This window comes from Haloferax sp. SDI50, from assembly GCF_059802635.1.
Genome location: NZ_JBPULL010000003.1, coordinates 284,808 through 339,869, shown reverse-complemented (window position 1 = coordinate 339,869; position 55,062 = coordinate 284,808). Strand labels below are relative to the sequence as shown.

Genomic DNA, 55,062 nt, shown 5'->3' with positions numbered 1-55,062 from the left:
CGCGACGCGGACGGCGTCGTCGCACGTGCTCGCCACGTCCTCGCTGGCGACGAGAACCGCGGCCGCGCCGTCGGAGGTCGGACAGCAGTGATAGAGGTTCAGCGGGTCGGCCACGACGGGGGCGCTCCGCGCGTCGTCGAGCGAGCACTCGAAGCCGAGGTGCGCCTTCGGGTTCTTCGCGCCGTTCGCGTGGTTCTTCACCGCGACCTTCGAGAAGTGGTCCGGCGAGGCGTCGTAGGCGTCGAGGTACGCCGAGGCCATCTGGGCGTAGACGCCCGCGAACGTCGTCCCGGTGAGCCGCTCCCACTCCGTCTCGCCGCTGACGCCGAGCCAGTACTTCGCCACGTCGCCGCTCATGTCGGTCATGACCTCGTAGCCGCCCGCGAGGGCCACGTCCGCCATCCCGCTTTTGACCGCCTGTACCGCCTGTCTGACCGCGTAGCCGCTTGCGGCGCAGGCGTTTTCGATTCGGGAACAAGGGACGCCGTGGAGGCCGACGTGCTCCGTCACGGCCGGGCCCGATAAGCCGAGTTGCCGCCCGCCGACGCCGAGCGACCCGACGACGGCCTCGTCGATATCGGTCGCCCCGACGCCGTCGGCGCTCCCCAGCGCCTCCTCGAACGCGGTCGCGAACAGCGACCGATAGCTCTCGTCCGGAAACGCGCCGTAGTTCGATTGGCCCGCTCCGACGATGTATGCGTCTCGCATGATAGTCGATTACGTATCCCTCGCGAAATAGGTTCGCCCCGCAGTGCGGTCGGGCGACCGCATCATTTTTATCATATTCTATCATCGACTTCAAGCGTACATGGTATTCGATAGCACGGAGACCGCCTCGCGGGAGGAGCTTCGCGAGGTGCAGGACGGTCGCCTGCGGGAGACGGTTCGGAACGCGTACGAGAACGTCGAGTTCTACCGCGAGACGTTCGACGAAGCCGGACTCTCGCCCGCGGACATCGAGAGCGTCGAAGACCTGTCGAAACTGCCGTTCACGACGAAGGAGGACTTCCGCGACCACTACCCCACGGGGATGTTCGCGGCCGACATGGACGACGTGGTTCGCGTCCACGCGTCGTCGGGCACGACCGGCAAGCCCAAAATCGTCGGCTACACCCGCGAGGACCTCGACGTGTGGAGCAAGGCCGTCGCGCGGTGTCTCGTCACGGCCGGCGTCGGGCCGGACGACGTGGTTCAGAACGCCTACGGCTACGGCCTGTTCACCGGCGGTCTCGGCCTCCACCAGGGCGTCGAGGAACTCGGCGCGACGGTCATCCCCATCGGCGGCGGCAACACCCAAAGACAGGTGGAACTGCTCTCCGACCTCGGAAGCGACGTCATCGCGTGTACCCCGTCGTACGCGCTCTATCTCGCCGAGGTCGCAGACGACATGGGTATCGACATCCGCGACCTACCGCTTCGGACCGTCATCTTCGGCGCGGAGCCCTGCACCGAACCGATGCGAAACGAAATCGAAGCGCGACTCGGCGTGACCGGCATCGACATCTACGGCCTCTCGGAAATCGTCGGTCCCGGCGTCTCCGTCGAGTGCGAAGCGCAGGACGGCCTGCACATCTGGGAGGACTACTTCTACCCCGAGGTGGTCGACCCGAACACGGGCGACCCCGTCGAGGAGGGCGAGGAGGGCGAACTCGTGTTGACGACCCTCGCGAAGGACGCGCTGCCGGTTCTCCGCTATCGGACGGGCGACCTGACCACGCTGGACTACGGCACCTGCGAGTGCGGCCGAACTTGCGTCCGCATGGACAACATCACGGGCCGGTCGGACGACCTGATAATCGTCCGCGGCGTGAACTTCTACCCGAGCGAGGTCGAGTCGGTCGTCCTCGAGTTCGACCAAATCGCGCCGCACTACCGCATCGACCTCCGCCGCGAGGGGAGCCTCGACCGGGTCGAAATCACGGTCGAACTGGTCGAGGAGTTCGACGGGTCGCTGTCGGACCTCGAAGGGCGGATTCAAAAGCGGCTCTCGAACGTGCTCTCGTTTACGCCCGACGAACTGAACCTCGTCGAGTACGGCGACATCGCGCGCACCGAGGTCGGAAAGGTCCAGCGCGTCTACGACCACCGCGGCCAGTAACGCGCGTCGTCACCGACCGCCGGGCTTGTAGACGCGCCCCCGAAAGGTCGCGATTCGCTCGCCGTCCCCGCCGGAGACGACGACCTCGTACTCCGCGGTCCGTCCCCCGAGGTGCGTCTCCCGGGCGACCGCGCGGAGCGTCTCGCCCACCTCGGCGGCCGCGAGGTACGAGATGTTCGTCTCCAGCGCGAACGCGGCGTCGCCGTGGCTGTTCGAGGCGGCCGCGAAGGCCGCGTCCGCGAGGCTGTACACCGCGCCCCCGTGGGGCGTCCCGTGGAAGTTCAGGTGGTCTTCGGCCACGGTCAGCGTCGTCTCCGCGTACCCGTCACCGACCTCGGCGAGGTCGATGCCGACGCGCCCGCAGTAGGGGTCGTTCGAGGCGCGTTCCCGTATCTCCGCGTAGTCGTCTTGCTCCGACATGCGACCACACGTCGTCCTGCGCTCCCCAAGTAGGCATCGACTGTCAGGAAAGATAGGTATGTAAACTACTTTATCTGATGGCGGTGACGGTGAGGTATGGCATACAGCTACGAACCGCACTACTTCGAGGACTTCGAGGAAGGCAAGGAGTTCCAGAGCGTCGGTCGCACCGTCACCGAGGCGGACTTCATGATGCACTCCGCGCTCTCGGGCGACTGGACCGAACTCCACACGAACAGCGAGTACGCGGAAGACACCCAGTTCGGCCAGCGAATCGCCCACGGGCCGATGACGTTCGTCCAGTCGACCGGCTTCGTGTACCGGTCGGGCATCGTCGAGCGCACCGCCATCGCCTTCCTCGGGATGAACTACATGGACCTGCCGAACCCGGTGTTCATCGGCGACACGCTCTCGCAGACGATGGTCGTCTCGGAGCGGAAGGACCTCGGGAGCCGCGACGACGCCGGCTTGGTCGTCCTCGAAATCGAGATGACGAAGCAGGACGGTACGGTCGTTCTCGAAGGCGACATGAAGTTCCTCATCAAGACGAAGTCGGCCGCGGAGTAAGGCGGCTTCCCGACCCGAAGACTCACGAATCTAACCGCTCGCCGCGGACGAACAACGCGCCGTCGGTCCCCTTCTCGCCGTAGTCGTCGTGGTACTCCATCAACTGAAAGAGCGCGCCGGTCGGGTTTCGCGGCGAGACGAACGCCTCGGTCCAGCCGTCTTCCACCGCGTACCCCACGACACGCTCGCCCGCGGCGTCGAGGGCGGCGACCATCACGTCGATGTCCGACACCTCCAGCGTGACGTGGTGGAGACCGGGGCCGTGCTCGTCGAGGAAGGTCGTCAGAAACGACTCCCCGTCGACGGGCGCGACGAGTTCGATTCTGGAGGCGTCGCCGAGGACGTAGGTCGCCCACTCGAACGAGCCGTCCGCGACCGTCTCGCGGTGGACGCGCTCGCAACCGAGCGCGAACAGCGTCGGCTCGGCGGTCTCGACGTCCTCGACGGCGATTCCCACGTGGTCGACGCGCGCGGCCGGCGGCGCTGGCTCCGTCGCGGTCGCGGTCGCAGTCGTCAAATCCGAGGGTGCCGAGTCGTCGGGACTCATCTCCGACGAACTCCGTGTTCCTAACTATTAATAGCTAAGGTACGAACTCAGAGTCATGAAACTCGGGACGGGGCTGTTCACCTGCCAGCGGCGGCCGGACGACGACCGGGCGATGGCCGACCTGTACGACGAGATGCTGACGCTCGGGCGGGAGATAGACGACGCGGGCCTCGACAGCGCGTGGGTGTCCGAACACCACTTCATGCCGGACGGCTACCTCTCGGGGACGATGCCCGCGCTCGGGGCGCTCGCGGCGGCGACCGAGTCGGTCGAACTCGGGACGTGTATCGCGCTCGCGCCGCTGTACGACCCGATTCGGCTCGCGGAGGACGCGGCGACGGTCGACCTCATCTCCGGCGGGCGAACGACGCTCGGCCTCGCAATCGGCTCGAACCCCCGCGAGTTCGACGCCTTCGGCGTTCCGCGAGACGAGCGCGTCGACCGCCTCGCCGACGCCGTCTCCCTCCTCCGCGACGCGTGGTCGGACGGTCCGATAGCGCACGAGTCGCCGTTTCACGAGGGTGCGACCGGTGTCGACGTGACGCCCAAACCGGCACACGACGTGCCCCTCATGCTCGGTGGCGCGGCCAAGCCCGCGGTTCGCCGGGCGGCCCGGACGGCGGACGCGTGGTGTGCGCCGTCCTCGCTCTCCCTCGACGGCGTGCGCAAGCGGGTCGAGGACATTCGGAGCGTCCGGGAGGCCGAGGGACTCGACGGTGAGTTCACGATATACGTCCTCCAGCACGGTTTCGTCGGTGACTCGAAGGCCGAGGCGTGGGACGCGATGAGAGACGGCTACCTCTACCTCCAGCGCAGGTACGCCGAGATATTCTCCGGCGACGAGGTCTCCGAACTGTCCGACGAGCGCCGGGCGGAGCTCAAAGCACAGGCCATCTTTGGCACGCCCGACGACGTGGTCGCGGAGCTCGACCGCTACCGCGACGCGCTCGGCGACGACATCCACTTCATCTTCCGCACCTACCACCCCGGCATCGGCACCGACCGGATGGTCGAGTCCGTCCGCCGACTCGGCGACGAGGTCCGACCGCGACTCGACTGAGGGACCGAACCGGGGGCTCAGGGCCGAACGCGACGTTCTCGTCGCCGGTATAACGCAAACATTTAAACGTGAAGTTTTTCATGTTACATGTGAACATACACACCATGAGAGACGATTGTTCAGCGGACAGCGGCGCACAGCCGCATCCGTCGCGGCGACGGTTCGTACAGGCGGCTGGGTTGGCGGGCGTGACCGGGCTGACGGGCGTCGCCGGCTGTCTCGGCGGCGGTGGGGGCGGCGGGTCGAACGCCATCACCTACGGGGTGATTAGCCCGATGACCGGCCCGTACGGCGGTCTCGCGGTCGGCCAGCGGAACGGGGCCGAGTTGGCGATACGGCACGTCAACGAGAACGCGGACATCGACGTGGAGATAACGGGCGTCTACGAGGACACCGAGGCGAACCCCTCGACCGGCCGACGGAAGGCGCAGTCCGTCGTCGAACAGGACGGGGCGTCGTATCTCATGGGCGCGATATCGTCCAGCGTCGCGCTCGCGCTCAACGAGTTCGCGGCCGAAGAGGAGATTATCTACAACCCCGGCGGGGCCGCGGTTCCCATCACGGGGTCGAACTGCAACGAATGGGTGTTCCGCGCCGAGACGAACACGGCGCAGATGGCCGAAGCCGTCTCCGACTACACCGCCGAGAACCTCGGCACTAAGGTGTGGTTCCATATCGCAGACTACGCCTACGGCGAGTCGGTGATGCAGCGCGTCGAGCGCCGCATGCGCGACGGCCACGACATCGAAGTCGTCGGCCGGAGCCGCTCGCAGCTCGGCTCGACCAACTACAACTCCTACGTCAGCCAAATCGCCAACTCCGACGCCGAGGTGGCCGTTCTCGGCATGACCGGCGGCGACCTCATCAACTTCGTCAAGCAGGCGGCGAGTCAGGGGCTCAAAGAGAGCGTGAACCTCATGTCGCCGACGATGACGTTCTCGGTCGTCCGCGGCGCGCTCGGCGAGGCCGCCTACGGCACCTACGGCGGGGTCCGCTACCTGCCGACGCTCGAAACGGGCGACAACCAGTCGTTCGTCGAGGCCTACCGGAGCGAGTACGACTCCCTGCCGGACAACTTCGCGCGGGCCGCGTACATGTCCGTTCGGATGACTGCGCGGGGCATCGCGGAGGCCGGGTCGACCGACTCCGCGGAGGTCAAGGAGGTGCTTCCGGGCCTCGAAATGGACACGATTCTCGGGCCGAACCAGTTCCGCGACTGCGACCACCAGGCGACGAACCCGGTGTGGCCGGGCGAACTCGTCGCGCCGGACGGCGGGAGCGGTCCCGCGACCGTCGAACTCGGCGAGATGATAGCCGGGGCGGACGCGCTCCCCGACTGCGGCGAACTCGGCTGCTCGCTCTAGCATGTCGGTCGCTAGTGCCGTCGCCGAGCAGGTCCTCAACGGGCTCGTCGTCGGGATGGTGTACGTCCTGCTCGCGGCCGGACTCTCCATCATCTTCGGCGTCATGGACGTCATCAACTTCGCCCACGGCGAGCTGTTCGCCCTCGGCGCGTACTTCGCGTTCGCCATCGCCGGCCCCCTCGGCGGCGCGGGCTTCTGGGTCGCGCTCGTCGTCGCGCCCCTCCTCGTCGGCGTCGTCGGGATGGGTATCGAGCGGCTCACCGTCAAGCGGCTGTACGGCCGCGACCCGCTGTACCACATCCTCCTGACGTTCGGGCTCGTCCTCATCATCAACGACCTCATCACGTCGGTGTGGGGTAAGTCCGCCCAGCCGTTTCCGATTCCCTCGGTTCTCGACCAGCCGGTCGCGCTGTTCGGGTTCAACTACTCGCTGTACAACTACGGCATCATCGTTTTCGGGTCGGCGCTGGCGCTCGGCACGTGGCTCCTGTTGAACCGCACCCGCTTCGGGATGATAATCCGCGCCGGCTCCGAGGACCGCGAGATGGTCCGCACCCTCGGCATCGACATCGACCGCTACTACACCCTGACGTTCGGGTTCGGCGCGGCGCTCGCCGGCGTCGCCGGCATCGTCCTCGGCGCGTACCAGAACGTCAGCCCGACGATGGGGAGTTCGGTCATCATCCCGGCGTTCGTCATCGTCGTTCTCGGCGGCCTCGGGTCGTTCCGCGGGGCCGTGGTCGGCGGGCTGTTCGTCGGCCTCGTCCAGACGTTCGCCCGGACGTACGCGCCGTTCCTGGAGGGGCTCATCGTCTTCCTGCTCATGATCGCCGTGCTCGTCGTCAAGCCGACGGGGCTGTTCGGCACGAGCGTCGGCGCGGGCGACCACCACGACGGCGCGCTCCTCCACGGCTCCGGCGGCGGCGTGCTGTCCGCGGAGACCCGCGCGAAACTCGGCTACGCCGGCGTCGGCGCGCTCCTCGTCGTCCCGCTTCTCGCGGAGGTGACCGGCGTCACCTACTCCGTGACGCTCCTCGAAGACATCCTCATCTGGGCGCTGTTCGCGCTCAGCCTCGACCTCGTGCTCGGCTACGCGGGCCTCGTCTCGCTCGGTCACACGCTGTTTTACGGGGTCGGCGCGTACGCCTCGGTCCTCACGCTCATGCACGTCTCGCCGTCGGTGTTCGTCGCGCTCGTCGTCGCCGTCGCCGTCTGCGCGGCCATCGCGTGGGGCGTCGGCTACCTCTCGATACGCGTGTCCGGGGTGTTCTTCGCCATGATAACCCTCGGGTTCGCGGAGCTGTTTTACAACGCCGTGTTCAAGTTCGACTTCACCGGCGGCTCCGACGGCCTGTTCGGCGTCGACGCGTTCTACGGCCTCGCCGGCCTCGGCGTCGACCCCGGCGAGTTCGCGGTCCCGCTGGGACCGGTCGTCCTCGACGGCGGCGTCGTCCAGTACTACTTCCTCCTCGCCGTCGTGGTCGGGTCGTACCTGCTGGCCCGCCGTCTCATCCGCGCGCCGTTCGGCTCGGTGTTGCAGTCCATCCGCGAGAGCGAAGAGCGCGCCTCCTTTATCGGCTACGACGTGACTGCCTACAAGCGCCGCGCCTTCGTCGTCTCCGGCGGCCTCGCGGGGCTCGCCGGCGGACTGTTCGCCGCCAACAACGGCTACGTCGCGCCGTCGTTCCTCCACTGGATAAACTCGGGCGAGGTCATCGTGATGACCGTCCTCGGCGGCATGGGGACGCTCTACGGGCCGATGCTCGGCGCGGGCGTCTTCGTCGCCGCGGAGGACGTGCTCTCGTCGTACATCGACCAGTGGCAGCTCGTCATCGGCGTGCTGTTCGTCCTGTTCGTCATCTTCGTGCCGCGGGGGCTCGTGTCGCTCCCGCGGACGGTGGCGGACCACCCGCTTTTCGAATCGGCCGTCGGCGACCGGTTCCACGACCGCGTCGGCGAACAGGCCGGCGTCACCGACCCGGAGGTCGACCGCCGTGAGTGACCCGATACTGCGAACCGAGAACCTGACGAAGGAGTTCGGCAAGCTCGTCGCCGTCGACGACGTGGCCCTCGACGTGGAACGCGGCGAGTTCCGGAGCCTCATCGGCCCGAACGGGGCCGGCAAGACGACCACGTTCAACCTCCTGACCGGCGCGCTCCGACCGACCCGCGGCACCGTGACGTTCGACGGCGAGAACGTGACCGCGCTCCCGCCGCACGAGCGCGTGCGCCGCGGCCTCGGTCGGTCGTTCCAAATCACGAACGTCTTCTCGGGGCTCACGGTCCGCGAGAACGTCCGCCTCGCCGCGCAGGCGGCCCGCGAGGGCGGCTTCACGCCGGTCGAAGCGTACCTCCGGCGAAGCGACGCCTTCGACGACGTGAACGAGCACACCGACCGCGTGCTCGACCGCTCCGGCCTCTTGGGCCGCGGCGACGAACCCGCGGACGTGCTCGCCTACGGCGACAAGCGCCGGCTCGAAATCGCCATCGTGCTCGCCACCGACCCCGACATGGTGCTTCTGGACGAGCCGACCGCCGGCATGAGCGCCGAGGAGACGCGGGCCACGATGGACCTCATCGACGAGGTGCTGTCGGACCGGACGCTCCTGCTCATCGAACACGACATCGACCTCGTGATGCGGGTGTCCGACCGCATCACGGTCCTCCACCGCGGTGAGGTGCTGGCCGAGGGGACGCCCGCGGCCGTCTCGGAGGACCCGGAGGTCCGCGAGGCCTACTTCGGGGGTGTCGAGACGTGAGCGACGAACCGCTCTTGTCCGTCCGCGGACTCGTCTCGGGCTACGGGTCGACCCGCGTCCTGCAAGGTATCGACCTCGACGTTCCTCGCGGGTCGGTCGTCACGCTCATCGGGCGCAACGGCGTCGGCAAGACGACGACGCTCCGGAGCATCCTCGGGAACGTCCCGCCGTCAGAGGGGACTATCACCTTCGACGGGGCGGACATCACGACGCTGTCGCCGGAGAAGACCGCCCGCGAGGGCATCGCACTCGTCCCGGAGGAGCGCCGCATCTTCCCCGGCCTGACCGTCTCCGAGAACGTCGAAATCGGCCGCATCGGCGGTCGTCGAGACGCCGAAAAACCGAGCGTCGATGCCATCGTCGACGAGTTCGAGAACCTCGCGCGCCACCGGAACAGCCGGGGTGCGAACCTCTCGGGCGGCGAACAGCAGATGCTCGCCATCGCCCGCGCGCTCGTCTCCGCGCCGGACCTCCTGTTGCTCGACGAACCGACCGAAGGGCTCGCGCCCGCCATCGTCAAACAGGTCCAGCGAAAAATCGAGGAACTGAACGACGACGGCGCGACCATCCTTCTGGTCGAACAGAACGTGCAGGTCGCCCTCGACGCCGCGGACTACGTCTACATCCTCGACAAGGGCCGGGTCGTCCACGAGGGCCCCGCCGACGAGGTCGCCGCCGCCGACGAGGTGCTCGACCGGTACCTCGGCGTCTCGATGGCCGACTGACGGCCCCGGCGTCTCGTCGGCCGGCCGGGGCCGACCGACGAAACGAACTTAACGCACCTGTGCGAACTGGTGGCATGGACATCGAGGAGTTCTTCGAGAGCATGCCGTTCGCGCGGCTGTTGGGCGTCGAAGTCACCGAGGTCGCAGACGGGCACGCGGAGGGTCGCATCGAGATGCGCGAGGAACTGTCGTGGAACGCCGACCGGGTGATGGCCCACGGCGGCGTGACGTTCACGCTCGCGGACACGGTCGGCGGTGCGGCGCTCGTCAGCGAGGTTGACCAGCCCGTCCCGACTATCGACATGCGAATCGACTATCTCAACGCGGGGACCGGCGACCTCCGCGCCGAGGCCGACGTGGTTCGACTCGGCGGCGACGTGGGAACCGTGGACGTGGACGTGTACGCGACGGACGGGAATCACGTGGCGACTGCGAGGGGAGTCTACAAAACCGGTTGAGTTCTCCGCCCGCCGCAGAGTCAGTAATCAAAAATAGTTAATATTATGCGCGAAAAGGGTATTTCGTAATGGAATACAGTGGCCCGACCGGTCTCTACATCGACGGAGACTGGGTAGCCGCGGCATCGGACGAGACCATCGAGACGCGCGACCCGGCGACCGAAGCACCGTACGCCGAAGTCGCCTGCGCGGGCGAGGCGGACGTCGACGCCGCGGTGCGGGCGGCGAACTCGGCGGGCGCTCGCGGCGGCGAGTGGGAGACCACGAGCGCGGCCGAGCGCGGCGAGAAACTGCGCGCGATGGCCGACTTCATCGAGGCGCGGAAAGACGAGATAGCGCTCGTCGAGTCCCACGATAACGGCAAGACGCCGTTCGAGGCCGGTATGGAGGTCCAGATGGTCGTCGACACCTTCCGCTACTACGCCGGATGGACCGACAAGGTGACCGGCGAGTACAACCCCGTCCCCGGCCAGCGCGTCAACTACACGACCCGCGAACCGCTCGGCGTCACCGGACACATCGTCCCGTGGAACTACCCGTTCCAACTCGCGGGGCGCAGTCTCGCGCCGGCGCTCGCCTGCGGTAACACGGCGGTGGTAAAGCCCTCCAGCCAGACGCCGCTTTCGGCGCTCTACTACGGCCTCGCGGCAGAGGAAGCCGGCCTCCCCGACGGCGTGGTGAACGTGGTTCCCGGACGCGGGTCCGAGGCGGGGTCGGCGCTCGCGTCGCACCCCGACGTGGCGCACGTCACCTTCACCGGCAGCACCGAAATCGGCACGGGCGTCATGGCCGACGCCGCGGTCAACGTGACCGGAGTCACGCTCGAACTCGGCGGGAAGGGCCCCAACGTCGTCTTCCCCGACGCCGACCTCGACGCCGCCGCCAAGGGCGTCCACTACGGTATCTTCATGAACGCCGGCCAGATGTGCTGGGCCGGGTCGCGCCTGCTCGTCCACGAGGACGTGGCCGACGACCTCGTCGAGCGAATCGTCGCGCGCGCCGAATCGACCCCGCTCGGCTCCGGCATCGACGACGACGGCCGGATGGGGCCGGTCGTCAGCGAGTCCCACCGCGAGGACGTGTTGGAGTACATCTCCCTCGGCGTCGAGGAGGGCGCGACCGTCGCCTGCGGCGGGGGCGTCCCCGAGGACAAAGACACCGGCTACTTCGTGGAGCCGACGGTTCTCACCGACGTGACGAACGACATGACCGTGGCCCGCGAGGAGATATTCGGCCCGGTCCTCGTCGTCACCGAGTTCTCGGACCGAACGGAGGCAATCGAACTCGCCAACGACTCGCCGTACGGGCTTCTCGCCGGCGTCTGGACCGAGGGGCTCTCTCGCGCCCACCGCGTCGCCGACGCGCTCGACTACGGAATGGTCAGCGTCAACGAGTACCCGGTGACGTTCCCGCAGACGCCCTTCGGCGGCACGAAACAGAGCGGTCACGGCCGCGAACAGGGCGCGGAGGCCGTCCGCGAGTTCACGCAGGCGAAGAACGTGAACCTCAACCTCGGTTGATTCGCCCGCGAATTCGGCCCGTAATTCGCTGACCGCTCCGGCCCTCAACTCGCTTCCCACTGGACGCTCCGGCCCTCGACCCGCCGTCCCCGGAGTGACCGCCTCGGCGCTCCGCGGACGCCGTTCGAAAAAATTGCTCTTCTCGGTCTCTCCGCCGACGTTATTCGAACCGCTGGAACGGCTCTTGACAGTCGTTACAGAAGTGCATCGACCGGCACAGCCCCGGGCCTTTCGGGTGCTCGCGGACGGTGTTCGTGCCACCGCAGTACGGGCACTCCGCGCCCGATGTCTCGCCCGTCGTCTCGGTGCTGGGGTCGAAACGTCGCATCGCTCACACCCCCAGCCCGAACTCGCGGAGGGCCTCGCGGCCCGCCTCGGTCACCATGTCGACGGTCCACTCCGGCGTGAACCGGAGTCGCACGGACGCCTCGTCGACGCCGGCCGACAGAATCGCGCACCGCACGTCGTTTTCGAGGTAGTCGCGCGCCGGACAGCCGGTGTACGTCAGCGTCATCTCGACGATACCGAGCGTCTTCGCCTCGCCGTCTTCGCCCTCCCGCTCGACGACGCGAACGTCGTAGATGAGGCCGAGGTCGACGATGCTCACCGGCATCTCCGGGTCCTCGATTTCGTAGAGGGCGTCCCAGATGTCGGCTTCGACGCCCGCGGCTCCGACGCCCGTCTTCGGGAAGCCCTCGGGCACCTCGCCGTCGACGTACTCCGTGTAGCCGCAGGCGGTCGCGTCGGTCGCCTCGGGCGCGTCGTCGGCGCTCACGTCAGACACGCTCCCCGCCGATTCGCGCCGGCTCGGGCGCTTCGAGCTCCTCGTACGTCCGTCGGAACTCCGCGGCCAGTTCGTCCCAGTGGTCGGTGTGGGTGCCGTCGCGGCCGCGGGCGCTCGGGCGCTCGACCTCGTCGGGTTCGGGCACGTCGAGCCCGAGCGATTCGAGGTACGGAATGACCGTCTCCAGCCACTCGATGCGGAGGTCGGCGGTGGACATCGTCCGGAAGCCGTTGTCGACGATTGCGTCCTCGTGGTCGGGCTCGACGAAAAGCGAGAGCGCGTGGGGAAACAGCCGGTCGAGCGCGTCCTGCACGCGGTCGCGGCTGTCGCCCTCGGCGAGGCGGTCGAGCCAACTCTGGGCGTTTTCGAGGTGGTAGCGCTCCTCGCTCAGCACCTTGCCGACGCGGTCAGCGAGCGGCGCGTAGCTGGTGTCGACGAGCGCGTCGAGGCGCAGGCGCTCGGCGGCGTCGTAGAGGTAGCTCCGCAGGACCACGTCGGCCCAGTCGCCCTCCGCGAACGGGAGTTCGACCAGCGTGGCGTGTCTGAACTCGTCGGCGGGGCGCTCCCAGATGAGTTCCGCCTCGGTGTGGCCGAGTTCTTCGAGCAGGTCGTACCACAGCCGAGCGTGGCCGAACTCGTCCTGTGCGACGTTCGCCAACGCGAGGTCGGACTCCAGCGTCGGCGCGTAAATCTGCCACTCGATGAGGCGCTCGCCGTGGACGTACTCGTCGTCCGCGAGGCGGAACAGCAGCTCTTCGAGCGCGGCGCGCTGTTCGGCGTCGAGGTCTTCGGGATTGAGGGCGTCGGGCATGGTTAGCTGTCCGCCTCGAGCGATTTCTCCACGTCGGCCTGCTCGGCCTCGCTTTCGGCGACTTCCGGCGCGGCCGGTTCGATGTCCGTGTACGAGGTGGCCCAGCGGTAGGTCTTGTCGGTCGTCCCGCCGAAGCTCGTCTCGTCGGCGTCGATTTCACCGATTTCGTCGTGCGGAACGACCCACAGGCTGTGGGTCTTCATCCGCCGGCCGTGCTGGACGGCCGCGAACTGCAGCGCCAACTCGCGGTCCGGCGCGTGGACGTTGCCGCAGTGTTTGTGGTACGCTCCCGGTTTGTCCTGTCTGAACACTTCCCAAATCATGGTTCTCAGTCCGCCGCCTGCGGGGTACCGGCCCCCGACGCGCCCTCCCAGCCGTGCATCGATTCGCGCACCCACTCGACCGCCTCCTGCGCCTTCGCGCGGGAGTCAATCTGCTCGTGGCTCCCCTCGGAGGCGTTCTTGGCGATGGTCCAGAACTCGTCCCAGTTCAGGTCGTCCTCGTTGACGTGGTAGGTGTCGAGTTCCTCGTCGTACTCGATGCGCGGGTACTCGGGGACGACGAGGCCGTACTTCTCCGCTTTCGGGACGTAGGTGTCGAGGAAGGTGTCGCGCAGTTCGTCGTTGGACTTCGTCTTCAGGCCGACCTCCTGGGCGAAGTCGTTGTGGACGGACTTGTCGTTGGTCGGGCCGAAGAACTGGATGATTCGCGGCCACCACGTCTCGAAGGCGGCCTGCGTCTTCTCTTGGGTCGCCTTCGACCCGTTCATCAACTCGGAGAGGATGGACTCGCCGTGTTTGACGTGGAATCCCTCCTCGAAGCACACCTTGTCCATCGCGTGGGCGTACGGCGTCCACGACGTGTTCTTGAGCGTCGCCTGCCGGTGCATGGCCGCGCCGTCGACGAAGAACGCTATCATCGGCACCTCGTGCCACGACTCCATCGGGTAGTGGAAGCAGTTGAGGAACTTGCCGTCGCCGCGGGCGAGTTCGTCCAGCATCTCGTCGCGCGTCTTGATGCCGAGGGACTCGGCCGCGCGGTAGAGCAGTTGCGCGTGGCCGATTTCGTCCTGTACCTTCGCCGAGAACGCCAACTTTCGGTCGATGCTCGGCGCTTGCCGGATGAACGGCTTTTCGAGGTACCCGCCCATCACCTCGCTGTTCGCGTGGAACTGAATCATCCGCGTCGCGGCCTTGCGGTACTCCTCGGGCATGTCGTCTTTCGGAGCGAACTGCCGCGGGCCCGCCCGTTCTTTGACGGTTTCGAGGTCCATTGGTCTATCAGGAACTATCATCTATAACTACTTACGGATTGACCCGTCCATGGCCTGCCTTTTTATATTCGTGCCACGTACACACACGCCGATGATAGCGGAGTGTCTGGTGGCCGAGTTTCGCATCGACGGCGACGACTGCCCGCTGGCGCGGGCGACCGACGCGGTCCCCGTCGCGGTCGACGCGAACGCGCCGCAACTCCGCGCCGACGGCAACGTCCTGCTTCATTTTTCGGCTCCCGCGGACGACCGACTCCCCGAGGCCCTCGACGACGACGACGCCATCCGCTACCTCCACGTCACCCGCGGCGACGACACGTACATCTTCCGTTGTCTCTCGAAACACCCCTGCGTCGTCCACGAACTCGTCGACGCCGGCTTCCTCGTCGAGTCGATGCGGTACGACGACGGCGGCGCGACGATGCGCGGGGCGGTCGTCGGCTACGACGTACTCCGCGGCGTGATGGAGACGGCTGGCGGCACCGTCGGTATCCAACTCCAGCGCGTCTACCCCCTCCGGGCGGACGAGGAGTCGCCCATCGGTCGCGCGTGGGACCTCACGCCCGCGCAGGAGGCCGCCCTCCGGGCGGCCGTCGAGATGGGGTACTTCGACCTCCCCCGGAGCATCACGGCTCGGGACGTGGCGGACGAACTCGGAATCAGCAAGTCGGCGTTCCTCGAACGGCTCCGCCGGGCGCAACAGTCGGTGTTCGGCGCGCTGTTCGCGTGAGCCGACACCGCGGCCGACTCGGGCACCGGGCCGCCGGCTGATTCGGGTACCGCCCCCGCGGCGAGGCTATTTACCCCGCGTCCCCGTAGCGCGGGTATGCGAGTCGACGACGCCGACGGCGTCCGGACCGTGACGTTCGACAGACCCGAGGCGAAAAACGCGTTCACCGCTGACGTGGCCCGAGAGCTCTCGGCGGCGCTCGAAGCGCTCTCTCCCGAGGCGTTCGACGCCGCGGTGATAACGGGCGACGGCGACGCCTTCAGCGCCGGCGGCGACATTCAGGCGATGGCAGAGCGCGACGAGACCGCCCGGGAGGCCTACGAGCGCGTCCGCGGAACCCTCGGCCGCGTCGCCGAGGCGATTCTCACCGCCCCGGTGCCGGTCGTCGCCCGCGTCAACGGCGACGCCGTGGGCGCGGGGACCTCCGTCGTCGCCGCCTGCGACTTCGCCTACGCCGCCCGCGACGCCCGATTCGGCGCGTCGTTCGTCAACGTCGGACTCGTCCCCGACGCGGGCGCGACGGTGACGCTCCCCCGGTTGGTCGGCCTCCGCGCCGCGAAGGAACTCGCCTTCACCGGGAAACTCATCTCGGCGGAGCGCGCCGCCGAACTCAACCTCGTGAACGAGGCGGTCGAACCCGCCGACCTCGACGCCGTCGTGGACGACCGGGTCGCGGAACTCGCCGCACAGCCCACCGAAACGCTCGCGCTGGCGAAAGAAGCGATACACGCGAACCTCGGCCGGTCGTGGGCGGACGGCCTCGAACGCGAGGCGCACGCCCAGACGCTCGCCTACGACACCGACGCCCACGAAGAGGGCGTTTCCGCGTTCTTGGAGAAACGCCGGCCGGAGTTCGACTGAGTCGTCGGCCCCGGTCTGTCGCGTCTCGTTTTTGTTTCGTCTTCGTCCGTTCTGCCCGTCTCAGTCGAGGCCGAGGAACCGTTCCGCGTTCTCCCAGAGGAGTTTTCGCTTCACCTCCTCGGAGGCGTCGAAGTGCTCCTCGAAGGACTCGAACCACCGCCCCGGTCGAATCATCGGGTAGTCGGTGCCGAACATCACCTTGTCCTGCAAGACGGTCTTGGCGTAGTGAAGCACCTGCTCGTCGATGTACTTCGGGAGCCACCCCGAGAGGTCCATGTAGACGTTGCCCTTCTGCTGGCAGATGGCGAGTTGCTCTCTTTCCCACGGGTACGCCGGGTGGGCGATGAGAATCTGGAGGTCCGGGTGCTCGGCGGCCACGTCGTCGATGAGCATCGGGTCGCCGTACTTGATTTTTAGGCCGCGGCCGCCGGGCGAACACGCCCCGAGCGTGGAGTTCCCGCCGTGGAAGACGACCGGGACGCCGAGGTCCTCGATGGTGTCGAACAGCGCCCTGTGTTCGTCGTCGCTCGGGTCGAACCCCTGTGCGATTTGCTGGAACTTGAACCCCGAGAGGTCGAGGTCTTCGACGCATCGGACCGCCTCCTCGACGCAGTCGTCTTTCAGCGGGTCCACGCTCCCGAACCCGACGAAGAAATCGGGGTGCGCGTCTCTGACCTCGGCCACGTAGTCGTTCGGAACCGGCGGGTTTCCGGTGTTCGTCTCGGCGTCCCACCCGAGAAGCACCGCTCGGCCGATGTCGTGCTCGCGGTACTCGGCTATCATCTCCTCGTAGCTCCACGTCTCCATCTCCGCGCCGAACCTGTTCGCCGCGTCCCGCATCATCTCCCCGCCGGCGTCTTCGAGGAATTCCGCGGTCGGTTGGTGGGCGTGCGTGTCGATGATGCGCGGCTCGTCGACCCAATCTAACACGGTCATTCGTGTATGACCGTCACCGAGCGATAAAAATCGAACGGACGGAGCCGACCGAACGATGGCGCGGCGGCGTTGGCGTCCCGCCACGGGAGGCGATTCGACGCGCAACCCAACCAGTCACTGGCCAATCCCGTTCGGGTCGCTGCTCAGTCCCGCCCCGACTCGAAGCAGCCCTCGCGGGAACCCGGCTGTGATACCGGCCCGGCGTGGTCCCGACAAGGCCGGCGAGAGAAGACGAATTTAATATAAGTTTACCGTCATATACCGGTCATCGAGTCGGCGTCACAGCCTGGATTCGTTTTGACGATACATATCAATAAAATTTCAAAACTAGCAAAAGTTGTAATCCTATCCAGAGTATATCTTTTTAAGCCGCATTGAATGCTTTTCTAGACGACGCTGAGCGGCACATATACCTGACTCATTTTAGAAACAATATTGAGTTTCTTTCAGCCTCCCCATTACAAAACGAGTTCACCTGCGAATCGCTCTGACTATCTCCTCTCGGAATTGTTACTCGTGGCCTCCTCTCCGCGGATACGACTGCGCCCCGCCCCGCGTGTTCCGCGCGATAATCGTCGCCGTCGCGGACTGCCGGTCGTCGCGCGGTTCGGTCGATTCGTCGTAGTACAGTACCGTGAGGTCGAGGCAGGCGCGGAGCAGTTCGTTCGAGTCGAAGCGGTATCTGTCGGTGCTCGGTCCCACCGTCGTCGGCGGGTCGGCCCGCAGATGGTGCTGGTAGAACAGGACGCCGCCGGGCTTCAGCGCCGCCTTGATGTCGGCGAGGCGGTCCAGCGTCCGGAAGTAGCTGATGGTGACGAGGTCGTACGTCGACTCGGGGAACTCGTAGGTCGTCGCGTCGGCCCGAATCGTCTCCACGCGGTCGGTGAATCCGCGGGCCCGGGCGCGCTCTTCGATGATACTGAGCCCCTCACCCGACTGGTCGAGCGCGTCGACTCGGTAGCCGTTTGCGGCGAGAAATAGCGCGTTACGGCCGCTGCCGGCCGCCACGTCGAGCGCGCGGCCGTCGGGCAGTTCGTCGAGGTACGCCCGGAGCACCGGCGACGGCTCCGGGTCGGTCGGATACGTTCCGGTCCGGTAGCGTTCGTCCCACTCCATACGGGCGCTACGCGGACCGTCGTGTTCAAGCTACGGCGTCGTTCCCGGCGGATGGGTCGTGGATGTACTGACAACTTCCTCACATACTCGTCGGCAGTGCGGTCACTTATCCGTCTCCGGCAGCGAGTACGGGGTATGACGATTGAAACCGGCGACTCCGTTTCGCTCGAATACGTCGGAACGCTCCCTGACGGCACGGTTTTCGACACGTCGCGTCAGGACGTGGCCGAGGCAGAGGGTCTCGCGGAGGCTCAGCCCGACCGCGACTACGAGCCGCTCGCGGTCGAGGTCGGCGCGGGAACCGTCATCGAGGGACTCGACGAGGCGCTCGTCGGCATGTCCGTCGGCGACGAGGAGAGCATCGAAATCCCGCCGGAGAAGGCCTACGGCGAGTACGACGAGGACCTCATCCGCGAGCACGAGACCGAACAGCTCCGCGAAGTGCTCGGTGACGAACCCGAGGAGGGCCTGTACGTCCAGACCCAGCAGGGCGGCCTCGGCGAAATCGTCCACGCCGACGACGACGTGGTCCGCATCGACTTCAACCACGAACTCGCGGGCGAGACGCTCGTCTTCGACATCGAAATCCTCGACGCGAACTGAACTGAACTGAACTGCTGATCTGAACCGCGCCGCAGTCTCGCGGTTCGTCCCCGTTTTTTCTCGCTACTCACGCCACCACGCGACGGCGTACAGCGCGCCCCCGACGAGAATCAGGACCGCGCCGACTCCGGCGACCCCGAGACCGACGACGAGGGCGATTCCGAAGCCGAAGTCGTCGACGTGGCCGTAGACGGTGATACTGTGGAGCGTTCCATCCTTCTCGACGAGCGCCGGGAGCCGGTCCACGAAGGCGTCGTTCACCCGCGGTCGGTAGCCGAAGTCCTCGTCGGAGGAGTTCCGGAGGATTCTATCGACCGTCTCTCTCGCTTCCGGTGAGAGGCTTTCGTAGCTGTACGCGCCCTGTTCGACGGTGGCGTTTGCGACGCGCTGGAGCGTGACGTTTCGCGCGGTGACGAGCGAGCCGTTTTCTTCCACGCTGAACCGATAGTACCGCTGGCGCTCGCCGTAGGCGTCGTGGACGTACGTGTTGTTCCGCGCGATGGCGCGAAGGTCGGCTTGCGCGCCGGCCGCCGTCGTCCGGGCGGTCCCGTTCCGCATCGCCGCCTCCAGCGTCTCGCGGGTCTCGTTCGGCGCGCGGTACTCGCCGGCCGAGTACCGGTGACTGACTTGGTGCACCGAAATCGAGACGGTCCGACCGTGCCGGTCAACAATGGTCTCTGTGTCGGACTCGTTTGCGAGCGACACCGTCTCGGCCCGGTACGACTGCGAGACTTTCGGCGGCGGGGATGTCGCGTCCGCGAGCGCGGGCAGGTACACCGGCGCGGGGAGGCAGGCGAGACCGACGACCGCGAGAAGGAGAGCGAGTTCCCGGAGACGCATCGTCGGGAGTTCCGCCGAGTGCGGTAAGTGCTTTTTGCCGGCGTCAGTCGTTCTCTTTGGCTGTCGCCTAGTTGTCCAGCGGCGGATTCGCGTCGAGGCAGTCAGCGACCCGCTCGCGCTCCTCGCGGGCGTCGGCTAACTCCTCTTCGACGACGCCCCGCTGGAGTCGCTCACGCTGGTCTTCGGTGAGTTCCGCGCGGGCGACCGCGGCGTCACGGAGACGGTCGTACGACTCCTCGTACGTCAGTTCGTGGACCTCCCGGGCGCGGGCGACCGTCTCGTCGGCGGCGAACCGACTCACGACGGCGACGAGTTCTTTCGTCCGCCAGCGGAGTTCAGAGGCGGGGTCCGGCGGCCACGACACGGTCAGCGGGTCGGCGTCGAGCGTCTCCAGAAACCGCTTGTTCGTCCCGACGGCCGCGGCGAACCGCTTCGGGTCGTCCACGTAGTGGTCGAGCTTCGACCGCGAGTAGCCGGCGTACTCGACGAGCGTGGAAATGGGCTCGTCCCCGATGGCGGCGGTTTCGAGGTACTCGCGCAGTCGTTCCGGGGGACTGGGCGTCCCGACCAGCGGGTACGACTCGGCGGCCGCCAGCCACGCGAGCACCTCGCGGGCCGATGACTCGGCGCGGAATCGGTCGAACGCCTCGGTCACGGCGTCGTCGTACCGCTCGATGGGGTCGCGGAGTTCATCGACCGGCGCGTCGATGTCGGCTTCACCGAGTTCCCGCACGCGTTCGAGGCGGTCGATTCGCGCGTCGAGTTCGTCCGCGCGCTCCCGCAGTCGCCGGCGGGCGCTCCGATAGTCGTCTCTCGCCTCGTCCAGTTCGTCGAGGAGCGCCGCCTCCTCGCGGGCTGGGTCCAGTTCGCGTCTGGCCTGCTCGAAGTCGGACGCCGACAGCGACGAGGTGATACCGGTCGTGAGCGACTCGTTGGCGTCGATGAAGGCGTCGCTGTGGCGCACGTCGGCGGGGACCTCTTCCAGCCGGTCCGACAGCGCCTCGCGGAACTCGACGTAGCCTTCGAGGTCGTCGGTCGCCCGCTCCTCGTAGCGGTCGAGAATCCCTGTCACGTCGCGGACGGCGGACGCGAGCGTCCGAAGCTCCTCGCGGCCGATGTCGTCGACCGCCTCGCGTCGGCCGCGGAGGGTGTCGGCCGCCGTTCGGAGCGCCGCCACGGCGTCATCGGCGAGCGCGGCGTCAGTCACGCTGCGCCACCTCGGGCGGGCATCCCGGTCGCGGAATCAGTGTCATGCCCGACGAGTCGGTGCGCGAGGTTGAAAAGTTGATGACCGAGGACGGCGGTGCGACGGCCGCGGAGCCGACAGACCGTCAACGACGCTTCCGGTCGGTCGCCACGTCGAACGCGGCGGCGACCGCGACTGCGAGCACGCAGAGCGCGACCGACGGCGACAGGGAGAACAGGCCGACCATGCCGGGGAACGTTGCGACCGCGAGGAGCGAGACGGCGTAGTAGACGCCGGCGGCGGCGGCCGACGTGCGGGTCGGCGCGGCGCGCAGTCGGGGGAGCGCGAGCATCGCACAGAGCGCGACACCGCCGGCGACGACAGAGCCGAGGAAGCCCGCTCCGGCGAGGTCGGCGCGCGCGCCGAGGAACGTCCCGAGGCCGAGCGTCGCGTTCAGATAGGCCGCCCGGCGGACGAGAAAACCGTAGCCCGCGTCGGGGCCGAGACCGAGTTCGTTGTCTTCGATCCGGTGCCACGGCGCGCCGACAGAGACGGCGTCCAACCGGAGCGCGCCGATGGCGAGACAGGCGACCGCCAGCGAGGCGACGGCCGCGGTCGTGACCGCCACTGGGGTCGAGACGGTCATGAAGGCGACCCAGAGCATCGGCAGCGCCAGAAGCAGGTGCTGTCCGAGCCCGAAGTAGACCGTCGCGTCGAGCCACGCGTCGACGCCGGTTTCGTCGTCGTCGCGCTGCCGGCGTCGGTGCCGCCGGTTGCGTCGCGGCCGCGTTTCGCCGCCCCGGGGAGACTCATCTGTCGGTGCCATCACCGTTCGGTTGTCACTGCCGTCTGATAACTGTGTGGCGCGCCGATGGTCGTGACGCCGGCGGCGGGCGGTCCGCGAACGCCGTCCGGCGAAAGGACTTACCCGCGACCGGGTGTATGACAAGCCATGTACGAGCGCATCCTCCTGCCCGTCGACGAGAGCACGTCGTCGAGCGCGGTCCTCCACCACGCCAGCGAACTCGCCCACTGGGACGACGCGGAGATACGGCTACTCTTCGTCGCCGACACGACCCGCGACAGCGTCACCGTCGTCGAGAACGACGTGGTCGACGCGCTCGAACGCGAGGGCGAGAGCGTCGTCGAGGAGGCGGCGGAGACGCTCCAGAACCTCGGCGTCGATTACTCGACGGACGTGGTGCAGGGCAACCCCGCACCGACCATCGTCGAGTACGCCGAGGAGTACGACTACGACCTCGTCGTGATGCCGACCCACGGGCGGGAGGGTATCTCGCGACAGCTTCGCGGGAGCGTCACGGAGAAGGTCGTCCGCCTGTCGGACCGGCCGGTGCTCACCGCCCGCATGAAGCCCGACGAGGAGCTGACGTTCCCCTACGAGCGCATCCTCATCCCGACCGACGGGAGTCGCTCGACGAAGCGGGCGACGAGCCACGGCCTCGCGCTCGCCGCCGAACTCGACGCGGCGGTCCACGTCCTCTCGGTGGTCGACGACTCCGCGCTCGGGTTCGACGTGCGGTCGATGCTCTCCGGCGAGGAGAGCGAGCGCGGCGCGAACGAGGCGATTTCGAAGGTCGTCGAGGAGGCGAACGAACACGGCGTCACGAAGCTCGCGGAAACCATCGAACACGGCTCGCCGAGCGAGGCGATTCGGGAGTACGTCGAAGGTAACGACATCCACGCCGTCGTCATGGGGACGACCGGGCGGAGCGGCGTCGACCGAATTCTCCTCGGGAGCGTCGCCGAGGAGACGGTTCGGAGCGCCCCGGTTCCCGTCATCACGGTGTCGCCCGACGAGGAGTGACCCGCGCGGGCCGCGGACGCCGGGTCGTCCGCCTCGGGATACAGCTATTACCCGCGGGCGACGTATCGGCGTAGTAGCCGTGGTCGAACAGGACCGTCTCGGACGCCCGTCCAGCCCTGACAGCCGGAGGTCTCGATAGCGATGCTTCGCGCCACCATCCTCCTCGAACTGAACGAGGATTACGTGCTGTCGCACGTGAGCGACCTCGTCGACGGGCCGGTCGTCGTGACGAACTGCGAGGTGCTCGGCGAGACGGACATCCGCTTCGTCGTCGACGCCGGGGAGCACCGCGACGAGATGGCCGAGCGACTCGCCGCCAGCGAGGTCGTCAGCGACCTCGAACTCGTCGGCGACGACCAACTGCTCATCACGAAGCGGTCGTCCGGCGCGCTCCCCGTCATCCGCGAGAACCACGGGATGCTCCAGCGGATGAGCCAGTTCTACGGGCGCTCGCGCGTCTTCGACGTGGTCGTGTTCCGCCGGGCCGACCTCAAGGCTATCATCTCGGGCCTCCGGTCGCTCGGCACCGTCGAACTCCGGCGGCTGAAACCCTTCGTCGGCCCCTCCACGCGGCTCTCGAAGCGGCAGGCCGAGGTCGTCGGCTACGCGCTCGAACGCGGCTACTACGACTGGCCGCGGGGCGTCACCGTCGAGGAAATCGCGGCGGCGTTCGAGGTGAGCAGGCCGACCGTGTTGGAACACCTCCGCCGGGCCGAAAAGAAACTCCTCAGCGACGCGCTCGCCGACGCGACGACGCCCGCGAACCCCGACAGCACCTGACCGCGGCCGAGTCCGACTGCCTCCGGCGCACGCTGCGCTCCGAATTTTAAGCGCCTAGTACACCTGAAACACGTCACCATATCTTCGGAAACTAATATAAAGAGCCAACAGGGGTAGGCACTACTCCCGTGCCCTCTTCCGGTGTACGTATTGTTTGCAATTACCATGATAGATGGGAATCAATCACGCGGTGGCGATGGGCGGAAAACGCGCGGGTCGTCGCGCCGGACGTTCCTCGCGGCGGTCGGGAGCGCGGCGGCGGTGACGACGGCTGGCTGTCTGGGCGGCGGCGGTGGCGGCGGTTCCAACGAGCCGATTCGATACCTCTCGGACCGGGGCGACTCGAAGGACGTGATGGACGAAATCATCGCCGAGTTCGAGGAGGAGACCGACCACACGGTCGAGATGATTTACACGGCGAAGGGGACATCCTCGGACGCCGAGATGCAGAAGATGGTCGCGGCGGGTAACCCGCCGGACCTGCTTTTCGACACCTCGACGGACGCGTATCGACTCCAGCGCGACGGCGTCCTCGCGCCGGTCACGGGGGCCGTCCAAGATAACGACCTCCCTGACCCGGTCACCGTCGGTGGCGAGTCGTACTTCGCGGCCGCGATGGTCGAACCGCTCATGGGCTGGTACCGAAACGACGTGTACTCGGAGATGCCCGCGTCGTGGAGCGAGTGGGTCGAGGCCGCCGGCGAGGTGTCGGCCAACGAGTCGATGGAGGGTTACGTCGTCCAGTCGGGCCAGACGAACAACGCCGACACCCAGATGACGCAGTACCTCTGGCAGAACGACGTGGAGATTTACGGCGGTCCCTCCGACGGCATCGAGATCAGACTCGACGACGACGACAACCGACAGGCGGCCGTCGAGACGTTCGAGTGGGTCCAGTCGATGGCCGAACACTCGCCGAACGGCTCGGGGTGGGCGTGGGGCGACGCCATCGGCGCGCTCCAACAGGAGAACGCCGCGGCCATCGCCAGCGTCGGCGGCCTCCCCATCCTCACGATTCAGGCCAACCGGCCCGACCTCGTCGAGAACCTCAGTCCGATGCCGTTCCCCGTGCCGAGCGGGGCGGCGCAGGACAAGTGGTGGGCGTACATGGAGGGCCACCTCGTCCGCAACGACGGCCAGAACACCGAAGGTGCGCAGGCGTTCGTGGACTTCTTCACGAGTTCGTCGCGCTTCTTCGACTTCGTGCTCTCCGCGCCGCTGTTCCAGTTCCCGCCGACGCGGGAACAACTCGACGCGCCCGAGGTGACCGAAAACGAGGTCATCCAACAGCATCCCGACGTGATGAATCTCGTCCGCGACAACTGGGACGCCTTCACGAGCGTCCTCGCGACGGGCGACGACGGCGCGCCGAACATCGTCGCGGCCGACGCGTACAGCGAACAGCTCTTCGGACAGGCCGCGGACCAGCTTCTCGTCGGCGGGCTCACGCCCGACGAGACGGTCGACTGGCTGGCCGAGCAACTCCGCGGGTTGCAATGAGTACGGCCCTCAAATCGCGGTTGGCGGCCGCCGGGTCGGCCCTCCGGGAGCGCGACGTGGACGGCACGACGCTCCTGTTGGCGGCGTGTTTCGTGCCGATGCTCGCGTTTTTCGTCGTAGTCTGGGTCATCCCCATCGTCTACGCGCTCGGGATGAGCCTGTTCGCGTCGCCGGTGCGGAGCCCCGAGTTCGTCGGCCTCGGCAACTACGCCGAACTCCTCGGTAACGGCGCGTTCTGGGGCTTCCTCTGGAACAGCGTCGTCTACGCGGTGGCGACGACGGGGCTGAGCCTCGTCATCGGGCTGGGGCTCGCGCTCGTCATCAATCAGCGCATCCGCGGCGGCGACGCCCTGCGGACGCTGATGATTTTCCCGTACCTCCTGCCGACGCTCGTTGTCATCTTCATGTGGAAGTTCATCCTCGACCCCAACATCGGGATTCTGAACCAGTTCCTCGTCGATGCCGGGCTCATCGACAAACCCATCGCGTTCTTCTCGACCCTGGAGTTCGCCATGCCGGCGGTCGTCGTCACGAGCGTCTGGAAGTTCGCCAGCTTCGCCTTCTTCATCCTGCTCGCGCGCTTGCAGGCCATCGACCCCGACCTCTACGAGCGGGCGCGGGTCGAGGGCGCGACGACGTGGCAGGCGTTCCGCGACATCACCTTCCCGCACCTCCGCGGCGCGATTCTCATCATCCTCCTCGTCAGGGGCATCTGGATGTTCAACAAGTTCGACATCATCTACCTCTCGACCCGCGGCGGCCCGCTCCAGCAGACGACGACGCTCCCGATTCGCGTCTACCAACTCGCGTTCAGCGAGGTGAACTTCGGTATGGCGACGGCGCTCGCCGGCGTCATGTTCTTCCTCCTCGCCGGCGTCGCGGTGGTCTACTTCCGGGCGTTCGCCCCCGAACAGGAGGTGGCGTGAGATGGCGACGTCCTCCGGTCGCGGCCTCGTCTCCCACGACACCCAGAAACGCCTCCAGCGAATCGCCGTCTACCTGACGGCGCTTCTCATCTCGGTGTTCACCATCATCCCGGTGTACGTGATGGTGGTCATCGCCATCCAGTCGCCGGCGACGACGTTCGCCGGCGGGCGGGTGAACCTGCTGCCCACCGAGCCGTCGCTCCGGAACTTCCTCGTCCTCCTCGGGTCGACCGACACGGTCCGGTACTTCATCAACAGCCTCGTGGTCACCCTCGGGTCGACCGTCCTCTCGACGACCATCGCGGTCGCGGCGGGCTACGGCCTGACGCGCTTCGACTTCACCGGGAAGTCGCTGGCGGCGCGGGCGGTGCTGTTCTCGTACATGTTCAGCCCCATCGTCCTCGCCATCCCGCTGTACGTCGTCTTCTCGACGCTCGGCCTGCTCAACAGCCACTTCGCGCTCACCCTCGCGCTGACGGCCATCTCCGCGCCGTTCTGCATCTGGCTGATGTGGCAGTACTTCCAGACCGTCCCCATCGCGCTCGAAGAGTCCGCGTGGGTCCGCGGCGCGAGCCGCTGGCGCACCGTCAGAGACGTGGTCCTGCCGGTCGCCCGCCCCGGCTACATCTCCGCGGCCATCTTCGCGTTCGCCGTCGCGTGGAACGACTTCACCATGGCGCGCGTCGTGATGAGCCGCGACGAGATGTACACCATCACCGTCGGCGCGTCGCTGTTCTTGGACCGCGTCAGCATCGGCTGGGGCGAGACGATGGCCGTCTCGCTTCTCATCTCGATTCCGCCGTTCCTCATCGCACTGTTCCTGCAACGATACCTCCTCCAGGGCTTCAGCGTTGGAGGCCTCGAATAATGGCAACTAGCATCCACCTCGACACCGTCAGAAAGGAGTTTCGCACCCTCGGAAACACGCACGTCGCCGTCGACGACCTCAGCCTCGACATCCCCGAAGGCTCGTTTACGACCTTCGTCGGCCCCTCGGGCTGCGGGAAGACGACGACTCTGCGCATGTTGGCCGGGCTGGAGACGCCCACCTCGGGCACCGTCTCGTTCGGTGACGAGGACGTGACCGACCTCCCGCCGCAGGAGCGAAACGTCTCGATGGTGTTCCAGTCCATCGCGCTCTACCCGCACATGTCGGTCCGCGAGAACATCGGCTACGGCCTGAAGATTCACGGCGTTCCGAAGGCGGAACGCGACGAGCGCATCGACGAGGCCGCCGAAGTCCTCCAAATCGAGGCGCAGTTGGAGAAGATGCCCGCCGAACTCTCCGGCGGCCAACAACAGCGCGTCGCCCTCGGCGGCGCGTTCGTGCAGGACCCCGACGTGCTGCTTCTGGACGAGCCGATGTCCGACCTCGACGCGAAGCTCAAATCCGACCTCCGCGTCGAGATTCAGCGACTCCACCAGGAGCTCGACACGACGGTCGTCTACGTCACCCACGACCAGACCGAGGCGATGACGATGAGCGACCAGGTGGTCCTCCTGCGCGACGGCGAACTCGCGCAGGTCGACCCGCCGAAACGGCTGTTCGACTACCCGAACTCGGAGTACGTCGCGCAGTTCATCGGCATGCCCTCGACCAACGTCGTCGACTGCGCGGTCGAGGCCGGAGACGGCGGAACCGCGCTCGTTGGCCCCGGGTTCGAGCTTTCGCTTCCGGCCGGCGTCGACGCCCCGACCGCCGGCCGCGTCAGGCTCGGCATCAGGCCGCAGTACCTCGACGTGGGCTCCGCCGGGGCGTGTCGGCTCTCGGTCGACGTGGAGGTCGTCGAGACGCTCGGGACCGAATCCGTGGTCCACGGCCGCCTCGAAGACGGCACCCCCTTCGACGTGGTGAGCGACGCCGTTGACGACGCGGTGGCGGGCGACCGACTCGACGTGTCGTTCGACCTCGAAGACGCGTTCGTCTTCGGTGAGGACGGCGAGACCATACTTTTCGGCTCCGAACGCGCCAGTGAGCGCTCGTCGTCGCCGGCGGGCGCGGGGGGCGTCACTCCATGAGCGGCGACAGCGCCGAGCGCGCCAATAGCGCCGAAAGCACCGAAACTGCCGCGGACGCGACCGGCTCTGCGACCGCATCGGCGTCGTCCGGCCTCCCGCTCGACGGCGTGCGCGTCCTCGAACTCGGCCACATCATCGCCGGGCCGTTCTGCTCGATGCTCCTCGCCGACCTCGGCGCGGACGTCATCAAGGTCGAACACCCGGAGGGCGGCGACCTCATCCGCGGGTCGTCGCCGGTCGGAAACAGCTCGTTCAACTACGTCAACCGGGACAAGCGGAGCCTCACGCTCGACCTCAAGTCCGACGCGGCGCTCGACGCGTTCTTCGACCTGCTCGACGAGACCGACGTGGTCGTCGAGAACTACGCGCCGGGGACCGCCGAGCGACTCGGCATCGGCTACGAGCAGTTGCGAGAGACGCATCCGGACCTCGTCTACTGCTCCATCAAGGGGTTCAACCCCGGTCCCTACGAGTCGTACCCCGCGCTCGACCCCATCGCCGAGGCGCTGTCCGGGCTGATGAGCGTCACCGGCCACGAGGGGATGCCCCCGGTCCGGTCGGGCACGAGCATCGCAGACATGGCCGCGTCGTTCTACGGCGCGATAGCGGTCCTCGGGGCGCTCTACCGCCGCGACCGGACCGGCGAGGGGTCGAAGGTGACCGCGCCGCTGTTCGAGTCCACCGTCTCGATGATGGGCTACTGGCTCGCGTACACCGAGGCGTACGACGACGTGCCGGGGCCGATGGGCGCGTCGCACCCCAACTGGGCACCCTACGACGTGTTCGAGACGGCCGACGACGAGTGGGTGTTCATCGGCCCCTCCGGCGAGCGCCAGTGGACGGCGCTCTGCGAGGCGCTCGGCCTCGACCTCCACGAGGACGACCGGTTCGACACGCTCCCGGACCGCCGGGAGAACCTCGACGAACTCATGGACCTGCTCCGCGCCGAGTGCGAGACGCTCCCCGCCGCCGACCTCGTCGCCGGACTGCGCGAGGTCGGCGTCCCCGTCGCCAAGGTGAACTCAATGGACGAGGTCGCGGCGGACCCTCACTTGCGGGCGACCGACTTCTTCACCGAGGTCGAGACCGCCGAGGGAACCTCGCGGTCGGTCAGCGTCCCGCGGTTCCCCGTCGTCGCAAGCGGCTTCGACCGCCCCGACTCGACCGACCCACCGAAGCTCGGCGAGCACACCGAGGCCATCCTCTCGTCGCTCGGCTACGACGACGCCGACATCGACGCGCTCCGGCGCGCGGGAGGGGTCTGAATGGCCGCCGCGGAGCCGGTCCTCCTCGACGTGACCTGCCGCGAGGGCGAACAGCGCCCCGGCGCGTCCTACACGACGGGACAGAAAGTCGCGGCCGTGCGCGCCCTCGACGACCTCGGCGTCGATTACGTGCAGGTCGGCTTCCCCATTGCGGGCGCGCAGACCGGCGAGGTCTGCGACGCGGTCGACGTGGAGACGAAACTGACGGGCATCGCCCGCGCCGTCCCGAAAGACGTCGAGGCCGCGGTCGACGCCGGCGTCGACGTCATCGACGTGTTCGCGCCGACCAGCGAGCGACAGCGGACCGAACTGCTCGGAAAGAGCGAAGACGAACTGCGCTCGCTCGTCGGCGAGACGATTGACGCCGCGACCGAGACCGGGCTGGAGGTCCACTTCACCGCGATGGACGGCTTCCGGACGGACCCCGCGTTCCTCGACGGCCTGTTCGACTCGATAGACGCGACGTACCTCACTATCGCGGACACCGTGGGCTCGAAGACGCCGTTCGAGGTCTCGTCGTTCCTCCACGACCTCGACACCGACCCGACCCGCCTCGGCGTTCACTTCCACGACGACCTCGGCGTCGCCACGGCCAACGCGCTCACGGCGGTCGCCCACGACGTGCAGAAGGTGGACGTGTCGGTCGCCGGCATCGGTGAGCGCGCCGGCAACGTCCCCGTCGAGGAGTTCGTCGTCGCGGCCGAGACGAGCCGCGCCGTGAACCCCCCCGTGCTCGACCCCTCGACGCTCATCCCCCGGGCGAACGACGTGCTGACGGCGCTCGACGAGTCGGTGCCGGCGGAGAAATCGGTGCTCGGCGCGGACGTGTTCTCTCACGAGTCCGGACTTCACACCGCGGCGATGCTCGACGACCCGGCGACGTTCGAGCCGTTCGACCCGGCCGTCTTCGGCGGGTCGCGGACGCTCTACTTCGGCCCGCAGAGCGGGACCGGCGCGGCACGGCGGCTCTTGGAGCGCGCCGGCGACGACGACCCCGACGCATCGCGGGTCGCGGCGCTCGTCGAGACGCTGCGGGCGCTGGACGACCCGGTGCCGACCGACGAGGCGCTGGATATCGCCCGGCGGCTCTGAGACGGCGCTACGTCGGCCCCGCCGACGCTCTCAGTACTCGGTCCCTTTTCTCGCGCGCTGGCCGGCGTCGATGGGGTGTTTCTCCTTTCGGACGTTGGTCACGAGGTCCGCGGCGTCGGAGAGGTAGGTCGGCTCCTCGTGGCTTCCGGTCAACACGAGTTCGAGGTTCTCGGGCTTGCGCTCCACGAGGTCGAGCACGTCGGCCTCGTCGAGCAGTCCCATCGCCACGGCGTAGAGGAGTTCGTCGATGATGAGGAAGTGGACGCCATCCTCGGGCGGGCCGTCGAGGGCGAGCGGTTTCGAGAGGTCGGCGTCGGCCGCGGCGTCGACGAGTTCGCGCGCCCGGTCGAGGCCGGCGGCGACCTGCGCCTCGTGGTCGGCGTCGTCGCTCCCGTCGGCCATGCCGGCCCAGCCGTAGTGGCCGAGGTTCTCGAAGGTAAAGCCGGGCATCGCGCCGATGGCGTTGTACTCCCCGCGGACGGCCTCGACGGAGTCCGCGCCGCCCTTCAGGAACTGGAGCATGTGGACGCGGTAGCCGTGGCCGGCGGCGCGAAAGCCCATCCCCATCGCGGCCGTAGTCTTGCCCTTGCCGTCGCCCCACCACACCTGCACGAGGCCGAAGTCGTCGGGCGCGGCGGGTTCGATGGCGGCCGCCTCGGGGCGGACGCCGCGGCCGGGCGTGTTCGCCCGGACCGCGTCAGGGGTGGTCTCGTCGCCTGTCTCGGGGGTTCCGTCGGGTGCGTCTGTCATTGTGATGGGTTCGAAGTCGGTGTCGTAGTCGGTCGTCGGTCGGTGCTTGTCGCGGCGTCGTATATCGGGGTTCGCCGCGCTCAGTCCGTCAGCCGCGAGACGAAGCGGTCGAACGCCCCGCTTTCTGGGTGAACGTGCGCGTAGGTGCCGAGGGTTCGGTACTCGGTGAGTCCCTCGCGGCCGTCGATGCCGGTCCCGCGCTCCACGTCGAAGGCGAACCGGGCGTCCGTCGCCGGGTCCGCCGAGGAGTAGTGGAACTCGTGGCCGCGGAGCGTCTCGCCCGCGTCGGCGGTCAGCGTCCCGTCGGTCGCGCGGAGTTCCACGTGGTCGAGCGCCTGATACCGGTCTTGCATCGTCACGTCCGCGGGGAGGATGCCGGCCATCTCGTGGGTGTCGCCGTCGGTCGTCGTCAGCGACTCGGAAAGCGCCATCAGCCCGCCGCACTCGCCGAACACCGGCAGGCCGTCGGCGGCGCGGTCGGAAAGCGCCGGAAGCGTCGGCGACGACGCGAGTTCCGCGGCGAACCGCTCGGGGTAGCCGCCGGGGAGGTAGACGCCGTCGCAGTCGGGGAGGTCGTCGCCGGCGACCGGCGAGAAGTACGAGACTGCGCCGAGCGAGTCCAGTCTGTCGAGGGTCGAGGGGTAGACGAAGCAGAACGCCTCGTCGCGGGCGACGGCGACCGTCGGGCCGTCGGAATCCGTCGCTTGGGCCGCCTCGGCCCGAACGCCAACTTCGAACTCCTCGGTGTCCCAGCCGGGTTCCCGCGCCACTTCAGCGAGCGCGTCGGCGCGAATCCCGTCGGCCGCGGCGTCGAGCGCCGCGTCGGACAGCGGGGCCTCGTCGCCGAGGTGGAGGCCGAGGTGGCGCTCCGGAATTTCGAGGTCGTCGCTCGGCGGGATGCGACCGAGATACGGCAGTTCCTCGGGGAGCGCGTCGCGGATGCCCTCGGCGTGGCGGCCGCCGTGGGCGCGGGAGGCGACGACGCCGGCCACGTCGGCGTCGATGTCCATGCGGTCCGCGTAGGTTCGGAAGCCGTAGGCGGTCGCCGCGACGCTCTGCATCCCGGCTCTCGCGTCCGCGACGAGGACGACGGGGAGGTCGAGGAGGGCGGCGACGCGCGCGGTCGAGGTGTCGCCGTCGTACAGGCCCATCATGCCCTCGACGACGCAGATGTCGCCCTCGCCGCGGGCGTAGGTCCGGCGCATGCCGGCTTCGCCTTCGAGCCACGGGTCGAGACTCCGCGAGGGCTTGCCGACGACGGCGGCGTGGTGCGAGGGGTCGATGAAGTCGGGGCCGGCCTTGGCCGGTTGGACCGCGTAGCCCTCGCGTTCGAGCGCGCGGCACACCGCGAGCGTCGTGACCGTCTTCCCGACGCCGGAGGCCGTACCGGCGACGACGACGCCTCTCATCTGGTCACCGCGGTCCGGGTCGCGGACGGGACTTCCGGCGGGTCGCTCGCGAGTCGAGACGGACGTTCGGCAGTCATATCTCCAAGTGGAATTTCAGTAGTCAAAGTTGTGTTGGGTCGAGCCGGGTCGGGTCGCCGCCGACGGCGCGGGTCGCCGGCTCGCGTTCGCCTCAGTTCCAGAGGTCGTACATATCGTCTTCGACGCCGTCGGCGTAGTGCGTCCCGTCGTAGACGACGCCCGCGGCCGGCGCGGTCGAGTCCGCGCCCGCGTTCGAACCCGCGCCGTCGCCCGCCGATTCGACGGTTCCGACCACCGTCGCCTCGATACCCTCGCGTTCGAGCGCGGCGAGCGCGTCGTCGGCCTCGTCTTCGGGAACCGCCGCGAGGAGCGCGCCGGAGCCGAGAGTCCGCATCGGGTCGACGCCCATCGCATCGCAGAGCGCCCGCGTCTCGGGGCGGACGGCCACGTCGTCTGCGGCGACCTCGATTCGGACGCCGGAGGCGCAGGCGAGTTCGACCAGTCCGTTGAGGACGCCGCCCTCGGTCGGGTCGTGCATCGCGGTCGCGGCGGACGCGAGCACCGCCGACTCGGGGAGGACGCTGATGTCGTCGAAGAAGCCCGCGGCGCGGTCGATGGCCGCGCCGTCGACACCGGCGGCATCGAGGTCGACGCGGAAGTCGGTGGCGAGGACGGCCGTACCCTCGATTCCGGCCCCCTTGGTGAGAATCACCGCGTCGCCGGGCTCCGCGCCGCTCGTCGGGACGTAGCGGTCGGTCGGCCCCATGCAGGTGAGCGAGAGGAGCGGCCGCGAGAGGCCGGAAACCGTCTCGGTGTGGCCGCCGACGATGCTGATGCCGAGTCGCCGGGCCTCCGCGTCGAGTTGGGCGGTGATGTCGTCGAGGAGGTCCACGTCCGGTTCGGGAAGGAGGACGGTGCTCACGAGCCACTCGGGGACGCCCCCGCAGGCGGCCACGTCGTTGCTGGCGATGGCGACGCCGAGCGTGCCGATGCGCTCGGCGGCGAGCGAGATGGGGTCGGTGCTGACGACCATCGTCCCCTCGCCGGTGGCGACGGCGGCGGCGTCCTCGCCGTAGCCGGCCCCGACGAGCAGGTCGTCGTTGGGGGTCCCCGTCCGCGAGAAGACGTAGCGGTCGAGGTCCGCAGGTGAGAGTTTGCCCATACACGTGGCTGACGGCGAGGGCGCTTTTGTGCCTTCCCGTCCGCCGCCGGCGCGGGCGGTCGCGTTCGCCGGCCGCCGGTCGGGTATCGCTGCCGACGCGGTCGGACGCTCGCCGCGGATGCCGTACTGCTAAGACGCTCTGTCCGTAACGGGGAGTCATGCTGATGACACCCGGTCCCACGGCCGTCCCGCCGCGGGTCCGCGACCGGATGAGCGAGCCGATGCCGAACCCCGACATCGAGCAGTCGTTCTTCGACACCTACGACGGCGTCTGCGAGAAACTCGGGCGCGTCTACGACACCGACGACGACGTGGTCGTCATGGGCGGCGAGGGCATCCTCGGCCTCGAAGCCGCCATCGCCTCGACGGTCGCCCCCGGCGACGACGCACTCTGCGTTTCGAACGGCCTCTACGGCGACGGCTTCGCTGACTTCGTCGAGGGCTACGGCGGCGACCCGACGGTCGTCGGTGCCGACTACACCGACTCGCTCGACCTCGCTGGCGTCGAAGCCGCGCTCGACGAGGGCGAGTTCGAGGTCGCCACGCTGGTCCACTGCGAGACGCCGACGGGCACGCTCAACGACATCGCGCCGGTGCTCGAACTGCTCTCAGACCACGGCGTGTTGACCATCGTCGACGCCGTCTCCTCGCTCGGCGGCACGCCCGTCCCGAGCGAACACATCGACATCAACCTCGGCGCGTCCCAGAAGGCGTTCAGTTCGCCGCCGGGCCTCACCACGGCCGCCGTCAGCGACCGCGCGTGGGAGGTCGTCGAGGAGCGCGACCCCGACTCCCTCTACACGAACCTCCTCCCGTGGCGCGACACGAGCGAGGGCTTCCCGTACACCCACCTCGGCGCGAACGTCGCCGCCCTCGACGAGTCGCTGTCGATGCTCCTCGAAGAGGGGCTCGACGCCGTCTACGAGCGCCACGAGGAGGCCGCCGCCCACTGCCGCGAGCGCGGGGCCGACCTCGGACTCGACCTCTACGCCGACGCCGAGCGCAGTTCTCCGACGGTGACGGCGTTCCACCTCCCCGGCGAGGCGAAACGCGTCCAAGCCGAACTCGAATCGGAACACGACATCGTCCTCGCGACCGGGCTCGCCGGCCTCGCAGACGATATCCTCCGGGTCGGTCACATGGGCTACAACGCCGACGTTGAGAAAGTCGACCGCGTGATGGACGCGCTCTCGTCCGTCGTCTGAAACCGGCGACCCGTCAGCGACCGGCGACCTGTCTGCGCCCGACCGCCGTCCGGCTGTCAACGTTTTTCCCCGATGCCGACGACAGTCCCGATGAGAACGACCGTGACCGAAACGAGCGATTCGACGGGACGGCGGCGACCGGACGACGGAATCAGATACGCAATCGTCGTCGTGTTTCTGACCGGGCTCCGCCGCCGCAACCCCGCGGCGATGGTGAACGCCGCGTTCGCGCTCGCTGGCACGTACCTCCCCGACGCCTTCGAGCGACTGGTCGGCGTCGAGTTTCGCCCGTGGCAGCGCGTCTACGTCGAGTCGGCCATGCTGACCCACTCGGTCGGGATGCTCGGTCCTTACGACGACGTGTGGTGGTGGGACCATCTCACTCACACCCACTCCGCGACGATTCTCGGCGGGGTCGTCCACGTGCTGTCGCGTCGCCGCGGCCGCGACCCCGCGACCCGCGTGCTCGCGGTTGTCGTCTGCGCCGGCGTGCTCTGGGAACTCGCGGAGTACGCCATCCACCGCGGGGCCGACGCGCTCGGTATCGACCCCGTGCTCGTCTCCTACGGCCGAACCGACACCGCGCTCGACCTCCTGTTTAACCTCGTCGGCGCGGCGCTCGTCGTCCTGTTCGGTGACCGCGTCCTGACGAATCTCGTCCCGCCGAGAGAGGAATAAGCGGTCCGCCCGTCAACTCATGTTTGCCATCGAGCCTGTCGAGTACGGTCAGCTTGGCGGACTGTCAAATACCCTGTGACGAGTTACCGACGAGCACCCGAACGCTCAGATATCGCCATCTACGGTGAGTCCCCCGAATCTGCCGACGCCCGTCGGTCCTTCCCCGTCGCGTACGTCAGGCGCTCTGGGAGTGTTCCGCGGACTCGCTTTCGCTCCCGTTCTCGCGGGTCGGTCGCTCGTCCATGTTGTGCGTACGGACCGCGGTCCGGAGACCGACCTCAGCGACGTTGCCGACGTGTTCGGCCGTCCGTTCGAGCGCGTGGAGCGCGTGGGCGAGTCGGTAGTCAACGTCGACGTCCGGGTCCGCCTCCTCGAACAGCCGTCGCTCGACCTTTCCGACGCCCTCGCGGACCCGGTCTCGGACGGTCAGCGCTTCCCGTGCCGCGTCGGGGTCGTCGCCGTCGAGCGCGACTTGCACCGCGTCGTCGAGCGCCTCGGGGACGACCTCGACGAGTTCGGACACCTCGTCGGCGACCGCGGGGGGCAGCGGGTCAGGGACCGCCGACGCGACGGCGGCGATTCGCTCGGCCTGGTCGGCCACGCGCTCTAACTCGCGGGCCGCGGTGTGGAGGCGGAACAGCTCCGGGCGCGTCTCGCCGAGGGCGTCCACCTCGTCGAGGCGGTCGAGCCCGCGGGTGAAGTGCCGGTCGACCATCGCAAAGAGGCGGTCGGCGCGGTCGTCGCGCTCCGCGAACCCGTCGAGGGGGGCGGCCCCGGTGAGCGCGGCGGTCGCGTCGCGGTGCATCGAGACGGCGACGAACTGGAGTTGTCGGACCGACTGGCGGATGGAGACCTCGTTCGCGTCGAGGACGTTCCGCACCGTGACGGACGTGTCCGACTCCTCCGTGATGGTCACGCCGACGAGGTTGCGGGCGACCCGTCTGACGGCCTGTCGCTGCGCGGCGTCGAACGTCCCGTCCGCCTCGACGACGACCTGTTTCGACCCGGCGGCGTAGGCCGCCCGGAGCGTCTGTTCGAGGCCGTCACCGGCGGAATCGTCTCCGCCGTCCCCACCGTCCCCGTCACCGCCGCCGACGGTCACCGTGAACTGCATCGACGCGTCGTCCTCGCACTCGGGTGCCTGTATGACGAGCATCCCGTCGAGGTGCGTGTGGAGGTTGACGACGGTGCCGGCGGTGATGCCCTCGCCGTCCGCCCACTCTCGGGGGAGCGAGACGGTGAACGTCCCGTTGCTGACCTGCTGTATCTTGCGTGTCTCCATTGTGTTGGCGTGTCTGAAATCGTGTTGTCTGCTTGCCAGTTCCGCGGTGACGCCGCCCCCGCCTCGGCGGGTGATTCGACTGACGAAACGCGAGCGTCGCCGCCGACTGTCCGGCTTCGACGGCCGCAGGTCGTCGAGAACCGTCGTCACGTCGGGACGTCGAAGTCGGCGTCGTCAGCGCGGGGACGCTCGGCATGGGTCGGCGTCGGCTCGGGTCGGGGTCGAGTCCGACCGTTACCCGAACTTACCGCTGATGTAGTCCTCGACGCGCTGGCTCTGTGGGTCCTCGAACACCTGGTCGGTGTCGCCGTACTCGACGAGTTCGCCGCCGGTGAGGAAGACAGCGGTCTGATCCGAGATGCGCGCCGCCTGCTGCATGTTGTGGGTGACGATGACGACCGTGTACTCCTCCGCAAGGTCGTGGACGAGGTCCTCGATTTTCGAGGTCGCGATGGGGTCGAGCGCCGACGCGGGCTCGTCCATGAGGAGCACCTCGGGGTCGGTCGCCAGCGCGCGGGCGATGCAGAGCCGCTGTTGCTGGCCGCCGGAGAGCCCGAGCGCGTTGTCGTCGAGGCGGTCGTTCACTTCGTCCCACAGCGCCGCCTGCCGCAGGGAGCGTTCGACGAGTTCGTCGACCGCGTCGTCGTCGCTCCGGCCGAGCAGGTTGGCGAGCAGACCGGTGTCGAGGTCGCCGTGCTTCCGCGGCCCGTAGGAGATGTTGTCCGCGATGCTCTTCGGGAACGGGTTCGGTGACTGGAACACCATGCCGACGCGCTTGCGCAGTTCCACGAGGTTGACGCCCTCCTGGTAGATTTCCTCGCCTTCGAGCCGGACCGAGCCGTCGATGCGCGCGGCCTTGATGCGGTCGTTCATCCGGTTGAGACACCGCAGGAACGTCGATTTCCCGCAGCCAGAGGGGCCGATGAGCGCCGTGACGCTGTTTTCGGGAATCTCCATGGAGACGCCCTTCAGCGCGTGGTCGTCGCCGTAGTAGACGTCGAGGTCGGAGACCGAGAGCTTCGCGTCGCCCTCGAACTCGTGTTCGACCCACTCCTCGCGGGTCCGCTCGCGCGTCTCGCCGCTCGTGACTTCGAGCGGCTGGTCGGTGCCGGGGCTCGCGCTCGCGCCGCCGGCGAGTTCGCTGTCCGTCGTCGTCTGTCCGTCGGTCGTCGTCTGTCCGTCGGTCGTCGTCTGTCCGTCGGTCGTCGTCTGTCCGTCGGTCGTCGTCTGTCCGTCGTCCGCCGTCTGTCTGGTTTCACTCATGGTTACTCGTGCTGAAGTTTACTCCGGAAGTAGTACCGCGTCGCGATGCCGACCGCGTAGAAGCCTAAGACGACCACGAGCAGGATGAGCGCCGTCGCCCACCGGAACTCGTCGATGGCGCTGATGTTCGACGACTCCCCGACGCCCGCGGTGATAAGCGAGTAGAGCTGATACGGCAGCGCCGAGGTCGCCCGCATCAGTTCGGGATTGGTCACGAACGGCGGCGAAAGCGAGAACTGGAAGCCGCCGACCACGTCGACCGTCTGACTCCCCGGCGGGGCGACGCTCCCCGACATCGTCAGGAGAATCGGCGCGGTCTCGCCGGCGATGCGACCGACCCCGAGGATGATACCCGTGACGATGCCCGGGAGCGCCGCCGGGAGGACGATGCTCCGAACGGTCTGCCACTTCGTGACGCCGAGGGCCGCGCTCGCGTCGCGGTACTCGTCGGGGACCGCCAGCATCGACTCCCGGCTCGTGATGACGACGAGCGGGAGGAGCATGAAGCCGAGCGTGAGCATCCCCGCCAGCAGCGACTTCCGGTTGCCGAGCCGCGGGACGAGGAACGCCAGTCCGAACAGCCCGAAGACGATGCTGGGCGTGCTCCACAGACCGTTGGTCGCGATTTCGACGACCTGCGTGAAGCGCCCGCGGTCGGCGTACTCGGTGATGAAGACGGCCGCGCCGACGCCCAGCGGGACGGCGAACAGCACCGCCCCGACGACGAGCCAAATCGTGCCCGCGATGGCCGGAAGGACCCCGTTCACGTCGTTGAGGAGTGCGACGCCGTTCATCACGAACGGCCACGAGAGGGGCAGCGAGAACGTCACGCCGCCGAGCGTCACTTCGGGGCCCGCACCCGCGCCGAGCGCGAGGCCCTTGAACAGCCCCGGCAGGCCCTTCAGGACGGTGAACGCGACGAGGAGGAACAGCAGCGCGATGATGGAGATGGCGTTCAGGTAGACGAGGACGTACGCGCCGACGTGGCGGCCGCGCGCGCCGAACCCGCCGTAGGCCTTCGCGGCGGCCCAGCCGACGAGCAGGGAACAGAACGCCGTCAGGACCGGAATCGTGAACTCGGCGTTGAACGACGCCTGCTGTTCCCACCCGAGGTCCCAGACCCACGACGGGCCGATGACGCCGGTGAGGAAGACGACGCCGGCGAACGCGGCGAGCGCGCCGGCGGGGAGCGTCGAACCGATGTCCTCGCGGGGGAGTGCGCTCGCCGCGAACGCGACCCCGCCGGTGACGAGCGACGCGACGACCCACCCGACCGTCCCGAGGCCGAGCGTCTGCGAGGCGACGAGCCCGCCGACGACGAGCCAGATGAGCGCGAACGCCACCGAGGCGACCAGTCCGGCGGTCGGTCTGGGGTTGGTGGCGACGTAGCCGAGTCGGGAGCCGACGCCGAAGCCGACGACGGCGAGTCCGAGGAGGACCAACAGCCCGCCGAGGAGCGCGACCACCGGCACGCCCGCGACGGGGTCGGTGATGGTCACGAGTTCGAACGCCGACGCGAGCGAGAGGGCGAACAGCACCGCCGCCAGTCCCACCGCGCCGGCGGCGACCGCCTCGGTCTCGGAGGTGTCCTCGCTGACGAGCGCGGTGTCGGTCGCACTCGCCATCAGTCGGCACCTCCGAGCTTCCGGCGCATGCGCGCCTCGATGTACTGCGAGCCGATGCTGAGGAACAGCACCGTGACGAACAGGATGACGCCCGCGACGAACAGCGCCGAGAGCTGGAGGCCGTCGGCGTCGCCGTAGTTCGCCGCGATGAGCGACGTGAGCGTGTCGTTACCGTAGAAGACGTTGTACAGCGGCTTCGTGAGCGCCGGACTGCCGCGGAGCATCACGGTCGCCGCCATCGTCTCGCCGATGGCGCGGCCCACGCCGAGGAGGACCGCGGCCGAGACGCCCGAGAACGCCGCCGGCAGCGTGATGGAGGTCATCGTCTGCCAGTCGGTCGTGCCGAGGGCGAGCGACCCGCTTTTCATCGCCTCGGGGACGCTGTTGAGCGCGTCCTCCGCGACCGAGACGACCGTCGGCAGCGCCATCAGCCCGACGACGATACCGACGAAAAGGTAGGTTCCCTGTCCGACGATGTCGAACTGGTCGGCCGCCCACGGGCTGAGGATGGTAAAGCCGATGAAGCCGTAGACGATGGATGGGATACCCGCCAGAATCTCGACGCCCGGCTTGACGACCTCGCGGACGGTCCGCGGCGCGATTTCGCTGAGGAAGAGCGCCGCGGCCACGCCCAGCGGCGCGGCGACGGCCGTCGCGATGATGGTGACGAGCACCGTCCCGTGAATCATCGGGACGAGCGAGTACCGAATCGGCGGCGTCACCGGACTCCAGCGCGTCTCGATGAAGAGCCGCAGGCCCGGAATCGGCACGCCGAAGACGTTCACGGTCGCGTACTGCACGGTCGGCCACGCCTCCGCGAAGATGAAGACGAGGATGAGCCCGAGGACGAGGATGGTCGAGACCGTCGTCGTCAGCGTGAGCACGCGCGCTGTCAATTCTTGGTGTCTGAGCCAGCCGTACCCCGTCGCGACGAGGAACACCGCGAACGGGACGGCCGTCAGCGACGAGACGGCCAGAAAGCCCGCGAACGCCGCGAGGAGCGACACCGCCGCGACCGTGACCGTGACGAGCGCGTCCGGCGGCGTCTCGTCAACGAAGTCGCGACCGCGCCGGAGCCCTCGCCGAGCCGCCGCTCGGAGGCCGGCACCGTCGGAGTTTGGAAGTACGTTCATGATTGGAGCGTCGATGAATGGAAAGAACGAGGTTCAGGAACCGCTACCGCGTCCGAGCCGCGTTACGCTTGGCTCGGAAGCTTGTCTTTCTCGGCCTGAAGGTCCTTGTCAGGCAGTGGGATGTAGTTGTTGTCCTCGACGAACAGCTTCTGACCGAACGTGGTCAGGAACATGTTCATGAACGCGGCTTCGCGCATGTCCGTCCCGCTCGGGGTGTCCTCCGTGACGGTCGTGTACTGGTGGAGGTCGCGGTTCAGCGGGTAGTCGCTGTCGAAGATGGTGTGCTCCGCGCTCTTGTCCGGCGCGTAGAGCGTGCCCTCGAATTCGATGCCGATGGGCTGGACCTCCGGGCCGGTGAACGCGAGGGCCATGTACGCGATGGCACCGTCGTTCTGCTGGACGACGGTCGCGACCTGCTGGTTCTGGCCCTTCCGGGTGTCGACGCCCTCCATCGAGGCGTCGGCGCTGCCGAGCATGTTGAGGCGGAAGGAGGTGTCCGTCCCGGAGCCTTCCGCGCGGCCGACCACGTAGATTTCCTGGTCGTGGCCGCCGACTTCGCTCCAGTTGGTGATTTCGTCCTGGTAGATTTGGCGGACTTCTTCGCCGGTGAGTTCCGTCACGCCCGCGTCGTAGACGTCCTTCGAGACGACGACGGGCTGACCGTCGCGGCCGAGGACGTGGTCCACGTAGTTCTCCTCTGCTTCGGACTCGCTGATGCCGAGTTCCGCCGTGATCGGACCCGACGAGTTACCGATGTCGACGAGACCGTCGCGGACGGACTTACAGCCCGTCCCGGAGTGGCTTAGGCCGATGGACGTTGCGAACGCCGGGTTCGCCTGCGTCTCGGTCGGCTCGAAGCCGTAGAGGGACGCGAAGTAGTCGGCCAGACGCATGTCCGGTGCGCCGAGTTCGTCCCAGCCGGGGACGGTAGATTCGTCGTTCGAACCCCAGTACTCGCCGTCGCTCGGCGGCGCGTTGGAGTTCCAGTAGGAGCTTCCCTTGTTCGCGATGGGGTACACCGTCGAGGAGCCCTCGGCGGTGAGCATCTGCGGCGCGCTCGATTCGCTCGATTCGCTCGTCTCCTCGGGAGTCGAGGTCGTGGTCTCGGGAGCGTCCGTCTCCGCTTCTTCGGTCGCCGGCGCGTCGGTCTCGGAACTCGACTGCCCCGAACAACCGGCGAGCCCCGCGACGCCCGCCGCGCTCGAAGCGACGAGGAACTGCCGACGTGATACGCTGCCTGCCAACTTCTTGGAATCTTGCGCCATCACGTGGTCAGACCCGGTTTTAAATAAAATGCGTTTATAATACCACTTTAGTTCTATCAGAGTTACACGTAACACTAAGAGACGAAATAGTTCGATATTAGCGCACACATCAGTACGGAGAACTATATACACGAACGTAATCGAGACGACAGAAAATATAACGGGTGCCGAGATACGTACGCACGATGGCCCAGCAGGACCGAAACATGGACTCCGAACGTATCGTCGGTCTGTCTAAATCTGACGCGGCCGACCGCGTCGTGGACGCGGACGAGTCCCGGGACCCCGACACCGTTCGGACGGTACTCAGTCACGTGACCGAAGACGGTGCGGTGACGGCCGACGGCGTCGATTCGGCGGTCACGGACACGTCGATGATTCTGTCGACCGCGGAGACGCGCGTCGAACTCGCGTCTATCGACCTCGACGACGCCCGCGAGGCCGCCGGCGACGACGCGGCCGTCGGTGCCGTCCGGTCCCGTCTCGACGTGTTCGAGGCGAAGGTTACGAACGCGACCGAGCGGGTCGAATCGCTCGGCGAGGAGTTACAGGGACTCTCCGACTGGCGCGACGACCCTCGGTCCGTCTACGACATCGTGCTCGGACTCCGCGAGGTCGCGTCCGAGGCGCAGGCGCTCACCGCGCACGCGGACGACATACAACTTGACGTCGAGGAGTTCGAACGATGGCTCTCGAACCACGACGTTCGCGTGCGCGGACTCGACGGCGATTTGGCGGCCCTCGAACAGTCGCTCGACGGACTCGACGGCCGGGTCGAGGCCGTCGCCGACGCGGAGAGTTCCGAAGACAGCGCCGACGCCGCCGAGGACGCTGGCGACGACCGCGCAACCGAGTGGTGCAACGCCGCGCTCCGCGCCCGCGTCTCCGCCCTGTTGGTCGAGGACGTGCGGGCCGAACTCGACGACTTGCGGGAGTTGGCCCCCGAGTCGGACGCGGCGACTGACGGTCTCGACGAGGCCGCCGCCGACCTCGACGAACACGGCGCTCGCGTCGAGCGACTTCGCGAGCGCCTCGACGGACTCGCCCGACCGTCGTGGACCGACGAGTACGGGGCGCGAATCGAGTCGTTCGAGGCGACGCTGGCCGCGTTCGAACCGCCGGTGTCGTGGGGCGCGGTGCAGGCCGAACTCGACGACGCCAGAGTTGGTGCCGAGGCGTGAGTGAGCGCCCGAGAGTGTTTGCACCCATACATATCATATCTACTACGTAAATCGCGTTCAGCGAACGTACATATGTGTTCGGTCCCTCGGTCTAACTGCGAACACCAATGTCAGACTACGAACTTGACCCCCTCCCGTACGAGTACGACGCGCTTGAGCCCCACATCTCCGAACAGGTGCTGACGTGGCATCACGACACCCACCACCAGGGCTACGTCAACGGCTGGAACGCGGCCGAAGAAACCCTCGCAGAGAACCGCGAAGCAGGCGAGTTCGGCTCGTCCGCCGGCGCGCTCCGCAACGTCACCCACAACGGCTCGGGACACATTCTGCACGACCTGTTCTGGCAGAACATGTCGCCGGAAGGCGGCGACGAGCCCTCGGGCGCGCTCGCAGAGCGCATCGCGGAGGACTTCGGTTCCTACGAGGCGTGGAAGGGCGAATTCGAAGCGGCGGCCGGCGCAGCCGGCGGCTGGGCGCTTCTGGTGTACGACTCGTTCTCGAACCAGCTTCGGAACGTCGTCGTCGACAAGCACGACCAGGGCGCGCTCTGGGGCTCCCACCCGATTCTCGCGCTGGACGTCTGGGAGCACTCGTACTACCACGACTACGGCCCGGCCCGCGGGGACTTCGTCTCCGCGTTCTTCGAGGTCGTCGACTGGGACGAACCCGCCGCCCGCTACGACCAGGCCGTCGAACTCTTCGAGTAACGCAGCGTAGCGCAGCCGAACCACGCGCTTCCCGCGCGACCACAGGTTACCGTGAGAGGGTGCCCAACCGAGGGCATCCGGCGAGGCGAGTTCGCCCCGCCAAACCGGCACCCTCCCGTCGAACGCACGGCACATTTTTGGGCGAGTGACGCGACAGTGGCTGCCGATTGTCTCAGTTTGTTTCAATCAAAATTCATAACTACGCGGGAGCGGATGTGCGGGTAATGAGCAACCCACCGTGGACCGCCGAATTCGCCGCCCTGAAGTCCGACTGCGCCGTCGAACTCGCCGCGCTGCTGGAGAAGTACCCGCAACCGGTCGTCTACGAGGTGATGAGCGAGATGCTTCGCCGCGAGATGCGCGACCAGTTCGCCGTCTCGTTCGCCGAGTCGCAGTTAGACGAGTAGCCGCCGTGTCAGTCCGTGTTCACGAGGAGGACCCCGACGTAGAGAACCCCGCACCGAGTGCGATTCTGAGGAACGCGAGCGCCAGCGGTGATATCGACTGAAATCCCCACTTGGCGACGACGTACATCCCGCCCCAGATGCCCGCCGCGAGAGGCGGGGCGACGGCGAGGAGTCGGTCGCGGTCCATAGCCGAGGGCACGCGAACCGGGACACGAAGAGTGAGGGGAATTCAGAACCGAGAGGAATACAAAATATCCGCTTTACCGGGTTTCTTTATCGAGTGCGCTAGTGCATGGAACATGGCAGACGTAATCGTCATCGGCGGCGGTCCCGCTGGTCTGACAACCGCCCTCTTCGCCGCGAAGAACGGGCTCTCCACGACGGTCTTCGACACCGACAAGACGTGGATGCACAAGGCGCACCTGTTCAACTACCCCGGCGTCGGCTCCGTCGACGGCTCGAACTTCATGGAGACGCTCCGCACGCAGGTCGACCACTTCGACGCGGAGCGCCATCAGGGCGAGGAGGTCACCGACGTGAACGAGGCCGACGGCGGCTTCGTGGTCGCGACCGACGACGACGAGTACGAAGCCGACTACGTCGTGCTCGCCACGGGCGCGAACCGCGACCTCGCGGAGTCCCTCGGCTGCGCGTTCGACGACGAACTCGTCGACGTGGACGTGACGATGGAGACGAGCGTCGAGGACGCCTACGCCACGGGCGCGATGGTCCGCGCCGAGGAGTGGCAGGCCGTCATCTCCGCCGGCGACGGCGCGGCCGCCGCCCTCAACATCCTCTCGAAGGAGAAAGGCGAGCACTACCACGACTTCGACGTGCCCGCGGACGCCGAGTCCGTCTTCGGCTCCCTCATCGACGAGGTCTGAGCGGCGACCCCGGTCGGCCCGGTCGGCCCGGCCGACCACGTTTTCTCGCTCCTTCCGCCCCGTTTTTCTTCGACGGCACGACCACCGCGTAGCCGCGCGGCTATCGACCCGTAACTCCGAAAACGATCGCAGCGCGCGTCAGTCGAGTCGCTCGATGAACGAGTCGATGACCCGGATTTCGTCGTCGTTGATTGCGTGGCCCAGTCCCTCGTACAGCCGACTCGTCGCGTCGGCGCCGAGCTCCGCGAAGACGCGGGCCGACGCCTCGACGCGGTCGGCCTCGACGCGGGGGTCGTCGCGGCCGCTTCCGAAGAAAACCGGCGTGCCACCGAGGTCGGCGTCGCTGCCGTGACCGTCGTGGTCGCCATTGCCGTCGTCGCCGGCGGGCCGGCTCCCGAGGTCGGGGCCGAGGAGGCTCCCCGAAAGGGAAACGAGGCCGCCGTACCGGCGGGGGTTTCGAAGCGCGAACTCGGCGGCGAGGCACGCGCCCTGCGAGAACCCGAAAAAGACGACGCGCTCGGGGGGAATCCCGGCGTCGGTGGCGATATCGAGCGCGGCTGATACCCGGCCGAGCGCGGAGGAGAGCCACGGTTCGTTTCGCTCGATGGGACTGGCGGACGGGGCGGGATACCACGAACTTCCGGCGGCCTGCGGCGCGAGGTACATCACGCCCCGGTGGAGGAATTCGTCGACGAGCGTGAGAGCGTACCGCGCTTTCGACCCGCGGCCGTGGAGCATGATAACGGCCGCGTCGGCGACCTGCGGCGGCGCGCCGGCCGTCGCAATCTCCTGTCCCTCGTGGGGGTCGGTCGCGGACCGGGGCGTGGTCGGACGGGGAGCCATCAGTTCGACCCGCCGTCGCTACTGGGTCCACCGCCCGCGGTGCCCTCGTCGCCGTCGCCCCCATCGTCTCCGTCGTCTCCGTCGTCCCCGTTGTCGCCTCCAACGCCAGCCGGCAGGTCCAGCGGGCGCAGTTGGTTCTGTATCATCTCTCGGTCCTCCTCCAGCCACGGCGGGAGGTATAGCGACTCCCCGAGCGTCTCCGGGTCGACATCGAACGTCAGACCGGGACCGTCGGTCGCGAGTTCGAACAGGATACCGCCCGGTTCGCGGACGTACAGCGACTGGAACACGTGTCTGTCTTTCACCCGCGACACGTCGTAGCCGCGCTCGCGGAACAGGTCGTGCCACTCGTACAGCTGGGCTTCGTCATCGACGCGAACCGCGACGTGATGGATGCTTCCCGCGCCTTCGCGACCGAACTCCCCGTCCCGGTCGAGGAGGTCCACGACGGTCGCCCGGTCGCCCGGCGCTCGGTAGCGGACGCGGTCACCCTCCTGCGCCACGAGGTCGAACCCGAGCGTGTCGAGCACGCTGGCGGTTACGAAGGGGTTCGTCGAGTGGAGCGTGACGCCGTGGATGCCGCGAACCGCGCGCTCGGCGGGGACCGGACCGTCGGCCCACGGGTCGACCGGCGACTCGCCGGTGACGAGTTCGAGGTCGGTGCCGTCGGGGTCGGAAAACCGGATGACCGTCTCGTCGAACCGCTCGAACGGGCCGTCGACTTCGATGCCGCGGTCGGCGAGGCGGTCGGTCCAGTAGTCGACGGCCTCGGAGGGAATCACCAGCGACGCGGTCCGAATCTGCGGCGTTCCGGGGCGTCCCGGCTCCTCGGCAGGGTACGGGAAGAACGTCAGGGCCGTCCCGGGCGACCCGGCCTCGTCGCCGTAAAACAGGTGGCGCGTGAACTTCTCGTTGAGGTTCACCGTCTGCTTGACGAGGCGCAGGCCGAGCGTCGTCGCGTAGAAGTCGACGTTCGCCTGCGCGTCGCGGACGATTCCCGTGACGTGGTGGATTCCGGCGGTGTCTGTGAGCATCGAGTTGGGCGGGGTGTTGGAGAGTGTGTTGGGTGGCGGCGCTTCGCGGCGGGGACGGGTCGGCGCGTCGGGACCGCGGTCAGCGACCGATGGTTCCCTGTCGTGTGACGGGCGCGTCGGGGTCGACCAAGAAGGCGACGACGGTAGCGTCCTCGTCGGCGGTGAGCGTCAGGCCGGCGTCATCGACGAGCAGGCCGCTTTCGGTCTTCCCGAAGCGCGTGCCGGCGGCCTCGACCGCGCCGTCGAACACGTAGAAGTACGCGTCGCGGCCCTCGATTTCGGGGAGGTCGGCGCTCGACCCGGCGTCGAGGCGGAGGTCGAAGAGGTCGACCTCGTTTCGGACGAAAAGCGGTGCATCGGTGCCCTCGGGACCGAACAGGTGTCGCCACTCGCCCTCGACGGGGGCGTCGATGGGTTCGTGTTGGATGTTCGGCTCCAGCCCGAGACTGTGGGGCCGGACGAACATCTGGAGCATCCGTAGCGGCGGGTCGTCCGCGCGGGTGAACTCCTCGTGCCAGAACGTCTCGCCCGCGTTCATCACCATCAGGTGGTCGGCGTCGGTGACGAGGTCGTTGCCGTCTTGGTCGCCGTGGCGCATCACGCCCGCGGGCACCCACGAGATGATTTCCTCGTCGCGGTGGGGATGCATCGCGATGTGGGTGTCGGGGTCCATGAACGACTCGACGATGGTCGCGAGCGGTCCGTAGCCGTGGTCCGCGTGGTCCGGGAGGGCGCGACCGGGGAAGTTGAAGTAGGTCCGGAACTTCCCCTGGTCCTGGGAGACGTCGGTTCGCTCCGCCTTGTAGAGTTTCGTCTCGGAGCCGACTTTCATTACGTGCGCACCTACGCGTCGAATCTATATACCTTCTCGGCGACGTGACCGAAAGCAGGTGACGCCGGTGTCACCGGGCGCGGCTTCCGAGCGAGCGCCCCCGGTGACAAACGTTTTGTTCCTGACAACCGACGGACTAGTCGAATGGATTCGAGTCGGTGGTCGCCGTGGCGAAACTGGCTGTTCGTCGTTCTGAGTGGTATCGTCGCGGCTGGAATCACCTACGCGTTCGACCCGTCCGATTCGGGCGTCCTCGCGTCGGCCGCGGTCGGGGTCGTGGTCTGTCTCATGTTCGCGGTCGGCCACGCGGTCTCGAACGAACGGGTGAAGCAGACGCTCCTCGACTTGCTGTCGCTTCTCCCTTGAGTCTATCCCAACTCACGGTCACCATCCCTGTCGCAGTACGAAGACGGCGTGTCCGAACACGGCCAACAGGAAGGGCACCGAACTGACGGGCCAGACGAAGACGGTGCCGAGCGGAATCGCCCCGAAAAAGAGGGCGGTCACGGCGAACCGGACCCACACCCAATCGACCGATTTCGGCGTCGAATCCGCGGAAATAGAAACGTCGTGTCGTCGAAGTCCCTCGCGAAATCGGGCTTTGACTCCGTCCGAAACGAGAAACATCGAGGGCTTGTTGACGAACGACTTCTCGTAGTACAACCGGGCCGCGGTCCGGTCGCCGAGCGTCACGAGCCGGGCGGATTCGACGTCCGAGAGCGAGGTAGTCACGTCCTCGTCGCTCCGAAACAGCGAGGGGTCGCCCATGTGGTAGGTGCTTTCGAGTTCGCCGGCGTCGTCGTCGAGTGTGACGCTCGTGCGGATGAACCGCTCGGAAAGCTGTAGGGTTGCGGTCAGCACCACTGCGGCGTACACGGAGTACGAGAACAGACCGCGGTCTCCGACGAACACGCCGACAATCAACAGGGCGACGGGCACGACGGCGAACAGGGACCACCACAACACGCGGCCGAAATCGACGCCGTTGAACGCGACTCGCGTCGGAAGCCCGCGCAGGCCGCTCACCTCCGCGGTCCACGTCACGGCGGCCTCGTTTTCGTCGGAATCGCTCATTCGTCACCGGGTTGCGTGCGCACCGATATTATCCCCGCGGTGCGGTCTGGTCTGTGCCCTCGCGGCCGTCGCTCGGACGGAGTCGCGCCAACAGGTCGAGATTCCATTGCTGTGTTCGTTCCCAGAGCAACACCGCGGGCGGGAGTGCAATCACCGCCGCCAGGAACGAATAGGTGACGCTCAGGCCGATGAGGACGCCGAAGTTGCCGAGAATCGGGGTGATGGCGAGCGCGAGCGCACCGGTCCCCAACGCGGTCGTCAGCATACTGCCGAACAACGCGCCTCCCGTTCCGGTCAGCGTGATCATCATCGCTTCGTGTGCGCCCGTCGTCGCGTCGAACTCGTCGATGAAGCGGTGGGTCGTGTGCACCGAATAGGCGATGCCGACCCCGACCGAGATGGAGAGAATCGTCGCGGTCAGCGCGTTCAGCGTGATATCCAGATACCGCATCGTTCCGAGCAAGAACGCGATTGCGATCAGTATCGGGAAGACGTTGACCACGCCGAGCAGCGGTTTCCGCTCCAGAACACCGTATATCGCCACGAGGAATACGGCGGTCAGGACGACCGCGAGGACGAGTCCCTGAATCGCAGACTGGAAGATGCGGTCCATCACCGCTGCGCGGACGACGACATCTCCCGTAGACGTTGCTTTAAACTGGAACTCATCCGCCATTTCTTCCCCAGCAGTTGTCACTTCTGTCTGTGACGCATCAGAGTCAGTCTGATATTCGACCAGCGCGGACCGGTAATCATCAGTGAGGTACTGTTCGGCCCGCTCGCTCGACGAGGAAGCGAACAGTTCGTCGTAAATTCGTTCGAGGTTCCGGTCGGGAATCCCGTTATCGTTCTGGTCGTTCCGGGCGACTAAGGCGGCGAACTCTTCGTCTTGCTCCGCGTGGGATTGAATGACCGTCACGATGTTCTGTGCCTCTGCTTGCCCACCGGGTCCAACTGCAAACGACTCCGGGGGATTGTCGTTCGGAGCTGCGAGGGCTTCGAGCGCGTGATCTTCCTTGAAGTTCCCTCGGGCATATATTTTCACCGTGCTCCCCTGACTGCTCCCGAATTTGTCATCGAGCAAGTTGATCGTTGACGTGATCGTATACTCGCCTGGCGCGAACGGTTCAGGTAAGCCCGTGACGTAGGCTGGGAGCTCCTCGGGCGGAAGGAAGTCCTCGTTTTCGAACGAGGTGCCGACGCCGGCCCCGTACGCGCCCATGGCGACACTTGACAGGACTAGTCCCAAGACGATTACCGCTGGTGCGTGCTGACTCACCCGTGCAGGGAACGCTAACACTCGTCCGAGGGCTGAGTCCTCGGACGCTATCGGGGACGAGTTGAACTCCGGGACGCCGAGCCGCGTGCGCACATTGTCGCACACCAACTTGGTTGCGGGTAAAAACAGCCCGAAGATGAGGAACGTGAAGATAATCCCGACCGCCGAGGCGATACCCAGATTCCGAATCGGCGTCAGGTCGGAGATGACGTTTGCACCGAATCCGAACACCGCCGTCACGGTGACGATGACGAACGCGATGAGGAGCTGGGCGTTCGCTTCTCGCATCGCTTCGATCGCTTCGAACCCGCGTTCGGTCTCTTCTCGGTAGCGGTTGATAATGTGGATGCCGAAGTCAACACCGACCGCAAGCAGTAACACCGGAACCGAAATCATCTGCTGGCTAAACGGAATCCCCGAATAGCCGAGGAATCCGAACGTCCAGATAATCGTCATCACGAGTGCGACCAGTCCCAACAGCACGTCGATGGGGTCGCGATACGCGACCACCAAGAAGAAGAGTAACAACAGGATTACGACGGGCATCACGATCAGAAGCGAGTCCTGTACGGACTGCGAAATCTCTGTTTCGGTCGTCCCCGACCCGAACGCACGAACGTCGCCCGGCGTGTCGTCAGCAATCGCTTGGAGGTCCGTCTGGACAGCAGTTAGGTCGTCGTCACCGAAGCTCCCCGGGAAGTCATGCGAAATCGTCGTAATCGAGGCAGACGCGGAGACGCTGGTCGGATTGAAATCGTTCGAGACCACTCCGGACAGTCGGGACGAGTCGTCGAGTTCGCGAACGGCCTGTCTGATTTCGGACGGAGTCGCCCGTTCGAGCGTTCGCCGGTAGTCTGCCGGTGTCGTCGCCGACGGATTGAGATGCTGCGCAATGATTGGAGCCGGGCCACGAGCCGATTCCATCCGGTACTCATCGTGTTCGGCAACGCGTTCGAGCAGGCGAGCGTCGCGGACGAGCGCCTCCCGAGTCAGAACGTTGCTCTTCGTCCGAATGAGTTGCGTCGTCGTCTGAGCATCCGTCTGGAACGGCTGCTCGAAGTTCTGTTCGACCTCATCGAGGGTTTTCTGTTCGGGTAAGTCATCCGTGAACGCGTCGAGTCCGCCAGCGCTCATCTGCACAGACCCTAACCCGCCGATGAACACACCCGTGAGCAGCAAAAAGGCGACGACAACTACGCGCGGGCGGTCCACGATTGTCGTGTTGAGGCGTTCGGTCGCCGTTTCAATCCTCTCAGCCAGTGACATTACTTCCGCCTCCAGTAGACGACTGCGACACCGCCTGCGACAACCACCCCCAACCCTAAGATGAGCGTTATCGGCGACACGCCGCTGTTCTGGGGCTGAACGGCATCCAGCGGTTTCCTGAACGTGTCCGTGAGGTGCGTGCTGCCGTCACTATCCGTGTAGCGGAAGTCGAACGAGATGGGGTACGTGCTTCCCGTCGTCGCCGCCGACGACGCCGTCACTTCGAACGCCAGCGTCGCGGACTCACCGGGCTCTAAGGACTCGATGTAGCTCGTGTCCGAACCAGCGGCGCTGAGGGGGTCGTCAGCGAATAGACGCGCTTCGATATCGGTGACCGTCTCGTTGAGGTTATTCGTCACTTCGACGGTGACGACCCGCGATTTACCGACGGTAATCGTCCGGTCGGAAACCGCGAGTCCGAACTCGTCTCGGTCCGGGCCGATAGTCGTCAGGAGGTCGAGTTTGTCGTAGGTCCGCTGGTCTCCGTCGCCGTCACGGTACCGAACCTCGACATTGAGTAATTTGTCGCCGACCTCCGCCTCACTCGTAACCTCCATCGGGAGGCGGAAGGACTTGGATTCGCCCGGTGCGAGCGACCCGACGGCAGTGGAATCCTCACCCGGAATAACTGTTTCTGAACTGTCAACCGGACGAATGGTCACGCTTCGAACCGTGTTAGGGCCGGTGTTCTCGACCGTGCCGACGACTTCTCCATCCTCGCCCACTCGGAGCGACGAGGAGACGTCCGAGAAGGCGAACGACTGCTCGGGGAGCGACTCGACAGTGGTCGTAATCGGATTGGACGTACGGCTGATACCGTCACTGTCGTCGTAATTGACCACGAGGTCCAGCGCATATGCGCGCGCGGCGGAGCCGGATTGGAGCGCGGCACGGTACGTAACCGTCCGGTTTTCGCCCGGCTCCCAGTCGCCAACAGATGCCGTCGAGGACGTGTCGCCGGACTCGAACGTCAAGGAGCTACTCTGTGACTCTGCGTTCACAGTCGCGGCTTTCGCAATTTCCGAGCCGGTGTTCCTGAGCGTGAACGAGATATCGTTATCATCACCGACTTGCGTCGTCGCGTTTGTCTCGACGATTTCGAACCGAGCGTCGTCGTTGATTCGAATCGTTATCGTGCCGGTCTCCGTTCGCGTGGAATCGGTCCCCTCAGTGGTTCCGCTGGAGCTATACCGAAGCTGGCGAGTGTGCGAATACTCGTAGGTGACCGGGAGTTGATAGGTTCCCGGTTCAGCGTCTTCCGAGATAGTGACCGAGATTGTCTTCTCGGTGCTTCCAGTCGGGAAGTTTCCGAGAGAGACCTGCCCGGTTTGGACGTCGATTGGAGCGTTTTCGTCGTCTATTTCGAACGTTAATCCCCTCGCAGTCATCACTTCCTCTTCGTACTGCGATGGACCGTGTTCGATAATTAGACCGCGGTTGACGACCGAGATTGCGAGCTCGTCAGTCGTGCCCGCAGAGAGCGTTCCGGACGAAGTTGCAAACGTGATATCTGGGTTCCCAACGACGCTTCCAGACTGCGATGTCTGAGCGGTCGCAACGGCGGGAATCGCGCCGGCAACCAGTCCCATGACGAGGACGGTAGTAAGCGCGGCGGTCAACAACCGTGAGCTCCGAAGTATATTCTGTGTCATCCTTACTGAGTACTTAGTCAAATCCCGAGCGGACGGATTAATGTGTCGGTCTCGGCCAGTAGCACCCTCAATGCGGATAGGGGAGACGACTCCGAAACACAGGTACGACCGGCCTATGGATAGATAACTCCCGACAGAGTTAGCAGGTGACTCAATCACAGAGCCGAGTCGTCCAGAGAGAGTAACCGCTAATTGGGTGCAGGGAGAATCGGATAGTATGGACAAACGGGGCCCTCTTTTTGCCGATGAGCCTGAAGATACCAAGATCGAGATTTTGAAAGCGACGTTTGAAGCCCTTGCCGAACACGGATATGCCAACCTTACGATTGACCGAATCAGTCGGCACTTTTCCAAATCAGAAGGGCTGGTCTTCTACCATTACGATGGAAAAGACGACGTTCTCTTGGACCTTCTCGACTACCTGCTTAACCGAATCGTACAGGTTGGGATGCCCGTCGCTGACGACGGAGACCCAGAAACCCGACTTCGAACCCTCCTCGACCAAGTCATCCCCGGACCTGACGAACAAGAGATTCGGGATTACGAAACGGTACTGACGGAACTGCGGATGCAGGCGGCACAAGACGAAGCGTTCCGAGCGTGTTTCAATCAGTCCCAAGACCTCTTCCGCGAAACGATACGGGAGATACTACGAGACGGCATCGAATCAGGGGATTTCAGAGCGGTGGATCCAGAACTAGTCACGGATTTTCTGGTGACGCTGGTTAGCGGACTCACCTTCGAACGGGTGACGACAGGGGCCTCCCGTTCCATTCGGTCGGAGCTGGATAGCTATATCGAGTACAGGCTCTTGGCTGACGAGGAAGCCGGTGACAGTGGAGACGCCTGAGAACCGTCGTCGCTTAGCTCCCCGCGCACGGAGAGTTACTCGGTCGAGGCGGGCTCTCAACTGGCAGTTCACTCACTCGGTTAGCGTACTGCGTTTCTCGGCGACGGCCGACCCGATTGCGGACCGCAACGGCTTCCAATCGACGCGGCCCCGGTCGAGTCGGCCGTACTCCTCTCGAACAGCCGTCTCGAACACGCGTGCGTGAACTTCGTCGGTCGTGAGCGACGGCCGAGACGCTTCGGCGGCTTCGATGGCTCGGCGGACCCGCGTGTCGGTTACGAGGTCGGCGGCGATTGCGTCCGGCTCTCCTCGTATCGGCTCGTAGTCGTCCGGCTCGTCGAGGACGGACCCTCGGATGAGTGCGCGACCACCGCGTCTGTTCTCGACGATAACCCCCGCGGCGGGGCCGTCGTACCACGCTGACTCGGGGATATCGAGCCGGTCGGGGTGAAAATCCCGGACGTTCAGTTCCTTCCGGAAGGTGTTTACCGGCGTCAGACCCAGCCGTTCGAACACTCGCTCGGACTCGTCGATGGGAACGAGTCGTTCGTCGGTTTCGTTCCAGATGGCCCGACCGAGAAACGGCGGCATTCGCTCCCAGTCGTAGTCAATACCGACGTGACACGGTGCGACGCCGAAGAAGACGTACGACCTCGGCTCATCGACTGCGTCGTGAAACGCGTCGCGGTCGAATCGCTCTCGAACGTGTCGAACGGCGCATTCGTGCGGCGGCGGCACGTCGTCGAAGACGCAATCTCGGTCCCCGAACAGCAGGCGACCCGACGACCTCATCTGAAATCGTAGTCGGGGGCCGGCGACGTGCTCGCGGAGCCATAGGTGGCCACTCGACAGCAACTCCTCGGGGGCATCGACGAGGTGAGGCGTCGACGGATACGGTTTCACGACTGATTCGTTCCACGACGAGACGGATAGTTTTGGGTGTGCGCTCTGAGCGCCTCACCCGCCGCGCGCCGACATCCGAACCCCGTCCGTCGCATCGTCGTCGGCCGCACAGGCTTCGATACCTGCGAACGTCCGCCGGTGGCGGTCACAGACGACATCGAGCGAGTGGGCGAACCACCGGAAGGGATTATGCCGCTCGACGACCGAGAACGGATATGCAGTTGTTCGACGGGCCGACGAACGCAACCGAGACCGGTGGTGTGAGGGCGCGGACCGGCGACCGGAAGGAGGC

Annotated in this window: 57 protein-coding genes (1 of these 57 cut by a window edge); 28 read left to right on the top strand and 29 right to left on the bottom strand. The window is 66.9% G+C overall.

Annotated features, from left to right (window positions below; all coding sequences use genetic code 11):
• Positions 1-708, bottom strand: partial view of a thiolase C-terminal domain-containing protein gene (locus ACSR87_RS18610; protein WP_498531674.1) — the 5' portion only. It extends 456 nt beyond the left edge of the window; only the first 708 of its 1,164 coding nucleotides appear in the window; it begins with the start codon at positions 706-708; its stop codon lies off the left edge, out of view.
• 100 nt (positions 709-808) lie between these two features.
• Between ACSR87_RS18610 and paaK the strand changes: the two genes are divergently transcribed.
• The gene (gene paaK / locus ACSR87_RS18605) at positions 809-2,098 is read left to right on the top strand and encodes a phenylacetate--CoA ligase PaaK (protein WP_498531673.1); all 1,290 of its coding nucleotides are present in this window, start codon (positions 809-811) and stop codon (positions 2,096-2,098) included.
• A 9-nt stretch (positions 2,099-2,107) separates the two neighbouring features.
• On the opposite strand, the gene ACSR87_RS18600 is transcribed toward paaK, so the two are convergent.
• On the bottom strand, positions 2,108-2,518 hold the full coding sequence (locus tag ACSR87_RS18600) for a PaaI family thioesterase (RefSeq protein ID WP_004064410.1): 411 nt from the start codon (positions 2,516-2,518) through the stop codon (positions 2,108-2,110).
• A 96-nt stretch (positions 2,519-2,614) separates the two neighbouring features.
• On the opposite strand from ACSR87_RS18600, the gene ACSR87_RS18595 reads away from it, so the two are divergent.
• The gene (locus ACSR87_RS18595) at positions 2,615-3,085 is read left to right on the top strand and encodes a MaoC/PaaZ C-terminal domain-containing protein (RefSeq protein WP_004040870.1); all 471 of its coding nucleotides are present in this window, start codon (positions 2,615-2,617) and stop codon (positions 3,083-3,085) included.
• Positions 3,086-3,107: 22 nt separating this feature from the next.
• Here the strand turns inward: ACSR87_RS18595 and ACSR87_RS18590 are convergent, their stop codons facing one another.
• Positions 3,108-3,632 carry a VOC family protein gene (locus tag ACSR87_RS18590; RefSeq protein ID WP_498531672.1) on the bottom strand — a complete coding sequence of 175 codons (525 nt, stop codon included), beginning with the start codon at positions 3,630-3,632 and terminating at the stop codon, positions 3,108-3,110.
• A 55-nt stretch (positions 3,633-3,687) separates the two neighbouring features.
• On the opposite strand from ACSR87_RS18590, the gene ACSR87_RS18585 reads away from it, so the two are divergent.
• The 7 genes from ACSR87_RS18585 to ACSR87_RS18555 all read left to right on the top strand — a co-directional run bounded on the left by ACSR87_RS18585 (position 3,688) and on the right by ACSR87_RS18555 (position 11,518).
• Positions 3,688-4,692: an LLM class flavin-dependent oxidoreductase gene (locus ACSR87_RS18585; protein ID WP_498531671.1), complete on the top strand. Its 1,005-nt coding sequence runs from the start codon at positions 3,688-3,690 to the stop codon at positions 4,690-4,692.
• A 179-nt stretch (positions 4,693-4,871) separates the two neighbouring features.
• Positions 4,872-6,056 carry an ABC transporter substrate-binding protein gene (locus ACSR87_RS18580; RefSeq protein WP_498531696.1) on the top strand — a complete coding sequence of 395 codons (1,185 nt, stop codon included), beginning with the start codon at positions 4,872-4,874 and terminating at the stop codon, positions 6,054-6,056.
• 1 nt (position 6,057) lies between these two features.
• Complete coding sequence (locus tag ACSR87_RS18575) at positions 6,058-8,058, top strand: ABC transporter permease (protein WP_498531670.1); 2,001 nt, start codon at positions 6,058-6,060, stop codon at positions 8,056-8,058.
• Complete coding sequence (locus ACSR87_RS18570; RefSeq protein WP_498531669.1) at positions 8,051-8,815, top strand: ABC transporter ATP-binding protein; 765 nt, start codon at positions 8,051-8,053, stop codon at positions 8,813-8,815. Before ACSR87_RS18575 ends, ACSR87_RS18570 begins: the two co-directional genes overlap by 8 nt.
• Positions 8,812-9,540, top strand: a complete 729-nt coding sequence (locus ACSR87_RS18565) for an ABC transporter ATP-binding protein (protein WP_498531668.1) — start codon at positions 8,812-8,814, stop codon at positions 9,538-9,540. Before ACSR87_RS18570 ends, ACSR87_RS18565 begins: the two co-directional genes overlap by 4 nt.
• 74 nt (positions 9,541-9,614) lie before the next feature.
• Positions 9,615-9,998, top strand: coding sequence for a PaaI family thioesterase (locus ACSR87_RS18560; protein WP_008572147.1), 384 nt, complete (start codon positions 9,615-9,617; stop codon positions 9,996-9,998).
• Positions 9,999-10,066: 68 nt separating this feature from the next.
• Entirely contained in the window at positions 10,067-11,518 is a 1,452-nt protein-coding gene (locus tag ACSR87_RS18555; protein ID WP_498531667.1) for an aldehyde dehydrogenase family protein, read from the top strand.
• Between the two features lie 160 nt (positions 11,519-11,678).
• On the opposite strand, the gene paaE is transcribed toward ACSR87_RS18555, so the two are convergent.
• The 5 genes from paaE to paaA are packed head-to-tail and all read right to left on the bottom strand — an operon-like array spanning position 11,679 to position 14,386.
• Positions 11,679-11,846, bottom strand: a complete 168-nt coding sequence (paaE, locus tag ACSR87_RS18550) for a 1,2-phenylacetyl-CoA epoxidase subunit PaaE (RefSeq protein ID WP_004040862.1) — start codon at positions 11,844-11,846, stop codon at positions 11,679-11,681.
• A 3-nt stretch (positions 11,847-11,849) separates the two neighbouring features.
• Positions 11,850-12,302 carry a 1,2-phenylacetyl-CoA epoxidase subunit PaaD gene (paaD, locus tag ACSR87_RS18545; protein ID WP_498531666.1) on the bottom strand — a complete coding sequence of 151 codons (453 nt, stop codon included), beginning with the start codon at positions 12,300-12,302 and terminating at the stop codon, positions 11,850-11,852.
• Positions 12,295-13,113, bottom strand: a complete 819-nt coding sequence (paaC, locus tag ACSR87_RS18540; protein ID WP_498531665.1) for a 1,2-phenylacetyl-CoA epoxidase subunit PaaC — start codon at positions 13,111-13,113, stop codon at positions 12,295-12,297. The genes paaD and paaC overlap by 8 nt, the downstream gene beginning before the upstream one ends.
• A 2-nt stretch (positions 13,114-13,115) precedes the next feature.
• Positions 13,116-13,436: a 1,2-phenylacetyl-CoA epoxidase subunit PaaB gene (paaB, locus tag ACSR87_RS18535; RefSeq protein WP_004040859.1), complete on the bottom strand. Its 321-nt coding sequence runs from the start codon at positions 13,434-13,436 to the stop codon at positions 13,116-13,118.
• A 5-nt stretch (positions 13,437-13,441) separates the two neighbouring features.
• On the bottom strand, positions 13,442-14,386 hold the full coding sequence (gene paaA, locus ACSR87_RS18530; protein ID WP_498531664.1) for a 1,2-phenylacetyl-CoA epoxidase subunit PaaA: 945 nt from the start codon (positions 14,384-14,386) through the stop codon (positions 13,442-13,444).
• 91 nt (positions 14,387-14,477) lie between these two features.
• Between paaA and ACSR87_RS18525 the strand changes: the two genes are divergently transcribed.
• Together ACSR87_RS18525 and ACSR87_RS18520 are read left to right on the top strand one after the other, a co-directional pair.
• The gene (locus ACSR87_RS18525; protein ID WP_498531663.1) at positions 14,478-15,116 is read left to right on the top strand and encodes a helix-turn-helix domain-containing protein; all 639 of its coding nucleotides are present in this window, start codon (positions 14,478-14,480) and stop codon (positions 15,114-15,116) included.
• A gap of 96 nt (positions 15,117-15,212) precedes the next feature.
• Complete coding sequence (locus tag ACSR87_RS18520) at positions 15,213-15,977, top strand: enoyl-CoA hydratase/isomerase family protein (protein ID WP_498531662.1); 765 nt, start codon at positions 15,213-15,215, stop codon at positions 15,975-15,977.
• 60 nt (positions 15,978-16,037) lie between these two features.
• Here the strand turns inward: ACSR87_RS18520 and ACSR87_RS18515 are convergent, their stop codons facing one another.
• Positions 16,038-16,913: an amidohydrolase family protein gene (locus ACSR87_RS18515; protein WP_498531661.1), complete on the bottom strand. Its 876-nt coding sequence runs from the start codon at positions 16,911-16,913 to the stop codon at positions 16,038-16,040.
• Between the two features lie 510 nt (positions 16,914-17,423).
• On the bottom strand, positions 17,424-18,029 hold the full coding sequence (locus tag ACSR87_RS18510) for a class I SAM-dependent methyltransferase (protein WP_498531660.1): 606 nt from the start codon (positions 18,027-18,029) through the stop codon (positions 17,424-17,426).
• A gap of 135 nt (positions 18,030-18,164) precedes the next feature.
• On the opposite strand from ACSR87_RS18510, the gene ACSR87_RS18505 reads away from it, so the two are divergent.
• Entirely contained in the window at positions 18,165-18,632 is a 468-nt protein-coding gene (locus ACSR87_RS18505) for an FKBP-type peptidyl-prolyl cis-trans isomerase (protein WP_008572124.1), read from the top strand.
• A gap of 63 nt (positions 18,633-18,695) precedes the next feature.
• On the opposite strand, the gene ACSR87_RS18500 is transcribed toward ACSR87_RS18505, so the two are convergent.
• The 3 genes from ACSR87_RS18500 to ACSR87_RS18490 form a co-directional block, all read right to left on the bottom strand.
• Complete coding sequence (locus ACSR87_RS18500) at positions 18,696-19,472, bottom strand: hypothetical protein (RefSeq protein WP_498531659.1); 777 nt, start codon at positions 19,470-19,472, stop codon at positions 18,696-18,698.
• A 67-nt stretch (positions 19,473-19,539) separates the two neighbouring features.
• Complete coding sequence (locus ACSR87_RS18495) at positions 19,540-20,679, bottom strand: DUF7118 family protein (RefSeq protein ID WP_498531658.1); 1,140 nt, start codon at positions 20,677-20,679, stop codon at positions 19,540-19,542.
• A gap of 124 nt (positions 20,680-20,803) precedes the next feature.
• Entirely contained in the window at positions 20,804-21,484 is a 681-nt protein-coding gene (locus ACSR87_RS18490) for a DUF8215 family protein (protein WP_498531657.1), read from the bottom strand.
• Positions 21,485-21,610: 126 nt separating this feature from the next.
• On the opposite strand from ACSR87_RS18490, the gene ACSR87_RS18485 reads away from it, so the two are divergent.
• The 8 genes from ACSR87_RS18485 to ACSR87_RS18450 all read left to right on the top strand — a co-directional run bounded on the left by ACSR87_RS18485 (position 21,611) and on the right by ACSR87_RS18450 (position 30,065).
• Entirely contained in the window at positions 21,611-22,483 is an 873-nt protein-coding gene (locus ACSR87_RS18485) for a universal stress protein (RefSeq protein WP_498531656.1), read from the top strand.
• 141 nt (positions 22,484-22,624) lie between these two features.
• A complete protein-coding gene (locus tag ACSR87_RS18480) occupies positions 22,625-23,263 on the top strand; it encodes a helix-turn-helix domain-containing protein (protein ID WP_498531655.1) in 639 nt (212 codons plus the stop codon).
• Between the two features lie 261 nt (positions 23,264-23,524).
• A complete protein-coding gene (locus ACSR87_RS18475; protein WP_498531695.1) occupies positions 23,525-24,763 on the top strand; it encodes an ABC transporter substrate-binding protein in 1,239 nt (412 codons plus the stop codon).
• Complete coding sequence (locus tag ACSR87_RS18470; RefSeq protein ID WP_498531654.1) at positions 24,760-25,689, top strand: carbohydrate ABC transporter permease; 930 nt, start codon at positions 24,760-24,762, stop codon at positions 25,687-25,689. Before ACSR87_RS18475 ends, ACSR87_RS18470 begins: the two co-directional genes overlap by 4 nt.
• Before the next feature lies 1 nt (position 25,690).
• Positions 25,691-26,557 (top strand): carbohydrate ABC transporter permease, encoded by an 867-nt coding sequence (locus ACSR87_RS18465; protein ID WP_498531653.1) that lies wholly within the window; start codon positions 25,691-25,693, stop codon positions 26,555-26,557.
• Complete coding sequence (locus tag ACSR87_RS18460; protein WP_498531652.1) at positions 26,557-27,708, top strand: ABC transporter ATP-binding protein; 1,152 nt, start codon at positions 26,557-26,559, stop codon at positions 27,706-27,708. Before ACSR87_RS18465 ends, ACSR87_RS18460 begins: the two co-directional genes overlap by 1 nt.
• Positions 27,705-28,973, top strand: coding sequence for a CaiB/BaiF CoA transferase family protein (locus tag ACSR87_RS18455; protein WP_498531651.1), 1,269 nt, complete (start codon positions 27,705-27,707; stop codon positions 28,971-28,973). The genes ACSR87_RS18460 and ACSR87_RS18455 overlap by 4 nt, the downstream gene beginning before the upstream one ends.
• Positions 28,974-30,065 (top strand): LeuA family protein, encoded by a 1,092-nt coding sequence (locus ACSR87_RS18450; RefSeq protein ID WP_498531650.1) that lies wholly within the window; start codon positions 28,974-28,976, stop codon positions 30,063-30,065.
• A gap of 30 nt (positions 30,066-30,095) precedes the next feature.
• Here the strand turns inward: ACSR87_RS18450 and ACSR87_RS18445 are convergent, their stop codons facing one another.
• The 3 genes from ACSR87_RS18445 to ACSR87_RS18435 all read right to left on the bottom strand — a co-directional run bounded on the left by ACSR87_RS18445 (position 30,096) and on the right by ACSR87_RS18435 (position 33,404).
• Positions 30,096-30,815: a cob(I)yrinic acid a,c-diamide adenosyltransferase gene (locus tag ACSR87_RS18445; RefSeq protein ID WP_498531649.1), complete on the bottom strand. Its 720-nt coding sequence runs from the start codon at positions 30,813-30,815 to the stop codon at positions 30,096-30,098.
• Between the two features lie 80 nt (positions 30,816-30,895).
• On the bottom strand, positions 30,896-32,224 hold the full coding sequence (locus ACSR87_RS18440) for a cobyrinic acid a,c-diamide synthase (RefSeq protein WP_498531648.1): 1,329 nt from the start codon (positions 32,222-32,224) through the stop codon (positions 30,896-30,898).
• A 169-nt stretch (positions 32,225-32,393) separates the two neighbouring features.
• Positions 32,394-33,404 (bottom strand): AIR synthase family protein, encoded by a 1,011-nt coding sequence (locus ACSR87_RS18435; protein ID WP_498531647.1) that lies wholly within the window; start codon positions 33,402-33,404, stop codon positions 32,394-32,396.
• A gap of 158 nt (positions 33,405-33,562) precedes the next feature.
• On the opposite strand from ACSR87_RS18435, the gene ACSR87_RS18430 reads away from it, so the two are divergent.
• Both ACSR87_RS18430 and ACSR87_RS18425 read left to right on the top strand, forming a co-directional pair.
• Positions 33,563-34,609 (top strand): pyridoxal-phosphate-dependent aminotransferase family protein, encoded by a 1,047-nt coding sequence (locus tag ACSR87_RS18430; RefSeq protein WP_498531646.1) that lies wholly within the window; start codon positions 33,563-33,565, stop codon positions 34,607-34,609.
• A 90-nt stretch (positions 34,610-34,699) separates the two neighbouring features.
• Positions 34,700-35,287 (top strand): DUF2238 domain-containing protein, encoded by a 588-nt coding sequence (locus ACSR87_RS18425; RefSeq protein WP_498531645.1) that lies wholly within the window; start codon positions 34,700-34,702, stop codon positions 35,285-35,287.
• 175 nt (positions 35,288-35,462) lie between these two features.
• Here the strand turns inward: ACSR87_RS18425 and ACSR87_RS18420 are convergent, their stop codons facing one another.
• The 5 genes from ACSR87_RS18420 to ACSR87_RS18400 form a co-directional block, all read right to left on the bottom strand.
• Positions 35,463-36,569, bottom strand: coding sequence for a PhoU domain-containing protein (locus ACSR87_RS18420; protein WP_498531644.1), 1,107 nt, complete (start codon positions 36,567-36,569; stop codon positions 35,463-35,465).
• Between the two features lie 234 nt (positions 36,570-36,803).
• Entirely contained in the window at positions 36,804-37,832 is a 1,029-nt protein-coding gene (pstB, locus tag ACSR87_RS18415; RefSeq protein ID WP_498531643.1) for a phosphate ABC transporter ATP-binding protein PstB, read from the bottom strand.
• Between the two features lie 2 nt (positions 37,833-37,834).
• Positions 37,835-39,457 (bottom strand): phosphate ABC transporter permease PstA, encoded by a 1,623-nt coding sequence (pstA, locus tag ACSR87_RS18410; RefSeq protein ID WP_498531642.1) that lies wholly within the window; start codon positions 39,455-39,457, stop codon positions 37,835-37,837.
• A complete protein-coding gene (gene pstC, locus ACSR87_RS18405; RefSeq protein WP_498531641.1) occupies positions 39,457-40,590 on the bottom strand; it encodes a phosphate ABC transporter permease subunit PstC in 1,134 nt (377 codons plus the stop codon). Before pstC ends, pstA begins: the two co-directional genes overlap by 1 nt.
• 62 nt (positions 40,591-40,652) lie before the next feature.
• Positions 40,653-41,855, bottom strand: a complete 1,203-nt coding sequence (locus tag ACSR87_RS18400) for a substrate-binding domain-containing protein (protein ID WP_004064480.1) — start codon at positions 41,853-41,855, stop codon at positions 40,653-40,655.
• 185 nt (positions 41,856-42,040) lie between these two features.
• Between ACSR87_RS18400 and ACSR87_RS18395 the strand changes: the two genes are divergently transcribed.
• The 3 genes from ACSR87_RS18395 (at position 42,041) to ACSR87_RS18385 (ending at position 44,153) form a co-directional block, all read left to right on the top strand.
• Positions 42,041-43,036, top strand: a complete 996-nt coding sequence (locus ACSR87_RS18395) for a halo transducer protein (RefSeq protein WP_498531640.1) — start codon at positions 42,041-42,043, stop codon at positions 43,034-43,036.
• Positions 43,037-43,143: 107 nt separating this feature from the next.
• On the top strand, positions 43,144-43,746 hold the full coding sequence (sod, locus tag ACSR87_RS18390; protein ID WP_498531639.1) for a superoxide dismutase [Mn]: 603 nt from the start codon (positions 43,144-43,146) through the stop codon (positions 43,744-43,746).
• A 224-nt stretch (positions 43,747-43,970) separates the two neighbouring features.
• The gene (locus tag ACSR87_RS18385; protein ID WP_498531638.1) at positions 43,971-44,153 is read left to right on the top strand and encodes a hypothetical protein; all 183 of its coding nucleotides are present in this window, start codon (positions 43,971-43,973) and stop codon (positions 44,151-44,153) included.
• A gap of 19 nt (positions 44,154-44,172) precedes the next feature.
• Here ACSR87_RS18385 and ACSR87_RS18380 read toward each other — a convergent pair whose 3' ends face one another.
• A complete protein-coding gene (locus ACSR87_RS18380; RefSeq protein WP_498531699.1) occupies positions 44,173-44,340 on the bottom strand; it encodes a hypothetical protein in 168 nt (55 codons plus the stop codon).
• Between the two features lie 112 nt (positions 44,341-44,452).
• On the opposite strand from ACSR87_RS18380, the gene ACSR87_RS18375 reads away from it, so the two are divergent.
• Positions 44,453-45,037 carry an NAD(P)/FAD-dependent oxidoreductase gene (locus ACSR87_RS18375; RefSeq protein WP_498531637.1) on the top strand — a complete coding sequence of 195 codons (585 nt, stop codon included), beginning with the start codon at positions 44,453-44,455 and terminating at the stop codon, positions 45,035-45,037.
• A gap of 138 nt (positions 45,038-45,175) precedes the next feature.
• On the opposite strand, the gene ACSR87_RS18370 is transcribed toward ACSR87_RS18375, so the two are convergent.
• The 3 genes from ACSR87_RS18370 to ACSR87_RS18360 form a co-directional block, all read right to left on the bottom strand.
• A complete protein-coding gene (locus ACSR87_RS18370; RefSeq protein ID WP_498531636.1) occupies positions 45,176-45,880 on the bottom strand; it encodes an alpha/beta hydrolase in 705 nt (234 codons plus the stop codon).
• Positions 45,880-46,914: a ring-cleaving dioxygenase gene (locus ACSR87_RS18365; protein WP_498531635.1), complete on the bottom strand. Its 1,035-nt coding sequence runs from the start codon at positions 46,912-46,914 to the stop codon at positions 45,880-45,882. Before ACSR87_RS18365 ends, ACSR87_RS18370 begins: the two co-directional genes overlap by 1 nt.
• A 79-nt stretch (positions 46,915-46,993) precedes the next feature.
• A complete protein-coding gene (locus ACSR87_RS18360; RefSeq protein ID WP_498531634.1) occupies positions 46,994-47,746 on the bottom strand; it encodes a pirin family protein in 753 nt (250 codons plus the stop codon).
• A gap of 144 nt (positions 47,747-47,890) precedes the next feature.
• On the opposite strand from ACSR87_RS18360, the gene ACSR87_RS18355 reads away from it, so the two are divergent.
• Positions 47,891-48,112, top strand: coding sequence for a hypothetical protein (locus ACSR87_RS18355; protein ID WP_498531633.1), 222 nt, complete (start codon positions 47,891-47,893; stop codon positions 48,110-48,112).
• An 18-nt stretch (positions 48,113-48,130) separates the two neighbouring features.
• Here ACSR87_RS18355 and ACSR87_RS18350 read toward each other — a convergent pair whose 3' ends face one another.
• From ACSR87_RS18350 to ACSR87_RS18340, 3 genes are read right to left on the bottom strand one after another with little or no spacing between them, the layout of a single operon-like run.
• Positions 48,131-48,820: a hypothetical protein gene (locus ACSR87_RS18350; RefSeq protein WP_498531632.1), complete on the bottom strand. Its 690-nt coding sequence runs from the start codon at positions 48,818-48,820 to the stop codon at positions 48,131-48,133.
• 28 nt (positions 48,821-48,848) lie between these two features.
• Positions 48,849-51,365 (bottom strand): efflux RND transporter permease subunit, encoded by a 2,517-nt coding sequence (locus ACSR87_RS18345; protein ID WP_498531631.1) that lies wholly within the window; start codon positions 51,363-51,365, stop codon positions 48,849-48,851.
• Positions 51,365-52,753, bottom strand: coding sequence for a COG1361 S-layer family protein (locus ACSR87_RS18340; protein WP_498531694.1), 1,389 nt, complete (start codon positions 52,751-52,753; stop codon positions 51,365-51,367). Before ACSR87_RS18340 ends, ACSR87_RS18345 begins: the two co-directional genes overlap by 1 nt.
• Positions 52,754-53,234: 481 nt before the next feature.
• On the opposite strand from ACSR87_RS18340, the gene ACSR87_RS18335 reads away from it, so the two are divergent.
• Entirely contained in the window at positions 53,235-53,867 is a 633-nt protein-coding gene (locus tag ACSR87_RS18335) for a TetR/AcrR family transcriptional regulator (protein ID WP_498531630.1), read from the top strand.
• Between the two features lie 72 nt (positions 53,868-53,939).
• Here ACSR87_RS18335 and ACSR87_RS18330 read toward each other — a convergent pair whose 3' ends face one another.
• The gene (locus ACSR87_RS18330; protein WP_498531629.1) at positions 53,940-54,659 is read right to left on the bottom strand and encodes a hypothetical protein; all 720 of its coding nucleotides are present in this window, start codon (positions 54,657-54,659) and stop codon (positions 53,940-53,942) included.
• Positions 54,660-55,062: the final 403 nt, after the last annotated feature.

Excerpts from the sequence above, each read along its gene's own strand:
- paaK (WP_498531673.1), top strand. The coding sequence starts at position 809 with ATGGTATTCGATAGCACGGAGACCGCCTCGCGGGAGGAGCTTCGCGAG.
- ACSR87_RS18600 (WP_004064410.1), bottom strand. The coding sequence starts at position 2,518 with ATGTCGGAGCAAGACGACTACGCGGAGATACGGGAACGCGCCTCGAAC.
- ACSR87_RS18595 (WP_004040870.1), top strand. The coding sequence starts at position 2,615 with ATGGCATACAGCTACGAACCGCACTACTTCGAGGACTTCGAGGAAGGC.
- ACSR87_RS18590 (WP_498531672.1), bottom strand. The coding sequence starts at position 3,632 with ATGAGTCCCGACGACTCGGCACCCTCGGATTTGACGACTGCGACCGCG.
- ACSR87_RS18585 (WP_498531671.1), top strand. The coding sequence starts at position 3,688 with ATGAAACTCGGGACGGGGCTGTTCACCTGCCAGCGGCGGCCGGACGAC.
- ACSR87_RS18575 (WP_498531670.1), top strand. The coding sequence starts at position 6,058 with ATGTCGGTCGCTAGTGCCGTCGCCGAGCAGGTCCTCAACGGGCTCGTC.
- ACSR87_RS18560 (WP_008572147.1), top strand. The coding sequence starts at position 9,615 with ATGGACATCGAGGAGTTCTTCGAGAGCATGCCGTTCGCGCGGCTGTTG.
- ACSR87_RS18555 (WP_498531667.1), top strand. The coding sequence starts at position 10,067 with ATGGAATACAGTGGCCCGACCGGTCTCTACATCGACGGAGACTGGGTA.
- paaE (WP_004040862.1), bottom strand. The coding sequence starts at position 11,846 with ATGCGACGTTTCGACCCCAGCACCGAGACGACGGGCGAGACATCGGGC.
- paaC (WP_498531665.1), bottom strand. The coding sequence starts at position 13,113 with ATGCCCGACGCCCTCAATCCCGAAGACCTCGACGCCGAACAGCGCGCC.
- paaB (WP_004040859.1), bottom strand. The coding sequence starts at position 13,436 with ATGATTTGGGAAGTGTTCAGACAGGACAAACCGGGAGCGTACCACAAA.
- paaA (WP_498531664.1), bottom strand. The coding sequence starts at position 14,386 with ATGGACCTCGAAACCGTCAAAGAACGGGCGGGCCCGCGGCAGTTCGCT.
- ACSR87_RS18525 (WP_498531663.1), top strand. The coding sequence starts at position 14,478 with ATGATAGCGGAGTGTCTGGTGGCCGAGTTTCGCATCGACGGCGACGAC.
- ACSR87_RS18520 (WP_498531662.1), top strand. The coding sequence starts at position 15,213 with ATGCGAGTCGACGACGCCGACGGCGTCCGGACCGTGACGTTCGACAGA.
- ACSR87_RS18515 (WP_498531661.1), bottom strand. The coding sequence starts at position 16,913 with ATGACCGTGTTAGATTGGGTCGACGAGCCGCGCATCATCGACACGCAC.
- ACSR87_RS18510 (WP_498531660.1), bottom strand. The coding sequence starts at position 18,029 with ATGGAGTGGGACGAACGCTACCGGACCGGAACGTATCCGACCGACCCG.
- ACSR87_RS18505 (WP_008572124.1), top strand. The coding sequence starts at position 18,165 with ATGACGATTGAAACCGGCGACTCCGTTTCGCTCGAATACGTCGGAACG.
- ACSR87_RS18500 (WP_498531659.1), bottom strand. The coding sequence starts at position 19,472 with ATGCGTCTCCGGGAACTCGCTCTCCTTCTCGCGGTCGTCGGTCTCGCC.
- ACSR87_RS18490 (WP_498531657.1), bottom strand. The coding sequence starts at position 21,484 with ATGGCACCGACAGATGAGTCTCCCCGGGGCGGCGAAACGCGGCCGCGA.
- ACSR87_RS18485 (WP_498531656.1), top strand. The coding sequence starts at position 21,611 with ATGTACGAGCGCATCCTCCTGCCCGTCGACGAGAGCACGTCGTCGAGC.
- ACSR87_RS18480 (WP_498531655.1), top strand. The coding sequence starts at position 22,625 with ATGCTTCGCGCCACCATCCTCCTCGAACTGAACGAGGATTACGTGCTG.
- ACSR87_RS18470 (WP_498531654.1), top strand. The coding sequence starts at position 24,760 with ATGAGTACGGCCCTCAAATCGCGGTTGGCGGCCGCCGGGTCGGCCCTC.
- ACSR87_RS18465 (WP_498531653.1), top strand. The coding sequence starts at position 25,691 with ATGGCGACGTCCTCCGGTCGCGGCCTCGTCTCCCACGACACCCAGAAA.
- ACSR87_RS18460 (WP_498531652.1), top strand. The coding sequence starts at position 26,557 with ATGGCAACTAGCATCCACCTCGACACCGTCAGAAAGGAGTTTCGCACC.
- ACSR87_RS18455 (WP_498531651.1), top strand. The coding sequence starts at position 27,705 with ATGAGCGGCGACAGCGCCGAGCGCGCCAATAGCGCCGAAAGCACCGAA.
- ACSR87_RS18450 (WP_498531650.1), top strand. The coding sequence starts at position 28,974 with ATGGCCGCCGCGGAGCCGGTCCTCCTCGACGTGACCTGCCGCGAGGGC.
- ACSR87_RS18445 (WP_498531649.1), bottom strand. The coding sequence starts at position 30,815 with ATGACAGACGCACCCGACGGAACCCCCGAGACAGGCGACGAGACCACC.
- ACSR87_RS18440 (WP_498531648.1), bottom strand. The coding sequence starts at position 32,224 with ATGAGAGGCGTCGTCGTCGCCGGTACGGCCTCCGGCGTCGGGAAGACG.
- ACSR87_RS18435 (WP_498531647.1), bottom strand. The coding sequence starts at position 33,404 with ATGGGCAAACTCTCACCTGCGGACCTCGACCGCTACGTCTTCTCGCGG.
- ACSR87_RS18430 (WP_498531646.1), top strand. The coding sequence starts at position 33,563 with ATGCTGATGACACCCGGTCCCACGGCCGTCCCGCCGCGGGTCCGCGAC.
- ACSR87_RS18425 (WP_498531645.1), top strand. The coding sequence starts at position 34,700 with ATGAGAACGACCGTGACCGAAACGAGCGATTCGACGGGACGGCGGCGA.
- ACSR87_RS18420 (WP_498531644.1), bottom strand. The coding sequence starts at position 36,569 with ATGGAGACACGCAAGATACAGCAGGTCAGCAACGGGACGTTCACCGTC.
- pstB (WP_498531643.1), bottom strand. The coding sequence starts at position 37,832 with ATGAGTGAAACCAGACAGACGGCGGACGACGGACAGACGACGACCGAC.
- pstA (WP_498531642.1), bottom strand. The coding sequence starts at position 39,457 with ATGGCGAGTGCGACCGACACCGCGCTCGTCAGCGAGGACACCTCCGAG.
- pstC (WP_498531641.1), bottom strand. The coding sequence starts at position 40,590 with ATGAACGTACTTCCAAACTCCGACGGTGCCGGCCTCCGAGCGGCGGCT.
- ACSR87_RS18400 (WP_004064480.1), bottom strand. The coding sequence starts at position 41,855 with ATGGCGCAAGATTCCAAGAAGTTGGCAGGCAGCGTATCACGTCGGCAG.
- ACSR87_RS18395 (WP_498531640.1), top strand. The coding sequence starts at position 42,041 with ATGGCCCAGCAGGACCGAAACATGGACTCCGAACGTATCGTCGGTCTG.
- sod (WP_498531639.1), top strand. The coding sequence starts at position 43,144 with ATGTCAGACTACGAACTTGACCCCCTCCCGTACGAGTACGACGCGCTT.
- ACSR87_RS18385 (WP_498531638.1), top strand. The coding sequence starts at position 43,971 with ATGAGCAACCCACCGTGGACCGCCGAATTCGCCGCCCTGAAGTCCGAC.
- ACSR87_RS18380 (WP_498531699.1), bottom strand. The coding sequence starts at position 44,340 with ATGGACCGCGACCGACTCCTCGCCGTCGCCCCGCCTCTCGCGGCGGGC.
- ACSR87_RS18375 (WP_498531637.1), top strand. The coding sequence starts at position 44,453 with ATGGCAGACGTAATCGTCATCGGCGGCGGTCCCGCTGGTCTGACAACC.
- ACSR87_RS18370 (WP_498531636.1), bottom strand. The coding sequence starts at position 45,880 with ATGGCTCCCCGTCCGACCACGCCCCGGTCCGCGACCGACCCCCACGAG.
- ACSR87_RS18365 (WP_498531635.1), bottom strand. The coding sequence starts at position 46,914 with ATGCTCACAGACACCGCCGGAATCCACCACGTCACGGGAATCGTCCGC.
- ACSR87_RS18360 (WP_498531634.1), bottom strand. The coding sequence starts at position 47,746 with ATGAAAGTCGGCTCCGAGACGAAACTCTACAAGGCGGAGCGAACCGAC.
- ACSR87_RS18355 (WP_498531633.1), top strand. The coding sequence starts at position 47,891 with ATGGATTCGAGTCGGTGGTCGCCGTGGCGAAACTGGCTGTTCGTCGTT.
- ACSR87_RS18350 (WP_498531632.1), bottom strand. The coding sequence starts at position 48,820 with ATGAGCGATTCCGACGAAAACGAGGCCGCCGTGACGTGGACCGCGGAG.
- ACSR87_RS18345 (WP_498531631.1), bottom strand. The coding sequence starts at position 51,365 with ATGTCACTGGCTGAGAGGATTGAAACGGCGACCGAACGCCTCAACACG.
- ACSR87_RS18340 (WP_498531694.1), bottom strand. The coding sequence starts at position 52,753 with ATGACTGCGAGGGGATTAACGTTCGAAATAGACGACGAAAACGCTCCA.
- ACSR87_RS18335 (WP_498531630.1), top strand. The coding sequence starts at position 53,235 with ATGGACAAACGGGGCCCTCTTTTTGCCGATGAGCCTGAAGATACCAAG.
- ACSR87_RS18330 (WP_498531629.1), bottom strand. The coding sequence starts at position 54,659 with ATGAGGTCGTCGGGTCGCCTGCTGTTCGGGGACCGAGATTGCGTCTTC.